The sequence below is a fragment of the Citrobacter sp. Colony219 genome, from assembly GCF_019382635.1.
GTDB classification, from domain to species: Bacteria; Pseudomonadota; Gammaproteobacteria; order Enterobacterales; family Enterobacteriaceae; genus Citrobacter; species Citrobacter youngae.
In genome coordinates this window covers 1,192,480-1,234,963 of record NZ_CP080033.1, presented here as the reverse complement: position 1 = coordinate 1,234,963, position 42,484 = coordinate 1,192,480, and the positions used below count along the sequence as shown (strand labels likewise).

At 52.9% G+C, this 42,484-nt stretch carries 36 protein-coding genes and 1 pseudogene; 8 read left to right on the top strand and 29 right to left on the bottom strand.

Annotation, left to right across the window (positions count from 1 at the left end):
* The 20 genes from tilS to rpsB all read right to left on the bottom strand — a co-directional run.
* Window positions 1–701: tRNA lysidine(34) synthetase TilS (gene tilS / locus JTI85_RS21270; protein ID WP_255575189.1), on the bottom strand; the 701-nt coding region annotated here is incomplete at its 3' end.
* Window positions 702–762: 61 nt separating this feature from the next.
* The gene (locus JTI85_RS05375) at window positions 763–1,152 is read right to left on the bottom strand and encodes a VOC family protein (RefSeq protein ID WP_048212638.1); all 390 of its coding nucleotides are present in this window, start codon (window positions 1,150–1,152) and stop codon (window positions 763–765) included.
* A 64-nt stretch (window positions 1,153–1,216) separates the two neighbouring features.
* On the bottom strand, window positions 1,217–3,355 hold the full coding sequence (gene ldcC / locus JTI85_RS05370) for a lysine decarboxylase LdcC (protein ID WP_116360695.1): 2,139 nt from the start codon (window positions 3,353–3,355) through the stop codon (window positions 1,217–1,219).
* A gap of 99 nt (window positions 3,356–3,454) precedes the next feature.
* A complete protein-coding gene (gene accA / locus JTI85_RS05365; protein ID WP_061067282.1) occupies window positions 3,455–4,414 on the bottom strand; it encodes an acetyl-CoA carboxylase carboxyl transferase subunit alpha in 960 nt (319 codons plus the stop codon).
* Between the two features lie 12 nt (window positions 4,415–4,426).
* On the bottom strand, window positions 4,427–7,909 hold the full coding sequence (gene dnaE / locus JTI85_RS05360) for a DNA polymerase III subunit alpha (RefSeq protein ID WP_086523582.1): 3,483 nt from the start codon (window positions 7,907–7,909) through the stop codon (window positions 4,427–4,429).
* A 24-nt stretch (window positions 7,910–7,933) separates the two neighbouring features.
* Window positions 7,934–8,530, bottom strand: a complete 597-nt coding sequence (rnhB, locus tag JTI85_RS05355) for a ribonuclease HII (protein ID WP_048212642.1) — start codon at window positions 8,528–8,530, stop codon at window positions 7,934–7,936.
* Window positions 8,527–9,675 carry a lipid-A-disaccharide synthase gene (lpxB, locus tag JTI85_RS05350; protein ID WP_061067280.1) on the bottom strand — a complete coding sequence of 383 codons (1,149 nt, stop codon included), beginning with the start codon at window positions 9,673–9,675 and terminating at the stop codon, window positions 8,527–8,529. Before lpxB ends, rnhB begins: the two co-directional genes overlap by 4 nt.
* Window positions 9,675–10,463 (bottom strand): acyl-ACP--UDP-N-acetylglucosamine O-acyltransferase, encoded by a 789-nt coding sequence (lpxA, locus tag JTI85_RS05345; RefSeq protein ID WP_005132096.1) that lies wholly within the window; start codon window positions 10,461–10,463, stop codon window positions 9,675–9,677. Before lpxA ends, lpxB begins: the two co-directional genes overlap by 1 nt.
* Window positions 10,464–10,466: 3 nt before the next feature.
* On the bottom strand, window positions 10,467–10,922 hold the full coding sequence (fabZ, locus tag JTI85_RS05340) for a 3-hydroxyacyl-ACP dehydratase FabZ (protein WP_003018528.1): 456 nt from the start codon (window positions 10,920–10,922) through the stop codon (window positions 10,467–10,469).
* A gap of 103 nt (window positions 10,923–11,025) precedes the next feature.
* Window positions 11,026–12,051: a UDP-3-O-(3-hydroxymyristoyl)glucosamine N-acyltransferase gene (lpxD, locus tag JTI85_RS05335; protein WP_040230032.1), complete on the bottom strand. Its 1,026-nt coding sequence runs from the start codon at window positions 12,049–12,051 to the stop codon at window positions 11,026–11,028.
* 3 nt (window positions 12,052–12,054) lie between these two features.
* Complete coding sequence (gene skp / locus JTI85_RS05330) at window positions 12,055–12,540, bottom strand: molecular chaperone Skp (RefSeq protein ID WP_005132103.1); 486 nt, start codon at window positions 12,538–12,540, stop codon at window positions 12,055–12,057.
* A 122-nt stretch (window positions 12,541–12,662) separates the two neighbouring features.
* Complete coding sequence (gene bamA / locus JTI85_RS05325; RefSeq protein WP_061067279.1) at window positions 12,663–15,083, bottom strand: outer membrane protein assembly factor BamA; 2,421 nt, start codon at window positions 15,081–15,083, stop codon at window positions 12,663–12,665.
* Between the two features lie 29 nt (window positions 15,084–15,112).
* Window positions 15,113–16,465, bottom strand: a complete 1,353-nt coding sequence (gene rseP, locus JTI85_RS05320) for a sigma E protease regulator RseP (RefSeq protein ID WP_061067278.1) — start codon at window positions 16,463–16,465, stop codon at window positions 15,113–15,115.
* A gap of 11 nt (window positions 16,466–16,476) precedes the next feature.
* The gene (gene cdsA / locus JTI85_RS05315; RefSeq protein WP_048212646.1) at window positions 16,477–17,334 is read right to left on the bottom strand and encodes a phosphatidate cytidylyltransferase; all 858 of its coding nucleotides are present in this window, start codon (window positions 17,332–17,334) and stop codon (window positions 16,477–16,479) included.
* A 12-nt stretch (window positions 17,335–17,346) separates the two neighbouring features.
* On the bottom strand, window positions 17,347–18,105 hold the full coding sequence (gene ispU / locus JTI85_RS05310; RefSeq protein ID WP_219352222.1) for a (2E,6E)-farnesyl-diphosphate-specific ditrans,polycis-undecaprenyl-diphosphate synthase: 759 nt from the start codon (window positions 18,103–18,105) through the stop codon (window positions 17,347–17,349).
* 188 nt (window positions 18,106–18,293) lie between these two features.
* Entirely contained in the window at window positions 18,294–19,490 is a 1,197-nt protein-coding gene (ispC, locus tag JTI85_RS05305) for a 1-deoxy-D-xylulose-5-phosphate reductoisomerase (protein ID WP_048212647.1), read from the bottom strand.
* A 96-nt stretch (window positions 19,491–19,586) separates the two neighbouring features.
* Window positions 19,587–20,144 carry a ribosome recycling factor gene (gene frr, locus JTI85_RS05300; RefSeq protein WP_005132113.1) on the bottom strand — a complete coding sequence of 186 codons (558 nt, stop codon included), beginning with the start codon at window positions 20,142–20,144 and terminating at the stop codon, window positions 19,587–19,589.
* 139 nt (window positions 20,145–20,283) lie between these two features.
* Window positions 20,284–21,009: a UMP kinase gene (gene pyrH, locus JTI85_RS05295; protein WP_005132114.1), complete on the bottom strand. Its 726-nt coding sequence runs from the start codon at window positions 21,007–21,009 to the stop codon at window positions 20,284–20,286.
* 145 nt (window positions 21,010–21,154) lie between these two features.
* The gene (tsf, locus tag JTI85_RS05290; RefSeq protein ID WP_005132116.1) at window positions 21,155–22,006 is read right to left on the bottom strand and encodes a translation elongation factor Ts; all 852 of its coding nucleotides are present in this window, start codon (window positions 22,004–22,006) and stop codon (window positions 21,155–21,157) included.
* 264 nt (window positions 22,007–22,270) lie between these two features.
* Window positions 22,271–22,996 carry a 30S ribosomal protein S2 gene (gene rpsB / locus JTI85_RS05285; protein ID WP_005132117.1) on the bottom strand — a complete coding sequence of 242 codons (726 nt, stop codon included), beginning with the start codon at window positions 22,994–22,996 and terminating at the stop codon, window positions 22,271–22,273.
* Window positions 22,997–23,445: 449 nt separating this feature from the next.
* Between rpsB and map the strand changes: the two genes are divergently transcribed.
* The 4 genes from map to JTI85_RS05265 all read left to right on the top strand — a co-directional run bounded on the left by map (window position 23,446) and on the right by JTI85_RS05265 (window position 28,503).
* Window positions 23,446–24,240, top strand: a complete 795-nt coding sequence (gene map, locus JTI85_RS05280; protein ID WP_048212648.1) for a type I methionyl aminopeptidase — start codon at window positions 23,446–23,448, stop codon at window positions 24,238–24,240.
* 238 nt (window positions 24,241–24,478) lie between these two features.
* Window positions 24,479–27,151, top strand: coding sequence for a bifunctional uridylyltransferase/uridylyl-removing protein GlnD (glnD, locus tag JTI85_RS05275; RefSeq protein ID WP_048212649.1), 2,673 nt, complete (start codon window positions 24,479–24,481; stop codon window positions 27,149–27,151).
* A gap of 31 nt (window positions 27,152–27,182) precedes the next feature.
* Window positions 27,183–28,007, top strand: a complete 825-nt coding sequence (dapD, locus tag JTI85_RS05270; protein WP_003837532.1) for a 2,3,4,5-tetrahydropyridine-2,6-dicarboxylate N-succinyltransferase — start codon at window positions 27,183–27,185, stop codon at window positions 28,005–28,007.
* Window positions 28,008–28,116: 109 nt separating this feature from the next.
* Window positions 28,117–28,503, top strand: a complete 387-nt coding sequence (locus tag JTI85_RS05265; RefSeq protein ID WP_003018562.1) for a DUF3461 family protein — start codon at window positions 28,117–28,119, stop codon at window positions 28,501–28,503.
* A gap of 87 nt (window positions 28,504–28,590) precedes the next feature.
* Here JTI85_RS05265 and cdaR read toward each other — a convergent pair whose 3' ends face one another.
* The 3 genes from cdaR to dgt form a co-directional block, all read right to left on the bottom strand.
* A complete protein-coding gene (cdaR, locus tag JTI85_RS05260) occupies window positions 28,591–29,748 on the bottom strand; it encodes a DNA-binding transcriptional regulator CdaR (protein ID WP_003018564.1) in 1,158 nt (385 codons plus the stop codon).
* A gap of 150 nt (window positions 29,749–29,898) precedes the next feature.
* Window positions 29,899–31,332: a serine endoprotease DegP gene (gene degP / locus JTI85_RS05255; protein ID WP_005132129.1), complete on the bottom strand. Its 1,434-nt coding sequence runs from the start codon at window positions 31,330–31,332 to the stop codon at window positions 29,899–29,901.
* A gap of 129 nt (window positions 31,333–31,461) precedes the next feature.
* Complete coding sequence (gene dgt / locus JTI85_RS05250; protein WP_219352220.1) at window positions 31,462–32,979, bottom strand: dGTPase; 1,518 nt, start codon at window positions 32,977–32,979, stop codon at window positions 31,462–31,464.
* Between the two features lie 83 nt (window positions 32,980–33,062).
* Here dgt and mtnN point away from each other — a divergent pair, with 83 nt between their 5' ends.
* From mtnN to JTI85_RS05235, 3 genes are read left to right on the top strand one after another with little or no spacing between them, the layout of a single operon-like run.
* Window positions 33,063–33,761: a 5'-methylthioadenosine/S-adenosylhomocysteine nucleosidase gene (gene mtnN, locus JTI85_RS05245; RefSeq protein ID WP_048212651.1), complete on the top strand. Its 699-nt coding sequence runs from the start codon at window positions 33,063–33,065 to the stop codon at window positions 33,759–33,761.
* Window positions 33,754–34,554 carry a vitamin B12 ABC transporter substrate-binding protein BtuF gene (gene btuF, locus JTI85_RS05240; RefSeq protein WP_048212652.1) on the top strand — a complete coding sequence of 267 codons (801 nt, stop codon included), beginning with the start codon at window positions 33,754–33,756 and terminating at the stop codon, window positions 34,552–34,554. Before mtnN ends, btuF begins: the two co-directional genes overlap by 8 nt.
* 37 nt (window positions 34,555–34,591) lie before the next feature.
* Window positions 34,592–35,215, top strand: coding sequence for a TRIC cation channel family protein (locus JTI85_RS05235; protein WP_101741410.1), 624 nt, complete (start codon window positions 34,592–34,594; stop codon window positions 35,213–35,215).
* Window positions 35,216–35,334: 119 nt separating this feature from the next.
* On the opposite strand, the gene erpA is transcribed toward JTI85_RS05235, so the two are convergent.
* From erpA to clcA, 3 genes and pseudogenes are all read right to left on the bottom strand, one after another.
* Entirely contained in the window at window positions 35,335–35,679 is a 345-nt protein-coding gene (gene erpA / locus JTI85_RS05230) for an iron-sulfur cluster insertion protein ErpA (protein ID WP_003018581.1), read from the bottom strand.
* Window positions 35,672–35,737: pseudogene (yadW, locus tag JTI85_RS05225) on the bottom strand (small protein YadW). The gene erpA and the pseudogene yadW overlap by 8 nt, the downstream one beginning before the upstream one ends.
* A 23-nt stretch (window positions 35,738–35,760) precedes the next feature.
* Window positions 35,761–37,182 carry a H(+)/Cl(-) exchange transporter ClcA gene (gene clcA, locus JTI85_RS05220; RefSeq protein ID WP_048212654.1) on the bottom strand — a complete coding sequence of 474 codons (1,422 nt, stop codon included), beginning with the start codon at window positions 37,180–37,182 and terminating at the stop codon, window positions 35,761–35,763.
* A 168-nt stretch (window positions 37,183–37,350) separates the two neighbouring features.
* Between clcA and hemL the strand changes: the two genes are divergently transcribed.
* The gene (gene hemL / locus JTI85_RS05215; RefSeq protein WP_101741409.1) at window positions 37,351–38,631 is read left to right on the top strand and encodes a glutamate-1-semialdehyde 2,1-aminomutase; all 1,281 of its coding nucleotides are present in this window, start codon (window positions 37,351–37,353) and stop codon (window positions 38,629–38,631) included.
* Between the two features lie 90 nt (window positions 38,632–38,721).
* On the opposite strand, the gene fhuB is transcribed toward hemL, so the two are convergent.
* From fhuB to fhuC, 3 genes are read right to left on the bottom strand one after another with little or no spacing between them, the layout of a single operon-like run.
* The gene (gene fhuB, locus JTI85_RS05210) at window positions 38,722–40,704 is read right to left on the bottom strand and encodes a Fe(3+)-hydroxamate ABC transporter permease FhuB (RefSeq protein WP_115600950.1); all 1,983 of its coding nucleotides are present in this window, start codon (window positions 40,702–40,704) and stop codon (window positions 38,722–38,724) included.
* Window positions 40,701–41,591, bottom strand: coding sequence for a Fe(3+)-hydroxamate ABC transporter substrate-binding protein FhuD (gene fhuD, locus JTI85_RS05205; RefSeq protein ID WP_115600951.1), 891 nt, complete (start codon window positions 41,589–41,591; stop codon window positions 40,701–40,703). The genes fhuB and fhuD overlap by 4 nt, the downstream gene beginning before the upstream one ends.
* Window positions 41,591–42,388, bottom strand: a complete 798-nt coding sequence (gene fhuC, locus JTI85_RS05200) for a Fe3+-hydroxamate ABC transporter ATP-binding protein FhuC (RefSeq protein WP_048212658.1) — start codon at window positions 42,386–42,388, stop codon at window positions 41,591–41,593. The genes fhuD and fhuC overlap by 1 nt, the downstream gene beginning before the upstream one ends.
* Window positions 42,389–42,484: the final 96 nt, after the last annotated feature.

Here is a 42,484-nt window from a genome sequence, read left to right as displayed (position 1 = left end):
TCGGCTAAATCGCTGGCCAGCAGTTCATCCAGTAAGCCCTCCTGCTCGGCGCACAGCGCGGCGCTGCGAGCAGTGGCTTGCGCGAAGTGCGGCCAGCGCTGTTGGAGCAATGGGGTAACGCACAACCTGAGGAAATTGCGATCGTAGGTGTCATCCTGATTGCTTTCATCTTCAATCCAGCGTAATTCATGCTGGCGCGCCCAAGTTTCAAGCGCCTCTCGCGTTTGCGCCAGCAACGGTCGAATCAGTTGGGTTCCGGCGAACGGTGAGTTTTCGCCCATGGCGGAAAGTCCGGCAGGACCGCTGCCACGCTTAAGCGCCAGCAGGAATGTTTCACACTGGTCATCCAGATGCTGGGCGGTCATCAGCACCTCTCCAGGCAGCAGCGTCTGCGCAAAGGCCTGATAGCGCGCGCGTCGAGCCTGCGCTTCGATGCCCAGGCCATCATCCTCAAGATGGACCCGTTCAACCACCAGCGGCACCTGCCACTGCGCACATACCGACTCACAGTGCTGTACCCAACTGTCTGCGTGCGGGCTTAATCCGTGATGAATATGGATTGCGCGTAGGGCGACATCAGGATGCTGCGCTCGCCACAGCACCAACTGATGCAGTAGTACGGTAGAGTCGAGGCCGCCGCTAAAGGCAACGAGGATCGCGTTAGTGTTCAGAAGTGAAGTGTTCAGTGTAAGTGTCGTCATGATGATTGCTTACAATAGCATTGCCCGGCACGTTACCGGGCTAACGCCACAATGACAAGCCTTACAGCTCGTACAGTTCAAGCGGTAATCCGTCTGGATCGTTAAAAAACGTAAAGCGTTTGCCGGTAAACGGATCGATGCGCACCGGCTCACATTTCACATGATGGGCTTCAAGATGAGCAATCGACTTTTCCACATCCTCGACGCTGAACGCCAGATGGCGTAAACCGCAGGCTTCCGGTCGACTCGGGCGGCAAGGCGGAAACGGAAAAGAAAACAGCTCAATCACGTACTGGCCGTTCAGCGCCAGATCGCCTTTCCAGGAGTCACGCTCTTCCCGGTAGGCTTCGCTCATTAACGTGAAACCTAATACATCGCAGTAAAATGCCTTACTGGCCCTGTAGTCCGTCGCAATAATGGCAATATGGTGAACCTGTTTTAACCCCAGCATGCTCTTCGCCTCTTTAATTTTACTCTCAGCACGTTACTCGTGCGCAACGGGTTCAGGCAAGTCGTTATGCCATTTTCAGGACTCTCACACGATACACGCCGTCCTCACCCAGTTTAGCGCCATGGATATCGGTTTCAAATCCAGGGTAGCGCTGCCCCACCGAGCACAGCATCAGCAGGAAATCGAGTACAGCACGGCTTTTGGCAGTGATCATTTCCCCGGGCATCAGCAGCGGCACACCGGGAGGGTAAGGCAGGATCATATTGGCGGAAACGCGCCCCACCAGTTGATCAAGTGCTACCGTTTCGACTTCACCCTTGATCTGCCGCTGCCAGGCCTGGTGAGGTGTCATTTTCATTTCCGGTAAGGTATCAAATGCCCGCAGCATCAGCCCGGAGAGATCGTGCTGGCGGATCAACTGATGGATCCCCTGCGCCAGATCCTGAATACGCATATTACGATAGAAATCAGGATCTTCGGCATACAGATCCGGCAGCATATTTTTCACGCGTAAATTCAGGTCGTATGAACGTTTAAATTCCGTCAGGCCGCGCAGCAACCCCATCGCCCGGGTTTTATCAATACCAATGCTGAACAGGAACAACAGGTTATACGGTCCCGTTTTCTCGACGACGACGCCGCGTTCATCGAGGAATTTCGCCACCAGCGCTGCGGGGATCCCCTCTTCGCTCATATTTCCCTGTTCATCCATTCCCGGCGTCAGAATGGTCACTTTCACCGGGTCGAGGAACATGTGGTCGGCGTCAGCATCGACAAATCCGTGCCAGTCTTCACCTGGCGCTACCGGCCAGCACTCTGCTTCATCCACCCTTTCCGGCTGCCAGATGTCAAAGAACCAGCCATCTGACTCTTCGCGTAGCCGCTGCACTTCTTTACGGAAATGCAGCGCCCGTTCCACCGAACGATTGATTAACCGCTTGCCTGAATTGCCACGCAGCATTGCCGCCGCCGTTTCTATCGATGCCACAATCGGGTAGCTCGGAGACGTGGAGGTGTGCATCATAAAGGCTTCGTTGAACGTGTCTTCGTCATAATCGCCTTTAATATGAATCAGCGAAGCCTGTGACAACGCCGCCAGCATCTTGTGGGTGGACTGGGTTTCAAAAATCACCTTTCCCGGAACCCGTTCGCCGCTCATCCCGCTTTTCCCCTGATAGATCGGATGAAAATGGGTATACGGCACCCAGGCTGAATCAAAATGGATGGAGGGCACATCCAGCGTTTGTTTGATCCAGTTGGTGTTATACAACAGGCCATCATAGGTGGAGTTGGTGATCACCGCGTGGACCGGCCATTGCGCCTGATTGGTTTCCTCAACTTTGCGTTCAATGCTTGCGTGGGTAAATTCCCGACGGGGTATACCGCCGAGGATCCCCAGCGCGTTACGCGTAGGCTTCAGCCAGATTGGCACCACATCACTCATCATCAGCAAATGCGCCAGTGACTTATGGCAGTTGCGGTCAATCAGGAGCGTACTGCCTGCAGGTGCAGCATACATACCGACAATCTTGTTCGATGTCGAGGTGCCGTTGGTCACCATATAGCTCTGCTCGGCACCAAAAGTACGCGCGATATACTCCTCCGCTTCCAGATGCGGACCGGTATGATCAAGCAATGAGCCCAGTTCGGTTACGGAAATGGACACGTCGGCTTTCAGCGTATTGCCGCCAAAGAAATCATAGAACAGGCAGCCGACCGGACTTTTCTGGTACGCCGTTCCCGCCATGTGCCCAGGCGTGCAGAAGGTATACTTCCCTTCCTTCACATAGGTAAACAGCGCTTTGGTAAAAGGTGGCGTAATGTTGTCGAGATATTCATTGGTGTACTGGCGAATACGCGTAGCAATATCATCAGACTGGCCCAATGCGTACTCAAAGAACCACAGCGCCATGCGCAGGTCGTGTGCGCTGACATCCATCGTCGAATGGGTATTAATAAAAGCGTAGAGCGGGAGATACTCATTGAGCTGGTTGATGTCGCTGCACAGATCCAGACTGTATTCATCCCAGTCAAAAATGACGCCGCAAATTCGCGGGTTATGCTCGATAAACTTCAGCAGGTCGACGCTATTCTGCGGCCAGATAATCTGAAATCCCTGCTGCTGCAGCGCACGTTCAAGTTCCTTGATGGGCTCATCTTTATAAAAGACGCCATGCGGTCCCATGATGGCAATGATATTCATGCGTTCCTCCTGGAAAAACCTTAGTTAAGCATAGCCTGGTCAAACTGCAGGTAAAAAAAAGGGCCACAGCGTTGTGGCCCTTTTCAGAATTAATGCAGTTTACGCGTAACCATAGCTCATCAGACGCTGGTAACGACGGTTTTTCAAATCTTCTTTGCTTAACACGTCGAGATCGGCGAGATCGGCCAGCAGTTGTGCTTTCAGGGATGCCGCCATCACTTCCGGGTTACGATGGGCGCCGCCCAACGGTTCCGGGATGATAGAGTCAATCAGCTTCAGCTCTTTCAGACGCGGGGCGATGATGCCCATCGCTTCTGCGGCCAGTGGCGCTTTGTCGGCGCTTTTCCACAAAATGGAGGCGCAGCCTTCCGGAGAGATAACGGAATAGGTGCTGTACTGCAGCATATTCACTTTATCACCCACGCCGATCGCCAGCGCGCCGCCGGAGCCACCTTCACCGATAACGGTACAGATAACCGGCACGCTCAGACGCGACATTTCACGCAGGTTGCGCGCAATCGCTTCAGACTGGCCACGCTCTTCCGCGCCCACGCCCGGGTATGCCCCAGGGGTGTCGATGAAGGTAATGATCGGCATATTGAAACGTTCAGCCATTTCCATCAGACGCAGCGCTTTGCGATAACCTTCCGGCGCTGGCATGCCGAAATTACGACGGATTTTTTCTTTGGTCTCACGGCCTTTCTGATGACCAATGATCATCACCGGACGGCCATCCAGACGCGCGATGCCGCCGACGATAGCTTTATCATCCGCATAGGCACGATCGCCCGCCAGCTCATCAAATTCATCAAATGCCAGGCGGACATAATCCAGGGTGTACGGACGCTGTGGATGGCGCGCCAGTTGGGCTACCTGCCATGCGCCAAGATCGGCGAAGATTTTACGCGTCAGTTCTACGCTTTTTTCACGCAGACGATGCACTTCTTCATCGATGTTAATATCCAGTTTCTCATCCTGACGGCTAACCGCAGTCAGAGAATCGATTTTTGCTTCCAGCTCTGCAATCGGCTGTTCAAAATCAAGGAAATTCAGACTCATAGTATTCCTGTATTAGTCAAACTCCAGTTCCACCTGCTCCGAACCAATAAGGCCACGGAGATCGTTTAGCAAACGATCGCTCGGAGAGACACGCCACGTTGCGCCAAAACGCAAACGCGCACGCGCATCCGCCCTCTGATAGTAGAGATGTACTGGAATTGTCCCCGAGCGGTGGGGTTCCAGAGACTGACGGAGTCGGTTTAAAAGCTGGTCATCAATTTGCCTGTCCGTCAGCGAGATAGCAAGCCCGCGAGCATATTTTTCCCGGGCTTCGTCAATATCCATGACTTCACGGGCCATCATTTTAAGCCCGCCGCTGAAGTCATCAAAGCTGACCTGTCCGCTGACGATAAGTATGCGGTCTTTTTCCAGCAATTGCTGGTATTTATCCAGAGCATCGGTAAATAACATCACTTCCAGACGCCCGGAACGGTCATCCAGTGTACAGATGCCGATACGATTGCCGCGCTTGGTGACCATTACCCGCGCAGCAATGACGAGCCCCGCAGCCGTGGTGACTTTACCACGTTCTGTCGGATGCATGTCTTTCAGCCTGTGACCTCCAACATAGCGCTCAATTTCTTTTAAATACTGATTGATAGGGTGTCCCGTCAGGTAAAGACCTAACGTTTCACGCTCACCGTCTAATACCACCTGCTCCGGCCACGGCGTACAGTTGGCATAAGACTGTTCAATTTGTTCCGGCTCTTCCGCCAGTACGCCAAACATATCAGCCTGACCAATTGCTTCGGCTTTCGCATGCTGATCGGCGGCTTTTAGGGCATCGCTGAGCGAGTTCATCAACGCCGCGCGATGCGGGCCAAGGCGGTCAAACGCCCCGGACATGATTAGCTTTTCCAGCACCCGGCGGTTGAGTTTTTTGATATCCGTACGCGCACAGAGATCAAACAGCTCGCGGAAGTAACCACCTTCATTTCGCGCCTCAATAATAGCTTCAATTGGCCCTTCACCCACGCCTTTTATCGCGCCGATGCCGTAGACAATCTCGCCATCATCATTCACGTGAAAATGATAAAGCCCGGAGTTGATGTCCGGCGGCAGGATTTTGAGCCCCATGCGCCAGCATTCATCCACCAGTCCGACGACTTTCTCTGTGTTATCCATATCGGCGGTCATTACCGCCGCCATAAACTCGGCAGGATAATGCGCCTTCAGCCACAGCGTCTGGTAAGAAACCAGCGCATAGGCAGCGGAGTGCGATTTGTTAAATCCGTAACCGGCGAATTTCTCCACCAGGTCAAAGATTTTCATCGCCAGTTCGCCGTCGACGCCGCGCTTTTTCGCCCCTTCTTCAAAGGTGCCGCGCTGCTTGGCCATCTCTTCCGGCTTTTTCTTACCCATCGCACGACGCAGCATATCCGCGCCGCCAAGGGTGTATCCGGACAGCTCCTGGGCAATCTGCATAACCTGTTCCTGATACAGGATAATGCCGTAGGTCGGCTCCAGTACCGGTTTCAGACACTCATGCTGCCATTGTACGTCCGGGTAGGAAATCTCTTCACGGCCATGCTTACGGTCGATAAAGTTATCTACCATCCCTGACTGTAGCGGACCCGGTCGGAACAGGGCCACCAGGGCTATCATATCTTCGAAGCAGTCAGGCTGCAGACGTTTGATCAGATCTTTCATGCCGCGGGATTCAAGCTGGAAGACGGCTGTTGTCTCCGAGCGTTGCAGCATGTCGAAGCTTTTCTTGTCGTCCAGCGGAATCGCGGCGATATCCAGCGGCGGTTCGCCGTTCTTCTCACGCCGCGCGTTGATCATCTCCAGCGCCCAGTTAATGATGGTGAGCGTACGCAGACCGAGGAAGTCGAATTTCACCAGGCCGGCGTATTCCACGTCGTTCTTATCAAACTGGGTAACCGGGTGCAGCCCCTGCTCATCGCAGTACAGCGGCGCAAAATCGGTAATTTTGGTCGGTGCGATAACCACGCCACCGGCGTGCTTACCCGCGTTACGCGTGACACCTTCCAGCTTGCGCGCCATATCAATAAGCGCTCTAACCTCTTCATCTGCCTCATAGATTTCCGGCAGTTGAGGTTCGGCTTCAAAGGCTTTAGCCAGCGTCATGCCCGGATCGGGCGGCACCAGTTTCGAAATACGGTCAACAAAGCCATACGGGTGACCCAGTACGCGACCCACGTCGCGGATAACCGCTTTTGCCGCCATCGTACCGAAGGTAATAATCTGCGAAACCGCATCACGACCGTACATTTCCGCCACGTGTTCAATGACCTGGTCACGTTTCTCCATACAGAAGTCAACGTCGAAGTCAGGCATTGAGACACGTTCCGGGTTCAGGAACCGTTCGAACAGCAGGTCAAATTCCAGCGGGTCGAGATCGGTAATTTTCAGCGCATAGGCAACAAGTGAGCCAGCGCCGGAACCACGCCCCGGGCCTACCGGTACGCCGTTATCTTTCGACCACTGGATAAATTCCATAACGATCAGGAAGTAGCCCGGGAATCCCATCTGGTTGATAACTTTAAGTTCAACTTCCAGACGTTCATCATAAGGCGGGCGCTTCTGCGCGCGAACCTCAGGGTCAGGGAACAAAAATTCGAGACGTTCTTCCAGCCCTTCGCGTGATTTCGCCACAAGGAAATCTTCGGTGGTCATGTCGCCAGTCGGGAACTGCGGCAGGAAGTATTCACCCAGGCGCACCGTCACGTTGCAACGTTTAGCAATCTCGACGGTGTTTTCCAGCGCTTCCGGGATATCGGAGAACAGCTCGCACATCTCCTCTTCGCTGCGCATGTACTGCTGCGGCGAATAGTTACGCGGGCGTTTGGGATCATCAAGGGTGAATCCGTCGTGGATTGCTACGCGGATTTCATGCGCGTCAAAGTCACCGGTTTCAAGGAAGCGAACATCGTTGGTCGCGACCACCGGCAGGCCGCGTGTTTCGGCCAGCGCTACTGCAGCATGCAGGTAATTTTCTTCATCCTGTCGACCGGTACGGATCAGCTCAAGGAAGTAGCAATCAGGGAAATGCTCTTCATAAAACGCCACGCACTCGTCGACCAGTGCGTTGTTCCCACGCAACAGGCTGCGTCCGACGTCGCCCATACGGCCGCCGGAAAGCAAGATTAACCCGTCTTTTAGCTCAACCAGCCAGTCTCTGTCGATCACCGGCCCTTCTGCGCCATAGCCGCGCTGATAGGCTTTTGATATCAACAACGTCAGGTTCTGGTAGCCCGTATTATTAGCAGCCAGTACAGTCAGTTGCGTGAGTTCATCACCCAATAGTTCGCTACGGACATGAAAATCTGCGCCAACAATCGGCTTAATACCTGCGCCATGACCCGCTCCGTAAAACTTCACCAGACCACACAGGTTGGTAAAATCGGTGATCGCCAGCGCAGGCATGCCCAACGCGGCCGCCTTTTTCACCAGCGGCCCGGTTTTCGCCAGCCCATCGATCATGGAGTAGTCGCTGTGCACCCGCAGGTGGACGAAACGAGGTTCAGACATCTTCAGATTCCTTCGACACAAGAATCAGGACGTGAGTCCCAGTGCGCGTTTGACGGGGCCAAAACTACGGCGATGGTGCTCTGTTGCGCCATGCAGTGCCAACTTTTCCAGATGAAAAGCGGTCGGATAACCTTTGTGCTGTGCAAAGCCATACTGCGGGAAAACCGTATCCAGGGCCGCCATTTCAGCGTCACGGGTGACTTTTGCCAGTATCGACGCAGCGCTAATCTCCGCCACGCGGCTATCACCTTTGACCACCGCCATTGACGGCATCGGTAATGCCGGGCAACGATTGCCGTCAATCAGCACGTATTCCGGCGCAATATGCAGACCCGCAACCGCACGCTGCATCGCCAGCATGGTGGCATGCAAAATGTTCAGCTCGTCGATTTCATGCGGTTCCGCACGACCCAAACTCCAGCTTAACGCTTTTTCTTTGATTTCATCGTAAAGTGACAGACGACGCTTTTCCGACAGTTTTTTTGAGTCGTTAAGACCGATAATAGGGCGAGCCGGATCCAGAATGACGGCGGCAGTCACTACCGCGCCGACCAAAGGGCCGCGCCCGACTTCATCCACACCCGCTACCAAATGCGTATGCGGATAAACAAATTCAATCATTGTGCTAACTCCAGGACTGCATCCGCCGCCTGCTCATCCGCATTGCAACGGATCTGCTGGTGCAATTCGCGGAACGTGTCGTGCATCGCATGGCTGGTTTTACCGTTCGCCAACAGAGGCAGCAACGCGTGCGCCAGCGCCTGCGGCTCACATTCATCCTGCAACAGCTCTTTAACCAGTTCTCTTCCCGCCAGCAGGTTAGGTAGCGAAACGTAATCAGTCTTCACCAGACGCTTCGCCAACCAGAAAGTGAAAGGTTTCATACGGTAGCCAACCACCATCGGGCATTTCGCCAGCATACATTCCAGTGCAGCCGTGCCAGAGGCCAACAGCGCAGCATCACTGGCGACCATTGCTTCGCGTCCCATTCCATTGAGCATATGCACGGAAAGTTCCGGGGCAACCTCAGCCTTGATACGTTCAAATTGCTCGCGCCGTTTGGCATTGACCAACGGCACGACGACTTCGAGATCCGGATAATGCTGACGTAATAGCTGCGCCGTTTTCAGAAAATCAGCGCTGAGCATCTCCACTTCTGCACCGCGACTCCCAGGCAAAAGCGCCAGGCAGTGAGCATCATGAGGAATGCCTAACACATCACGCGCTGCGTTTTTATCCGGATCCAGCGGCATGGCATCCGCCATAGTGTGGCCGATGAAGCGGCACGGGACGTTAAATTTGTCATAAAACGCTTTTTCGAAAGGCAGAAAGGCCAGCACCATATTGGTGGATCTGCCTATTTTGAAAACGCGTTTCTGTCGCCAGGCCCACACAGAAGGACTGACGTAATGAATAGTTTTTATGCCCTGCGATTTCAGGTTGCCTTCGAGGGTAATGTTGAAATCAGGCGCATCAATCCCGACGAAAACATCCGGCTTAAGGTCGGTGAATCGGCGAGTGAGATCGGCACGGATATGCAGTAAACGGCGCAGGCGCCCGAGCACTTCTACAATGCCCATTACTGCCAGTTCTTCCATTTCGTACCAGGCTTCACAACCTTCCGCCTGCATCAATGGACCCGCAACGCCAACAAACCGCGCATTGGGAACACGGGCCTTGAGTGCACGAATTAAACCGGCACCAAGAATATCGCCGGAGGTTTCTCCGGCGACAAGGGCAATCGTTAAAGGACGCTGTTCAGTCATTAACGAATCAGACCACGCGTTGAGCGTTCAAAGAAGTCACTAAAAGCCTGAACATCGGGGTACTGCTTCGCCAGTTCGGCGATTTCCGGTTTCACTTCCTCAAGCGTTTTACCGCTGCGGTACAGCGCTTTATAGGCGTTGCGGATCGCAGTAATGGCTTCACGGGTGAAGCCGCGACGCTTCAGACCTTCGATATTAACGCCAAATGGCGTCGCGTGGTTACCCTGGGCGATAACGTATGGCGGGACGTCCTGGGCTACGCCAGAGCAGCCACCCACCATCACGTGTGCACCAATAATGCAGAACTGATGCACCGCGGTCATGCCGCCGATGATAACAAAATCATCAAGCGAAACATGTCCGGCAAGTGTCGCGTTATTCGCCAGAATGCAACGGTTACCTACCGTACAATCATGCGCAACGTGTGCGTTAATCATCAGTAAGTTATCGCTGCCCACCTTCGTCAACCCACCGCCTTGCACTGTGCCACGATGAATGGTGACGCTTTCGCGAATGCGGTTGCGATCGCCAATTTCCACACGGGTCGGTTCACCAGCATATTTCAGGTCCTGGTTCACTTCACCGATGGAGGCAAACTGATAAATCTCGTTATCGCGACCAATTTTGGTATGGCCATTCACGACAACGTGAGACTTCAGTACGGTACCCTCACCAATTTCAACATGGGGTCCAACAATACAAAATGGGCCAATGTGAGCATTAGCGCCAATGCTGGCGCCGTCTTCGACAATGGCTGTTGGGTGAATAAAGGCGGATTTATCAATCACGTATCAGGCCTCCCGGCTACGGGCACACATCATCGTTGCTTCGCACACAACTTTACCGTCGACCAGTGCAACCCCTTTGAAACGGGTCAGGCCGCGGCGCGTTTTCTCGAAAGTCACTTCCATGATCATCTGATCGCCAGGCACGACGGGACGCTTAAAGCGTGCTTCATCAATACCAGCGAAATAATACAGTTCGCCCGGTTCCAGTTTTCCTACGCTTTTAAACGCCAGAATACCCGTGGCCTGCGCCATCGCTTCCAGAATCAACACGCCAGGAAAAATCGGTTTACCCGGGAAGTGGCCCTGAAAGAAAGGCTCGTTAACGGATACATTTTTCACTGCGCGCAGAAAACGACCTTCTTCAAAATCCAGCACGCGGTCTACCAGTAAAAACGGAAAACGGTGCGGCAGAAGTTCTAAAATCTCTTCAATATGCAGAGTATGAGTGTTAGTAGTCAAAATACTCTTCCTGTCAAAATATACTAAAAGGCAATAATAACACGGCCTGTCGCAATCGTATGAATGGGACAGGCCGAAAAGTCAGACATGCAAAGACGGTGCTTTAGTCTTGTTGATTAACCTTGCGCTCAATCGCTTTGAGGCGCTTGCTCATATCATCAATGTTCATCACCAGTGCAGCTGTTTTACGCCATACCTTGTTGGGTTGTAGCGGAATGCCTGAGGAGTAGACGCCCGGTTCAGTGATAGGACGCATCACCATACCCATGCCAGTTACCGTGACTTTGTCGCATATTTCCATATGCCCATTAATCACGCTGGCGCCGCCAATCATGCAGTAACGGCCAATCTTCAGGCTACCCGCCATAATGACGCCACCGGCTACAGCCGTATTGTCGCCAATCACGACGTTATGCGCAATCTGGCACTGGTTATCAATGATAACACCATTACCGATCACGGTATCGTCCAGCGCACCACGGTCAATTGTGGTACATGCGCCAATCTCAACACGATCGCCAATAATCACGCGACCAAGCTGCGGGATCTTCACCCAGTTACCGCGATCGTTCGCGTAACCAAATCCGTCGGATCCGACAACGGTGCTGGACTGGATCAGGCAATTTTCACCGATCTGAATGTCGTGGTAAATCGTCACATTCGCCCACAAGCGTGAACCTGCGCCGATTTTTGTGTTTTTTCCAACGAAGCAACCTGCGCCGATAACCACGTTATCGCCCAGTTCTACGCCAGACTCAATGACCGCATTCGCGCCCACAGAAACGTTGTTACCCAACTTCGCCGTCGCATCGATTACTGCACTCGGTGCAATATTTTGCGCAGGCTGAGGCGTGGTATCTAAAATTTGCGCCATTCGTGCATAGGTCAGGTAGGGATTCTTCACTACCAGCACAGCACTCTTAGCAAATGGAAGGGAGTCCTGCGTCATCACAACGGCAGAAGCCTGGCATGCACTCAGGTGCTCACGGTACTTTGGATTCACCATGAACGTGATATTGCCAGTTTGCGCAGATTGCATGGACGCTACGCCGGTGATGACGATATCGCCATCACCGTGTAATTCTGCATCCAACTGCTCTGCTAAATCAGCCAGTCGAATTGAAGGCATTACTTATTTAACCTGTTTCAGTACGTCAGCGGTGATGTCTTTTACATCGCTGCTGTTGTATGCAACGGTGTTCGCGTCAACAACCAGATCGATGCTCTGGCTGCTCGCAACAGATTTCACAGCTGTCTGGATACGATTAACCAGCTTGCCGCGTTCTTCGTTAGAACGACGTTGACGATCCTGCTCGAAAGCCTGCGCTTTCTGAGAGAAAGTCTGGCGCTGAGCCATTACGTCTTTTTCCAGCTTGGTACGGTCGCTGCCTGCTTTCATTGATTGCAGACGCTGCATTTTAGATTGCAGGTCGGATTCCATACGCTGCAGTTCGCTGGCGCGGCCTTTGAACTCATTTTCCAGCGTAGTAGAAACACCCGTCTTCTGTGCAACCTGTTGGAACAGGCTACCCATGTTGACGATTGCAATTTTGTCAGCAGCCTGTGCGGACGTTGCCATCGCTAAACCGAGACCTGCAGCTAATAACCACTTTTTCACAATTAACTCCTTACCATCCCATTTGCACCCGAAGGTGCAGTTCTTTGCGTGGCCAGGCGATCCCATGCAAGATCGCCTAAAGTCAGCGCTACACTACCACTACATTCCTTTGCGAAGAACAATTACCAGGTTTTACCAATGTTAAACTGGAACTGTTCCGCTTTGTCTCCATCGTACTTCTTGAACGGTTGGGCGTAGGAGAAAACCAACGGCCCCAATGGGGACATCCATTGTAACGCGATACCCGCAGACATACGGATATTATTCGGATCGCTGTAGTCTGGCACGCCAACTGCACGGGTGTCAGCGGTATTCTGCCAGTTCGTATCCCACACGGTACCCATATCCCAGAAGAAGGAAGTACGGACCGAGTTAGCATATTTATCGCTGATAAACGGCGTAGGTGTGATGAATTCCAGGCTCGCTACAGCCATGGCGTTACCGCCGACTGCATCGTCTGATTGACAAGGTTTATTGTCAGTTCTCGAGCACTCTTCATAGTTACTCGAATTGGAATCCGATTTAGCACCTGGCAAATAGACTGCTTTTGGACCAATGGTGTTTGACTGGAAGCCACGTACAGTGCTGGAACCACCCGCGTAGAAGTTCTCATAGAACGGCATCTCTTTGCCGCCAATGCCATCACCATAACCCAGCTTGGTGCGTCCCAAAACCACCCATTTGTGGTCGTCATCGATCGGCACATAGGTCGCCGTATCCAACGTCGCTTTATAGTATTCGTTATCAGAACCCGGGATGGTCACTTTACCGTTCAGGTTGACACGCGTACCTTCCGTAGGGAAATACCCACGGTCCAGCTTGTTGTAGGTCCAACCGTAGTTGAAGGTGAAATCATCCGCGGCAAAGCTGTTGGTATTGTCTTCACCCATGGATTCAAGATAACGATCCATCGCAATCTGCGGCTGCATGTTGGACAGTTTGTTATGTACATAACCCAGGCCTGCACGCAACGTGTTGTATTCGTTGACCGGGAAGCCCAGCGTTACGTCCGTACCATAGCTTTTGTTGGTATAGTCGGACAGATCTGCATCATCCGCCTGGAAGTCGTTATAGAAGACACGGCCACCGAGACTCACACCATCGACGGTGAAGTACGGGTTGGTGACAGACAGCTCAGTATAGGTCTGATAGTCGTTTTTGGTGCCGCTAATCCCGACGGAATAACCGGTACCTAACCAGTTATCCTGCTGAACGCCCGCCTGGAAGCTCACGCCACTTTCAGTGCCGTAACCCACACCGAAGTTAAAGCTACCGGTGTTGCGCTCTTTCACCTTATAAACCACATCAACCTGATCAGGACTGCCCGGAACACGTTGAGTATCGGTATCGACAGTTTCAAAGTAACCCAGACGGTTCAGACGCTCTTTACCCTGGTCAACCAGATCGCTGCCCAACCAGGCACCTTCCATCTGGCGCATTTCGCGACGCAGCACGGAATCTTTCGAGGTGTCGTTACCTTCAAAACGGATCTTACGCACATAGAAACGGTTACCCGCATCCACGTTTACACGCAATTTAACGGTTTTGTCTGCATCGTTGATTTCAGGCTGCGACTGTACACGCGGGTAGGCATAACCATAGCGTCCCAGTAGCTTCTTGATATCATCTTCCATTTTGGTCACTTTAGTGCCGTTATAGAGTTCACCCGGTTCGATTTTCGTCAGGGTCTCAATTTCGGCAGAGTGCCCGGCCAGATTACCACTCACCTGGACCCCAGAAAGCTTGTACTGCTCGCCTTCTGTGATGTTAACGGTGATGTAGATACCTTTTTTATCCGGCGTCAGGCTAACCTGCGTGGAATCGATATTGAAGCGAGCATAGCCGCGATCCAGATAGTAGCTGCGCAGGGTTTCAAGGTCGCCCGCCAGTTTCTGTTTCTGGTATTTACGATCGCCCACCACGTTCCACCACGGTACTTCATCGCGCAGTTGGAAGTGAGAGATAAGCTCGTCGGTTGTGAAGGCATGGTTGCCGACGATATTGATCTGTTGGATCTTCGCCGAAACGCCTTCCTGGAAGACCAGTTTGAGGTCAACGCGGTTACGCGGCAACGGCGTGACCACTGCTTTCACACTGGCGCTGTATTTACCGACGCTATAGTAGAAATCTTCCAGACCTTTTTCGATATCGGCAAGCGTTGTGCGATCCAGAGACTCGCCAACACGTACGCCAGACGCCTCGAGGTTTTGCTTCAGCATGTCATCTTTCACCGATTTGTTACCGGAGAAAGTGATGCTGGCAATCGTCGGACGTTCTTTTACCTGAACCAGAAGGGTATCACCATCGCGCAGGACGCGGACATCCTCAAAGTTACCGGTGGCGAACAGAGCACGAATGGTATTACTGATATCTTCATCATTAACCGTGTCGCCTGTGCGCACCGGCATACTGAGGAGAGCCGCACCAACGGCGACTCGCTGTAGGCCTTCGAAATGAATGTCCTTCACTACGAACCCTTCAGCACCGTATACGGTGGCGCTGCTAAACAGCAGCGACGCTATGAGCAACTTTTTCATCGCCATCGTTATTATGCGTTCTTCCTAACACTCTCTTACAACCGAGAGAAATCATTGAAAAGTGCAAGCCCCATTAACAACACCAGCAAGATAGAGCCAATGCGATAACTAAAGTCTTGAACCCGCTCGGATACCGGACCGCCCTTCAGCTTTTCAATCGCCAGGAACAGCAGATGCCCCCCGTCAAGAACGGGCAACGGAAACAGGTTGATTATCCCTAAGTTCACGCTGATAAGCGCAAGGAACATCAGGTAATAAATAACCCCGAACTCCGCTGACATCCCAGCCCCCTGGGCGATAGAAATCGGCCCACTGAGGTTGTTCAGTTTTACATCACCGGTAATCAATTTTCCCAGCATACTGACCGTTAGCTTCATCAACTGCCACGTTTTATCCGAGGCTTCGAGGATGGCGCTGAATGGCCCATACTGGCGTACAGTCTTATACTCATCAGGCAGAGGAATAACTTTAGGCACCACGCCCGCAAAACCTTCTGCCTTCCCGTTAACCTCTTTTGAATCTGGGGTTAACGTTAAAGACAAGGAACTTCCTTGTCTTTCAATATCTAGCGCTAACGGCTTATCCGGATTATCGCGCACCAACGTCACGAACGTCATCCATTGCGTCAGCGGCTGACCATTGACTTTAACGATCCTGTCGCCAGCTTGCAAACCCGCCTTACTTGCCGCGGAGTTTACCTGCACTTCTGACAGCACAGGTTCAATCTGCGGACCACGAGGACGAATGCCCAAACTCGTGACGGGGTCCTGTTTGTCTGGCTCAAATGCCCATTGGCGCAAATCCAGCGTTTTATCCTGTCGCTGGTTACTACCAAACGGTGCCACGCTGAGGATAGTCTGCTCATCACCAATTTTGGCTACCAGCTGCAATCGGACGGTATCCCAATCAGGGGTTTCGATACCATCAACCGCTTTTAGTTCCGTACCTGGCTGAATTTGCGCCTGGGCAGCAATCGAGTTGGGTGTTATTTCACCAACAACCGGACGAACGCCAGGGACACCGATGATAAACACCAGCCAGTAGGCAAAAATAGCGAAGAGGAAATTTGCAATCGGGCCTGCAGCGATAATGGCCGCGCGCTGCCCAACTGTTTTATTGTTGAAAGCATAGTGGCGCAGCTCCGGTACAACGGGCTCAGCGCGCTCATCCAGCATTTTGACGTAACCGCCGAGGGGAATTAAGGCGATCACGTATTCCGTACCCTGTTTATCGGTACGGCGCCAAAGCGCTTTTCCAAAGCCAATGGAAAAGCGCTCGACGCGGACTCCGCAGCGCCGTGCAACCCAGAAATGACCAAATTCATGCACGGTGATAAGTACACCAAGTGCAACGATGAATGCAGCCAGATTCCAGAGAATACTCAGCATAAGACCATCCGTTAGAGCGTCCTGAATACCAGTAACAACAGGCAAGCAAAGACCGGCACCGCAGCCGTCAGGCTGTCAATACGATCCAGAATACCACCGTGTCCTGGGATTAAGTGACCACTGTCCTTAATACCTGCTTCACGCTTAAACATACTCTCGGTCAGGTCACCCAGCACGGAGGCCAGGGCTGCAACGATGGAGCAAATGAGCAAGGTGACAGGCGCAACTTCAAGATTCGCCCACATACCATAACCCCACGAGATTACAGCTGCAGTGGCAAGTCCGCCAATAAAACCCTGCCAGGTTTTACCAGGAGAAACCTTCGGCGCCAGTTTATGTTTGCCAAACATCTTACCAAACATATAGGCACCAGAGTCCGCTCCCCAAACGAGGATCATGACATAGAGCAGCCATAGCGCGCCACTATAATGATTCTCATCATAGTGCCAGGCACGTAGCGCCAGCATTCCCCAAAAGAAAGGAACAATGGTTAACACGCCGAAAATTATGCGTAATGTTTTGGAATTACGCCAGACCGAGGCTGAACCGGGGTAAAACAACACCAGTAATAGCGCCACGGCCCACCAGCCCAGCGACGCCCAAAGCGACACTTCAACCAGCGGTTGGTGAATATTATGATGATACTCAGGCAGCAAAAACAGCATCAGTGCCAGCAATAGCCCGCACAAAACCGCCAACCAAACTCGCTGTGTACGCGTGGCAAAACCGCTTAACTGTCCCCATTCCCAGGCGGCCAGCATACAGACGACCAGCGTAACAATGGCGAACCCCACCGGCGGCAACAAAAACAACGCCGCGATGACAACGGGTATTAAAACAAAAGCAGAAATCAGGCGATACTTCAGCAAAAGCGACCCCCATCAGGCTTTTTCATCACCGGGCTCGGTGCCGCCGAAACGACGCTCACGATTAGCAAAGGCATGTAGCGCACCTTCAAAGTCTTGTTCATCGAAATCGGGCCAGAGAACATCCGTAAAGTAAAGTTCGGCATAGGCAATTTGCCACAACAAAAAATTACTAATTCGATGCTCTCCCCCAGTCCTTATCACTAAATCCACAGGAGCCAGCTCATGCATACACACTTGCTGACCAAGCATCTCTTCATCAATTTGATCTGGACGCAACAGACCTTCCTGCACCTGTTGTGCCAGTTGCCTGACGCCCTGGACAATATCCCACCGTCCACCGTAATTCGCGGCAATATTCAGCGTTAACCCGGTATTCTGGGCTGTAAGCGCTTCCGACTTGCGAATCCGTTCTTGCAAACGTGTGTTAAATCGACTGATATCCCCAATAATACGCAGACGCACGTTATGGCGGTGCAGGTTTTTCACTTCGCTATCAAGTGCCCACACAAACAATTCCATTAACGCACTAACTTCCTGCGCTGGTCGGTTCCAGTTCTCACTGCTAAAGGCATACAGCGTTAACGCGTCAATACCGTTATTGGCAGCAAAAGAGACAGCCCGGCGGACGGATTTTGCTCCGGCCTTATGCCCAAAGGCGCGGATCTTCCCTTGCTTTTTCGCCCAGCGGCCATTGCCATCCATGATAATTGCGACATGGCGACAACCATGTGCTGGCAAGTTCTCGCTTAATGGTTTAGTTGCAGACAACATAACGCGTTTTTAGTCCCTGAAAGGATTATACGGTACTCAGGAATACTGAAGCCTATCCACAAAAAAGCCGTGTCAAACCACGGCTTACCCGATCGAAAAAAAGCAAATACCTGCGATCAGGTGGCGCAGACTATATCACTGAAGCCCAACGCTAACAAATAGCACGATCCCTCACAGAGTGATTATCATCAGCTTGAGAGTCGTGTCACTTGTTTTGTCGCGACGTCTCTGGCGATGGCATCGACCCTCAGCACATCTTCAACGCTCTGCGGTTCCTGCAAATCCATCCTATCCAGTACGGACAAATTGAGATCGGCGATATCCGTAAATCGAATCTGCTGCGCCAAAAATGCAGCAACGGTAATCTCATTTGCGGCGTTCAGCGCAGTTGTCGCAGCCTGTCCTTGCTCAAACGCGTCCATCGCCAGTTTCAGGCACGGATAACGCTGATAATCAGGTGCGGAAAACGTCAACGCACTGAGTTTGCAAAAATCGACAGGCTTAACCCCAGAGCTCACACGTTCCGGCCATGCCATCGTATGGGCGATAGGCGTGCGCATATCAGGCTCACCCAACTGGGCCAGGACGCTACCATCCTGATAACGGACCATCGAGTGAATAACCGACTGTGGATGGATCAGCACTTCCATCTGGCTTGCACTGGCATTAAACAACCAACGCGCTTCAATGTATTCCAGACCTTTATTCATCATGGTGGCGGAATCGACGGAGATTTTTCGTCCCATCGACCAATTCGGATGACGACATGCCTGATCGGGAGTCATTAGAGCCAGATCGGGCAATGGCGTTTCACGGAAAGGGCCACCAGACCCGGTAAGCAAAACAGACACAACGCCGTTTTGCTCAAGGTCAGCGTATCCCAGATTGTGTTGGATAGGTTGCGGTAAACTCTGAAAAATTGCGTTATGTTCGCTATCTACCGGCAAAAGCTGCGCTTTATGCCGTTTCACGTCGTCCATAAACAGACGTCCGCAGGTTACCAGAGACTCTTTATTCGCCAGCAAAATGTTTTTGCCTGCGCGGATTGCCGCAAGCGTTGGCAACAAACCTGCCGCGCCAACTATCGCCGCCATGACCTGATCGACATCATCCAGCGCGGCCATATCACAGGCCGCCTGCTGCCCGCACATAACCTCGGTGCGACTTCCATGATCCCGCAATGCGGATTTCACCAGCGCTGCACTTTTTTCGTCATCCATCACCGCGTAGCGGGGGGAAAACTCAAGGCATTGCTCCACCATACGGGCGACATTTTTACCCGCTACCAACGCAGCAACACGAAATTTATCCGGGTTATGGCGTACTACATCGAGCGTACTGCAACCAATAGAGCCGGTTGAGCCCAGGATGGTTAATTGCTTCATGAGACATCCAGAAGAATTGAGACAGGATAAAAAAGCAAAACGCCGCCATCCAGCCTTCTCAGGCCTTCTAAGCGGCGTTTTTAGCGTACAGGCGAATCAGAACTGCATCAGTTCCGCTTCTTTCTCTGCCAGCGCCGCATCAACTTTCTTGATTGCAGCATCGGTCAGTTTCTGTACGTCGTCCTGAGAACGGCGATCGTCATCTTCGCTGATCTCTTTATCTTTCAGCAGCGCTTTCACTTTGTCGTTGGCATCACGGCGTACGTTACGCACAGCAACACGCGCACCTTCAGCTTCACCACGTACGATCTTGGTCAGATCTTTACGACGTTCTTCGGTCAGCGGTGGCAGCGGAACGCGGATGTCAGAACCCGCTGAGCTTGGGTTCAGACCGAGGTCAGAAGCCATAATCGCTTTCTCAACAGCCGGCCCCATAGAACGGTCAAACACGTTGATTTTCAGGGTACGGGAATCTTCAACCGTTACGCTTGCCAGCTGGCGCAGCGGAGTCGGCGTGCCGTAATATTCTACGATAATGCCATCCAGCAGGCTGGGAGAAGCACGACCCGTGCGAATTTTGCTGATTTGATTTTTGAATGCTTCGACGCATTTGTCCATGCGTACTTCAGCATCTTTTCTGATATCGTTGATCACGTTACGAATCCTTGAAAGCTTGTTTCAGTCAGACCATACCCACCACGCAAGATGTGACAAGTATAGTCTTGATTAATTTTGAGGGACGTATCCCGCGACATTAAAGCGGAATATTACCTGCATTTAGCCGCAACGGGAATTATTCCGTGATTAACGTGCCTTCTTTTTCACCCATCACAACGCGGCGCAACGCACCCGGTTTGTTCATGTTGAAGACACGAATCGGTAATTTGTGGTCACGAGCCAGCGTGAACGCAGCCAGATCCATCACTTTCAGTTCTTTATCCAGTACTTCAGCATAGGTCAACTGTTCGTACATGGTTGCTGTTGGATCTTTAGCTGGGTCGGCGGTAAACACACCATCAACTTTAGTGGCTTTAAGAACCACATCCGCTTCAATTTCAATACCACGCAGGCAGGCTGCGGAGTCAGTGGTGAAGAACGGGTTGCCTGTACCAGCGGACAAAATAACCACGCGGTTGTTACGCAACAGGCTGATCGCTTCCGCCCAGCTGTAGTTATCACACACGCCGTTCAGAGGGATAGCGGACATCAGGCGAGCGTTCACATAGGCGCGGTGAAGCGCATCGCGCATCGCCAGACCGTTCATTACGGTGGCTAACATGCCCATGTGGTCGCCCACGACGCGGTTCATCCCTGCTTTCGCCAGACCAGCACCACGGAACAGGTTACCACCACCGATCACTACGCCAACCTGGATTCCCAGCTCGACCAGCTCTTTGATTTCCTGAGCCATACGGTCAAGTATGCTTGCATCAATACCGAAGCCCTCTGAACCTTGCAGAGCTTCGCCACTTAACTTAAGCAGAATACGTTTGTAGACGGGTTTTGCATTGGTAGCCATGTTTCTTTCCTGAGACTGTCAACGAATGAGATGAGTTAATTCCAGCGACATTGTATGTCGCTTTTCAGCCCTGCCACTATAGCGCTTAGCTGAATTTACAAGTCGGGCGCAAAAAGAAGCCGCCCTCAGGCGGCTCCTTTTAAAATTAAGACTGCTTGGACATCGCAGCAACTTCTGCTGCAAAGTCAGTCTCAACTTTCTCGATGCCTTCACCCACTTCGAAGCGGATGAAACCAGTTACGTCAGCGTTGTGCTCTTTCAGCAGCTGAGCAACAGATTTGCTCGGTTCCATAACGAAAGGCTGACCAGTCAGAGAAACTTCGCCGGTGAATTTCTTCATGCGGCCTTCAACCATTTTCTCTGCGATTTCTTTCGGCTTGCCAGACTGCATCGCGATATCCAGCTGAACCTGGTATTCTTTTTCTACTACTTCAGCAGAAACGTCTTCCGGCTTAACGAATTCTGGTTTGCTTGCAGCAATGTGCATTGCCAGCTGTTTAACCAGTTCTTCATCAGCGCCAGTTGCAGCAACCAGAACACCGATACGCGCACCGTGCTGGTAGCTACCCAGTACTTCGCCTTCCAGGGAAGCCACGCGACGGATGTTGATGTTCTCACCGATTTTAGCAACCAGAGCAACACGTTCTTCTTCGAACTGTGCTTTCAGAACTTCAACGTCAGTGATTTTGCCAGCAACGGCAGCGTCCAGTACTTTGTCAGCAAATGCCTGGAAACCAGCATCTTTAGCAACGAAGTCAGTCTGGCAGTTAACTTCCAGAATGAAAGCGATATTGCCGTCGATTTTGGTTTTGATTACGCCGTCAGCAGCAACGTTGCCTGCTTTTTTCGCTGCTTTAATAGCACCGGACTTACGCATGTTTTCGATTGCCAGCTCGATGTCGCCATTAGCTTCAGTCAGTGCTTTTTTGCAATCCATCATGCCTGCGCCAGTACGCTCACGCAGCTCTTTTACCAGGGATGCGGTAATTTCAGCCATTCTAAAATCCTCGGAAGATTTGATCTGCCCGGCATGAAACCGCACAGATTTAAAAGTGAAAAAGGGGGCCATATACAGGCCCCCTAACCAAACGTGATACTACCTGGCCTATATCCGTCATTCTTCAAGCTGCTGGTGCGTTGTTTTCCTTACTCACCCCAGTCACTTACTGACGTAAGCTCCGGGGGATTCGTTGCGTCAACGCCTTCCAGCAACTCGAATTACCTAGGATATATAAGGGGTCGCTCTAACGAGCGTGCCTTATTATTCAGCTTCTACGAAGCTTTCTTCCGCCTGGGAAGCCAGATCCTGAGAACGGCCTTCACGAACGGTAGTAGCTACAGCGCCCAGGTACAGGGTCACAGCACGGATTGCGTCGTCGTTACCCGGGATAACGAAGTCAACACCGTCCGGATCAGAGTTGGTATCAACGATAGCAAATACCGGGATACCCAGGTTGTTTGCTTCTTTGATAGCAATGTGCTCGTGGTCAGCATCGATTACGAACAGAGCGTCCGGCAGGCCGCCCATGTCTTTGATACCGCCCAGGCTGTTTTCCAGTTTCTCAAGCTCACGGGTGCGCATCAGCGCTTCTTTCTTGGTCAGCTTTTCGAAAGTACCGTCCTGAGACTGAGTTTCCAGATCTTTCAGACGTTTGATGGACTGACGAACGGTTTTCCAGTTAGTCAGCATACCGCCCAGCCAGCGATGGTTCACGAAGAACTGGTCGCAGCTGTTAGCAGCGTCTTTCACCGCTTCGCTTGCAGCGCGTTTAGTACCAACGAAAAGGATTTTACCTTTACGAGCAGAGATCTTGTTCAGTTCAGCCAGAGCTTCGTTGAACATCGGTACAGTTTTCTCAAGGTTGATGATGTGAACTTTGTTACGCGCACCGAAGATGAACGGCTTCATTTTCGGGTTCCAGTAACGGGTCTGGTGACCGAAGTGAACACCAGCCTTGAGCATGTCGCGCATGGAAACAGTTGCCATGATTAAAACCTCTATATATAAAAGTTGGGGTTAAGCCTCCACGCATCCCATATTACCGACCCTTAAGGGCACCCCGGAATATGTGTCGATACGTGTGTGTTGTTACACAAAGTGAGATTTGTCGCTCCCGTCCATCGTGTGTAGTCTGCGAATAGAACGGAAGTCCGGCGCGCTTTATACCACAAATACGCCGTCGACACCAATAATTGTTGGTACTGTGTGCTGAATGAACGATGAATTTCGTGTTACAGGAAGGCGGCAAATTTTTGAATCTCCAGGAGCTTACATGTAGTAAGTGACTGGAGTGAAAAAATACAGCCAACGCACCTGTGGCACGAAAGGCGAAGTTTAGAATGATTCTCAATTTGGCAGCATGTATGCGGGACTGATACCATTGGCAGCACTTAAACAATTATTGCCGATATCATCGGCACTGATGGACAGAATTCATGGCTATCTCAATTAAGACTCCTGAAGAAATCGAAAAAATGCGCGTCGCTGGCCGTCTGGCCGCCGATGTACTGGAAATGATCGCACCGTTTGTTAAACCGGGCGTCAGCACCGGCGAGCTGGATCGCATCTGTAACGACTACATCGTGAATGAACAGCAGGCCATTTCCGCATGCCTGGGCTATCACGGTTATCCGAAATCCGTGTGCATCTCTATTAATGAAGTCGTGTGCCACGGGATCCCGGACGATGCCAAGCTCCTGAAAGACGGCGATATCGTCAACATTGACGTCACAGTGATTAAAGACGAATACCACGGCGATACGTCCAAAATGTTTATCGTCGGGAAACCGACCATTCTTGGCGAGCGTCTGTGCCGCGTCACGCAGGAAAGCCTGTACCTGGCGCTGCGCATGGTAAAACCAGGTATTCGCCTGCGTACCCTGGGTGCTGCAATTCAGAAATACGCGGAAGGCGAAGGTTTCTCTGTGGTCCGTGAATACTGCGGTCACGGCATTGGTCGCGGCTTCCATGAAGAACCGCAGGTTCTGCATTATGATGCGGATGACGGCGGTGTGGTACTGCAGCCGGGCATGACCTTCACCGTAGAACCGATGCTGAATGCCGGTGATTACCGTATCCGCACTATGAAAGACGGCTGGACGGTGAAAACCAAAGACCGGAGCTTGTCTGCTCAGTACGAGCATACTATTGTGGTGACGGAAAACGGCTGTGAAATTCTGACGTTACGCACGGATGACACCATCCCGGCGATCATCACACACGGCGAATAATGTTTTGCCTGATGGCGATGCCCCTGCATCTTATCAGGCCTACAAATTGCACCTTTACTCAAAATCATTCGAGTTGCTTCAAGACGGCAAGAGAGTGAATCTCCAGAAGCGTACAAAAGTACGTGACTGGAGTGAACGAGCGCAGCCAACGCAGAAGCAGCTTGAAGGATTAAGAGTAAATCCGTAGGCCGGGTAAGGCGCATTAGCCGCCATCCGGCTTTTTAATGGGTGGCGCATAATGAATACTCTTCCTGAACAGCACGCAAATACTGCCCTCCCCACCCTGCCTGGCCAACCGCAAAACCCAGGGACATGGCCACAGCACGACCTCAACTGCCCCGGCATTAAAGCGCATATCGACGCTTTCCAGCACTGGTTAGGCGAAGCGTTTGACAGCGGGATCTCCGCAGAGCAACTCATTGAGGCCCGCACCGAGTTTATTGACCAGTTACTTCAGCGTCTGTGGATTGAAGCCGGTTTCGGTCAGATTGCCGATCTGGCGCTGGTTGCTGTTGGCGGTTACGGACGCGGCGAACTGCATCCCCTTTCCGATATTGACCTACTGATCCTGAGTCGTAAAAAGCTCCCTGACGCACAGGCCGAAAAAGTCGGCGAGCTGTTAACGCTGCTATGGGACGTGAGGCTAGAGGTTGGGCACAGCGTGCGGACGCTGGAAGAGTGTCTGCTGGAGGGGCTATCGGATTTAACCGTCGCCACCAACCTGATAGAAACACGCCTGCTGATTGGCGACGTGGCGCTGTTTCTGGAGCTACAAAAGCATATTTTTAGCGAAGGTTTCTGGCCGTCCGATAAATTTTACGCTGCCAAAGTGGAAGAACAGAATCAACGCCATCAGCGCTATCACGGCACCAGCTACAACCTGGAGCCGGATATCAAAAGCAGTCCTGGTGGACTGCGCGACATCCACACCCTGCAATGGGTCGCCCGCCGTCATTTTGGTGCCACGTCGCTGGATGAGATGGTCGGCTTCGGCTTCCTGACGCTGGCGGAGCGCGCCGAACTGAATGAATGTTTGCATATTCTGTGGCGCATTCGCTTTGCATTGCATCTGATCGTGAACCGTTACGATAATCGTCTGCTGTTTGATCGACAGCTCAGCGTGGCTCAACGCCTCAATTATGGCGGTGAAGGCAATGAGCCGATCGAGCGGATGATGAAAGACTATTTCCGGGTCACGCGACGAGTGAGTGAACTGAACCACATGCTGCTCCAGCTGTTTGACGAGGCGATCCTCGCCATGCCGGCTGATGAAAAACCGCGCCCAATTGATGACGACTTTCAGTTGCGTGGCACATTGATTGACCTGCGCAATGACGACCTGTTTATCCGCGAGCCCGAGGCTATTTTGCGGATGTTTTACATCATGGTACGCAATAGCGCGATCACCGGAATTTACTCCACCACACTGCGTCATTTGCGTCATGCCCGCCGTCATTTAACTCAACCGCTGTGCTACATTCCGGAAGCGCGCTCGCTATTTCTCAGCATGTTGCGCCATCCGGGTGCAGTGAGTCGCGGCCTGTTGCCAATGCATCGCCACAGCGTGTTATGGGCCTATATGCCGCAGTGGTCACACATTGTCGGTCAAATGCAGTTTGACCTGTTTCATGCTTATACGGTGGATGAGCACACTATCCGCGTAATGCTCAAACTGGAAAGTTTTGCCAGGGAAGAGACTCGCCCGCGCCATCCGCTGTGTGTGGATCTGTGGCCGCGCCTGCGTCAACCGGAACTCATTCTGATTGCTGCGCTGTTCCACGATATCGCCAAAGGACGTGGCGGCGATCACTCTATTCTGGGGGCTCAGGACGTACTCAAGTTCGCCGAATTACACGGACTCAACTCGCGTGAAACAAATCTGGTCATGTGGCTGGTGCGCCAGCATCTGCTAATGTCGGTGACCGCTCAGCGCCGTGATATTCAGGATCCGGAGGTGATCAAGCAATTCGCTGAAGAAGTACAAACGGAACATCGTCTGCGCTTTTTAGTGTGCCTGACCGTCGCAGATATTTGCGCTACTAACGAAACACTGTGGAATAGCTGGAAGCAAAGCCTGTTGCGCGAATTATACTTCGCCACGGAAAAACAGCTGCGTCGTGGGATGCAAAATACACCGGATATGCGCGAGCGTGTGCGCCATCATCAGCTGCAGGCACTGGCGCTACTGCGTATGGACAACATTGATGAAGAAGCGCTGCACCACATCTGGTCGCGCTGTCGCGCCAACTATTTCGTGCGCCACAGCCCAAATCAACTGGCCTGGCATGCGCGTCATCTGCTGCAGCACGATCTCAGTAAACCACTAATTTTACTCAGCCCGCAGGCCACGCGAGGCGGAACGGAGATTTTCATCTGGAGCCCGGACCGCCCTTACCTGTTTGCCGCCGTCTGCGCCGAACTGGACAGGCGTAATCTTAGCGTTCACGATGCACAGATTTTCACCACCCGTGATGGCATGGCGATGGATACGTTCATCGTTCTGGAGCCGGACGGCAGTCCGCTGTCGTCAGACAGGCACGAAGCGATCCGTTTTGGGCTTGAACAAGCCATTACTCAACGCAGTTGGCAACCGCCGCAGCCGCGTCGTCAACCGGCAAAATTACGCCACTTTACCGTCGATACCGAGGTCACTTTTCTTCCGACCCATACCGACCGCAAATCATTCCTTGAGCTTATCGCTCTCGACCAGCCTGGACTGCTGGCGCGGGTCGGGCAGATTTTTGCCGATCTGGGAATTTCGCTGCATGGCGCCCGAATTACAACTATTGGCGAACGAGTAGAAGATTTATTCATAATCGCCACCGCCGACCGGCGTGCCCTTAATAATGAGCTACAGCAGGAAGTACATCAACGGTTGACAGAGGCCCTCAATCCAAACGATAAAGGGTAATGTTTTTATTTATTATGGAAAGAGTTTAACAATGCAGCAGTTACAGAACGTTATTGAGTCCGCTTTCGAGCGCCGTGCCGACATTACTCCGGCAAATGTAGATACCGTAACCCGCGAAGCGGTGAATCAGGTTATTGCTTTACTGGATTCCGGTGCACTGCGCGTCGCAGAAAAGATTGAGGGTCAGTGGGTCACGCATCAGTGGCTGAAAAAGGCGGTCCTGCTCTCTTTCCGTATTAACGATAATCAGGTTATCGAGGGTGCGGAAAGCCGTTACTTCGATAAAGTGCCGATGAAATTCGCCAACTACGACGAAGCACGCTTCCAGAAAGAAGGTTTCCGCGTGGTTCCGCCAGCGGCCGTACGCCAGGGTGCGTTTATCGCCCGTAACACCGTGCTGATGCCGTCTTACGTGAACATCGGCGCTTATGTGGATGAAGGTACGATGGTTGATACCTGGGCGACCGTGGGTTCCTGCGCGCAAATTGGTAAAAACGTTCACCTGTCCGGCGGCGTTGGCATCGGTGGCGTACTGGAGCCGTTACAGGCTAACCCGACCATCATCGAAGACAACTGCTTCATCGGCGCGCGCTCTGAAGTGGTTGAAGGCGTGATCGTCGAAGAAGGCTCTGTTATCTCTATGGGCGTGTACATCGGTCAGAGCACCCGTATTTACGATCGTGAAACAGGCGAAGTGCATTATGGCCGCGTACCGGCGGGCTCTGTTGTCGTTTCCGGCAACCTGCCGTCGAAAGATGGCAAATACAGCCTGTACTGCGCGGTGATCGTGAAGAAAGTCGACGCTAAAACGCGTGGCAAAGTGGGTATCAACGAACTGTTACGTACCATCGACTAACAGCAATTTGAAAAAGCGGGCTTAGCCCGCTTTTTTTACATCTGCGAGTGGCATAAACAAGGCTTTTCGTTAATTATTCAATGGTTATGGTGAGCTTAAGGGTACCGCTATGTATGACAATCTGAAAAGTCTGGGCATTACTAATCCTGAAGAAATCGATCGTTACAGCCTGCGGCAAGAAGCCAACAACGATATCCTGAAAATCTATTTCCAGAAGGATAAAGGCGAGTTTTTTGCCAAGAGCGTGAAGTTCAAATATCCCCGTCAGCGTAAAACGGTTGTCGCCGATGGCGTCGGCCAGGGCTACAAAGAAGTGCAGGAGATCAGTCCAAACCTGCGCTATGTGATCGACGAACTGGATCAGATCTGCCAGCGCGATCGCAGCGAAGTCGATCTTAAACGCAAGATCCTTGATGATTTACGTCATCTGGAAAGCGTCGTGACCAACAAGATCAGCGAAATTGAAGCCGATCTGGAAAAACTGACGCGTAAGTAACCGCATGTGAATGTATTCGTAGGCCGGGTAAGGCGAAGCCGCCCCCCGGCATTTTGCCTGATATGTGTAGTGTCATCAGGCAAGGAATTAATGCTGTTCATCCAGTTGCAACGCCACATACAACAACAGTCGGTCGTCAAAATTCCCCAAATCCAGCCCGGTTAGCTCTGAAATTCGGTTCAGGCGATATTCCAGCGTATTACGGTGGATAAACAACGCTTTTGAGGTCGCCAGCGGCTGAACGTTATGCCGAAACCACGCCGCTAAAGTCCGACGCAGCAAGCCGTTGTTATCCATCGCTTTCAGCCGAACCAGCGGACGCGCCAGCTCGTTGGCCTGCCAGCCGCCGCGCAGGCTGTCCAGCAGCACTGGCAACATTAAATCCTGGTAGAAATAGCTACGGCTTTCCGGCATGCGCTGCTTGCCGACCATCATGGTTGTACGTGCGGTGCGATACGAACGGGCAATGCTGCCCGGCCCGGTAAAATAGTTGCCCAGCGATACGCGAAAGCGTAGTTGTCCGTTCTCTTTCATACGGGCGATCAACTGTTCAACACGCTTGCGGTGATCTTCCGCGTCCCAGCGACCAAACTGATTGAGCGCCGGTTTCAGCACCACCATCTCGGTCAGGGAAACAATCGCAATCAGATTATTACGTTCAGGCGTAGTCAACGCGTTCTGCAATTGCTGTAGCTCCGCCATCGCGCTGTCAACGCCAAGCTGGCCACTATCAACCTCTACCACTGCCACCACGCGCGGCTGGTTCAAATCAATGCCTAAACGTTGCGCCCACTCCATCAGCGCCGGGGTATTCTCTTCCGCCTGAATCAGGTTCATCACCAGTTCTTCGCGCAGACGACTGTCCTGCGCTAACAGATGCATCAGGCGCGACTGCTCCAGCATCATTTCGGCTGTCATGCACACCAGCTCGCCGTATTTACGCAGATGTTCCGGTTCACCGGTAAGGCCGATAACGCCAACGATTTCGCCTTCGAGCCGCAACGGCAGGTTTATCCCCTGACGCACGCCGTGCAAATGCCTCGCCACTGCATCGTCAATGTCCACCACCCGGCCCTGCGAAAGTACCAACAGCGCACCTTCGTGCAATTCACCAATGCGTTCGCGATCGCCACTGCCGATTATCCGCCCACGGGCATCCATTACGTTGATATTGGTATCAATGATGCGCATGGTTCGCGCCACGATATCCTGCGCCATTTTGGTATCAAGGTGCCAGCCAGCCATAAACCCCTCCTGTGAGCAGAGCTCAAGCATAGGGAAGATAATAAGCGGCGACATTGTGCAAATGCACAAAGCGGAAGGGAGAAATATGGAGTTGTGGGAGGTATCACAAAAAGAAACCCCTTCCCTGATACAGGAAGGGGTTGAGGGAGATTACTGCATCAACAGATAGATGGAGCTGTCGCCACGCTGAATGTTCAGCGCCAGTACAGCGGGTTTGCTGTCGAGGATTTTGCGCAATTCGGCGATGTTTTTCACCGGCTGCTGATTCGCACCGATAATCACATCCCCTTTCTTCAGGCCGATCTGTGCAGCCGGAGAATTCGGTTTCACGTCGCTTACCACGACACCTTTATCCTGGCCTTTGTTGCTCATGTCGGCACCTTCAATGCCTTTGAAGATAGAGCTGGAATCAACCTGAGTCTGGCTGCTCTGCTGCAATTCCAGGTTCACGGTGACCGGCTTACCGTCGCGCAGCAGGCCAAGGTTAATTTTGCTACCCACTGGCATGGTGCCGACCTGCGCACGCAGGGCAGCGAAGCTGCTGATTGGTTTACCGTTCAGGGAAGTAATCACGTCCCCGGCTTTGATACCGGCTTTCGCTGCAGAAGAGTTCGGCATAACCTGGCTGACGAATGCCCCACGCTGGGCATCCACTTTCATCGCTTTCGCCAGCTCAGAGCTCAGCTCAGTCCCCATAATACCCAGCTCACCGCGTTTAACCTGGCCGAACTCAACCATCTGCGAAGTCAGGTTTTTCACCATGTTGCTTGGGATAGCAAAACCGATCCCGATGTTGCCACCGTCCGGCGCGAGGATCGCGGTGTTAATCCCGATCAACTCACCATTCAGGTTAACCAGCGCACCGCCAGAGTTACCGCGGTTGATCGCCGCATCCGTCTGGATAAAGTTCTCGTAGTTTTCGGCATTCAGGCCACTACGCCCCAGTGCAGAAACGATACCTGATGTCACCGTTTCACCGAGGCCAAACGGGTTACCAATCGCTACAGTGTAATCACCCACGCGCAGCGCATCAGAATCTGCCAGCTTAATTGCCGTCAGGTTTTTCGGATCCTGAATTTGGATCAACGCGATATCAGAGCGCGGATCTTTTCCGACGATTTTTGCGTCAAACTTACGCCCATCGCTCAGTTGAACCTTGATCACCGTGGCATTATCGACCACGTGGTTGTTGGTCACAACATACCCTTTCGCGGCATCAATGATGACGCCAGACCCCAGCGCCATAAATTTCTGCTGCTGGCCACCGCCGTTGTCAGCGCCCGGAGCACCGCCCTGGCAGAACGGTGAGCTCTGGAACGGAGAACCGTCCTGGCAGAACGGAGAGTTATCACCAAAGAACTGCTGGAAATTACGCGGCATACGCGGCGTATTGACCGTCGTGCTCCCCTCGACATTAATACTCACCACCGATGGCATCACTTTTTCGAGCATCGGGGCCAGGCTTGGCATCTGTTGGGCTGTTGTCGCTGAAGACGCTGTCTCAGCCGCCGTTGCAGACAGGGGGGACAACGCCAAACCTAAACTCAGAGCCAGTGCACTCATTGCTAATGTGGTTTTTTTCATGTGTTTCGTTCTCGATTAACAGGTCACGCAAAATTGCTGTATACCTCAGAGTCGTTTTATAGCGCTAAGTTCCAGAATGAAGTTTAAGGAAAAAGTAAAATTTTATTGTCCGTCTTTACAAATGAGTATTTATTGTTCTACCGCCATCAGCCGTCTATATTCATCCCAGGCATACAAGTCAGTCATCCCGCTGATATAATCCTGAATTAAACGGCAGCGGTAATAATATTCCATGACCGGGAACTCGGCACTACCCGGCAATATTTTACTGACCGCCTCAACATAAGCAAGACGATGGCGGGTAGACAACTTTTGAAATAATCGTGATTCGATAGGGAACTGTTTTAATCTTTCGTGTTCAACCAGTCCGCTAAAGTCGGATAATGACATTTTTAGCAGTGGTTGGTAGATTTCCAGAAGCCCACTGATAACCCGATAGCCTTGCAATTCCAGCTGTTCCACATCTGGATGACTAAACACATGTTTTACCGCTACATTTTTATATACCCCTAGCAACTGACTGAAGCTACTGGCATCATCTAATAAAGCGTGATTAAAACTCCCCTCAAAAATTTGCGGCAAATTATCAATAAAACGCTGAGCGGCGTACGGTACCAGCTTATTCAGCGTATTAACGCGTAAATACATAAAGAACTGATCTTCAGTACTGCGGCTTAATGTATTTGAACGAGATTTTTCCCAGGCGTTCTCAACAACCTGACTAAACAGGGAACCTTTTTCATGATGCCCCCACGCCTCATACAGATGGTGGTAAAGCTGCTCGACGCTGAAGATTCTTTTCTCAACAGCATCCTCCAGATCAGCCACACAATAAGAGATATCGTCCGCTGCTTCCATAATCCAGGTTAATGGAAAGCGACTGTAAGGTGCTAAGGATAATTCTTTACGTAACCGCTCAATATACGGTTCCTCGGAAAGGTAATAGCCCGGTTTCTTCATTAAATAGTTATGCGTCGCCGGCGTACCTCCACGCCACCATGCCGGGCGCGTATATTTTAAAATTCCCCCCACCTGCGACCAGGTCAGGTTCATGCGCATCAGAGTATGCACCAGCCGAATGCCCTGCGCATTGCCTTCAAAATGGCACAGGTCCTGACGTACCTTGCGGCGAATATCATTGAGCGACTCTTCACCTTCACGCAAACGTAACGCAGACACCAGGCAGCGATCGTCGCTTAACGGCTGACTTTCAGCGTCAGCCGGATAGAGTCGCTGGCGAAACCAGTCATTAATCGCTGCCTCGCCAAAATGACCAAACGGCGGATTGCCGATGTCATGCATCAGGCAGGACATTTCGACGATGCTTTCAAAGGGACCGGTCAACTCATCCAGGCCGTACTGCTCCAACAGCTTTTGCTCTTTCAGTCGGCTGAGGATCTCTTTGGCGATATAACGCCCTACCTGCTGAACTTCCATCGAGTGCGTCAGGCGCGTACGCACCGCCGCGTTACGCTCCAACGGAAAGACCTGGGTTTTTTGCTGCAGTCGGCGAATAGCCGGAGAATTGATAATGCGTCCACGGTCGCTTTCGAAAATGCGCAGGATCTCATGCTCAGATTTCACGCCCTGCGGTGAACGGTAACGACGATGCCAGTTTATTTTTTTTCGGAAATCGATCTGTGCCATGTCCTCTCCCGCCTGAGAAATGCGCTACCCCTTAAGCGCATGATAGACTATGCCCTCAAATCTGGCTTATCGCGAGTAAATCTATGAAAATCGGCATCATTGGTGCAATGGAAGAAGAAGTTACGCTGCTGCGTGACAAAATCGAAAACCGTCAGACAATCGCTCTTGGCGGTTGTGAAATTTACACCGGCCAACTGAACGGTACTGAGGTTGCGCTACTGAAATCAGGCATCGGTAAAGTAGCTGCGGCGCTCGGCGCTACGCTGCTGCTTGAACGCTGCAAGCCGGACGCCATCATCAATACCGGTTCTGCGGGTGGCCTGGCTTCTACGCTGAAAGTGGGTGATATCGTGGTTTCTGACGAAGCGCGCTATCACGATGCTGACGTCACCGCATTCGGCTATGAATTTGGCCAGCTACCGGGCTGCCCGGCCGGTTTTAAAGCCAACCCGACACTGATTGCTGCGGCGGAATCCTGCATTGCCGAACTCAATCTGAACGCCGTCCGTGGACTGATCGTCAGCGGCGATGCCTTCATTAACGGTTCCGTTGGTCTGGCAAAAATTAAGCATAACTTCCCACAAGCGATTGCCGTTGAGATGGAAGCAACCGCAATTGCGCACGTGTGTCACAACTTTAATGTGCCGTTTGTTGTCGTTCGCGCTATCTCTGACGTCGCCGATCAGCAGTCCCATCTCAGCTTTGACGAGTTCCTGGTCGTTGCCGCGAAACAGTCAAGCCTGATGGTTGAAACGCTGGTGCAGAAACTGGCACATGGCTAAATACATCTCCAGGGCGCTGGTCGCCCTGCTTTTCATTCTTCCGGCGTGGCTTTACGCCGCGCCGCGCGTTATTTCGCTTTCCCCAGCCAACACTGAACTGGCCTTCGCCGCCGGTATTACCCCCGTTGGCGTCAGCAGCTATTCAAACTACCCGCCCGAGGCCAAAAATATTGAAGAGGTCTCAACCTGGCAAGGCATGAATCTGGAACGTATTGTGGCGCTCAAACCCGATTTGGTTATTGCCTGGCGTGGAGGGAATGCTGAGCGACAGGTTAATCAACTGACCGCCCTGGGAATTAAGGTCATCTGGGTCGATGCCGTCACCATCGAGCAGGTCGCAGATGCATTGCGTCAACTTGCGCCATGGAGTCCCAAGCCTGAACAGGCAAAGCAAGCTGCGCAAACCCTGCTTGATGAGTATGCTTTACTAAAGTCTCAGTATGCCAACAAACCTAAAAAACGTGTGTTTCTCCAGTTTGGCGCAAATCCTCTATTTACCAGTGGAAAAGGTTCCATTCAAAACCAGGTTCTTGAGGTATGTGGTGGAGAAAACATCTTTTCCGGCAGCCGGGTTCCATGGCCGCAGGTCAGCCGCGAACAGGTACTGGCAAGAGCCCCTCAGGCAATTGTTGCTACCGGCGGTTCAGGCGAAATTCTTAAAATTGAGCAATACTGGGGAAATCAGCTAAAAATCCCGGTTATTACTCTTGATAGTGACTGGTTTGAACGCGCGAGCCCGCGTATTATCCTCGCCGCAAAACAACTCTGTAATGCGCTTTCACAAGTAAATTAGCGCCTGCCCCCACCAGGTTTATTGTGAGGATGTAAAGATGCTCGTCTATTGGCTGGATATTGTCGGTACCGCGGTATTTGCTATCTCTGGCGTATTGCTTGCCGGAAAACTGCGTATGGACCCCTTCGGCGTTCTGGTCCTGGGCGTGGTAACCGCCGTCGGTGGCGGTACGATCCGTGATATGGCGCTGGATCATGGCCCCGTATTCTGGGTTAAAGATCCCACCGACCTGGTGGTGGCGATGATCACCAGTATGTTGACGATCGTGCTGGTGCGTCAGCCAAGACGCTTGCCGAAATGGATCCTTCCGGTGCTGGATGCCGTTGGCCTGGCGGTGTTCGTGGGTATTGGCGTGAATAAAGCGTTTCTCGCCGGAACCGGACCGTTGGTGGCGATTTGTATGGGAGTGATTACCGGCGTCGGCGGCGGAATTATTCGCGACGTGTTAGCGCGTGAAGTGCCGATGATTTTGCGCACCGAAATCTACGCCACGGCGTGTATTATCGGCGGGATCGTGCATGCGACAGCGTTTTATACCTTTAATGTATCGCTGGAAAACGCCAGTATGATGGGGATGATTGTCACCCTGTTGATTCGGCTTGCCGCCATTCGTTGGCATTTGAAATTGCCGACGTTTGCGCTGGATGATAACGGGCGTTGATGTGACGATGCAAAACATGTAGGCCGGATAAGGCGTTTACGCCGCCATCCGGCACATTGCCCGGTGGCGCTACGCTTACCGGGCCTACACCATCAGACCACCGGTATTGCAGACAGCAATCAGATGCTGAAAGAGGAACCACACCCGCAGGTGCTTTTGGCGTTCGGGTTAGTCACAACGAAGCGAGAACCTTCCAGACCTTCGGTGTAATCAACCGCACCACCTACCAGATACTGCAGGCTCATCGGGTCAACCACCAGACCAACACCTTGTTTCTCAATGGTCATATCACCATCGTTTACCTGATCATCAAAGGTAAAACCGTACTGGAAACCGCTGCAACCACCGCCGGTGATATACACGCGTAATTTCAGATTTGGGTTATCTTCATCTGCGATCAGGCTTTTTACTTTATTGGCTGCTGCTTCAGTAAATTGCAGTGGCAGCGCTACGTCATCACTCATATTTTGCTCCAAACGACATTGGCAATTGGGCAAATTATAACCCAATGGTTAAGGCCATTATCTAATACCCTGGTATTTCGTTCAAGTATTCTCGCCCGTGGCGGTACTCTGGCTTTTTGCCGCCTGCTCCGCTTCCTGTTTAGCCAGCGTGCGGGCAAGGATAGTCGAGTATAGCGGTTTTCCACCCATAAACTGGGCTAATAGTGTTGCGCCAAGACAGGTAATAATCATTGGCAAAATGAGCTGATAGTTATCCGTCATTTCCAGCACCAGCACAATGCCCGTTAACGGCGCACGCACTGAAGCGGCCAGCAATGCCCCCATCCCGGCAATAGCAAACGTCCCCGCCTCCAGATGATACTGCGGAAAAGAGGCTGCTGCAGCCATGCCAAATGCAGTTCCCAGCAATGTGCCTAACGCCAGCATTGGGGCAAATATCCCACCAGGCGCGCCGGATGAGAAGCACAGCAGCGTGGTGATAACCCTGGCGATAAAGATAAACAGCAGCAGGCCCACGCTGAAATTGCCCGCAGCGGCAATCGGGATCAGGTTAAATCCACCGCCTGCCGCTTCAGGTTGAATCAAACCGAGGATCCCGCACAGGCCGCCGATCGCACCGCCCATCAGCACCCATTTTTTAATTTCACCACCGTGAAAGCGTTGAAACATATCCTGGGTACGCAACACCATGGTATTGAACAACGGCCCGACGCAACCAAAAATAATCCCGAGGATGAGGTACAACCACAGCGTATTAACCGGCGCATTGGAGAGTTTCCCGACCTCAATAATCGGGGCCTCGCCGTTGAAAATACGAAATACAATGCTCGACATAATCACGCCAGTAAATACGGCTTTGATCGACACGAGGTTATAACGAAACTGTGGTCGCATCTCTTCAATAATGAACAGAATGCCGGCCAAAGGCGCATTAAACGCGGCTGACAGCCCCGCAGCCGCACCGGTTGCCAGTAAGGTGTGCCGCGCTTCGGCGCTACGCATGCGGAAAATATCCAGCACCATGCGCCCGATATTGCCACCAATCTGCACGGTTGGTCCTTCTCGCCCAAGCACCATTCCGGCACCCAGCGTACCCATACCGCCGATAAATTTTACCGGCAGCACACGCCACCAGCGCACCGGGCGGAGCTCTTCCAATGCGCCTTCAATCTCAGGGATCCCCGAACCACCGGCTTCCGGGGCAAATTTACGCACCAGAAAATAACCCACCATCGCCAGCAATGCAGAAAGAATAAACGCCAAAGGCCATACCAGGACGGCGTGGTCAGCAACCTGTGCCAGCGTGCCAATACGCAGATTCTGCACCCAGGTCACGGCTTTCTCAAACGCCACACCCACCAACCCCGTCACTGTCCCAACCACGGCGGCCATAAAGAGGATCGCCAACGGCGTTTTGTCACGATCAAGGAGTCGACGGATCTGATCCCTGCGCCGTAAACGCACAATTTGTTGTGCTTCAAAAGAAGGGGTGTCTGTTTTCATCAGATAATCATTAATTGGTAATACAAATACGGAAACGGCATTCTACTCGCACGTTTCGTGAAAATCCCCTGTAAATCGTATTGTTTCAAATACGCAAAACTTTCATAACCTTCTCTGAATAACTAGAATAGCGGGCATTTACTTTTTCTACGAACCAGGACCCCATCCATGAGTAAGTCTGAAAACCTCTACAGCGCAGCACGCGAACTTATCCCCGGCGGCGTTAACTCCCCCGTTCGCGCCTTTACTGGCGTGGGTGGTACTCCGCTGTTTATTGAAAAAGCTGACGGCGCATATCTGTATGATGTCGATGGTAAAGCCTATATCGATTATGTCGGCTCCTGGGGGCCGATGGTGCTGGGTCACAACCACCCGGCAATTCGCAATGCCGTGATTGAAGCGGCAGAGCGCGGTTTAAGCTTCGGCGCGCCGACCGAAATGGAAGTAAAAATGGCGGCGCTGGTCACTGAGTTAGTGCCAACCATGGATATGGTACGTATGGTGAACTCCGGTACCGAAGCCACAATGAGCGCGATCCGTCTGGCGCGCGGTTTCACCGGTCGCGATAAGATCATCAAATTTGAAGGCTGCTACCACGGTCATGCCGACTGTCTGCTGGTCAAAGCCGGTTCCGGCGCGTTAACGCTGGGTCAGCCTAACTCCCCGGGGGTTCCGGCAGATTTCGCAAAACATACCCTGACCTGCACCTATAACGATCTTGCCTCAGTACGTGCGGCATTCGAACAGTATCCGCAGGAGATCGCCTGCATCATCGTTGAGCCGGTCGCGGGCAACATGAACTGCATCCCGCCGCTGCCGGAATTCCTGCCAGGCCTGCGTGCGCTGTGCGATGAGTTTGGCGCGCTGTTGATCATCGATGAAGTGATGACCGGTTTCCGCGTGGCGCTGGCCGGTGCGCAGGATTATTACGGCGTTGTACCGGACCTGACTTGTCTTGGCAAAATCATCGGCGGCGGCATGCCCGTTGGCGCATTCGGTGGCCGTCGCGATGTGATGGACGCACTGGCGCCGACCGGACCGGTTTACCAGGCGGGGACGCTTTCCGGTAATCCAATTGCGATGGCGGCCGGATTCGCCTGTCTGAATGAAGTCGCCCAGCCGGGGATTCATGAGACGTTGAACGAACTGACGACGCGTCTGGCGGAAGGTCTGCTGGAAGCTGCCGAAGAAGCGAATATTCCGCTGGTAGTTAACCATGTCGGCGGGATGTTCGGGATTTTCTTCACCGATGCCGAAACCGTGACCTGCTATCAGGACGTGATGGCCTGCGATGTTGAACGCTTCAAGCGTTTCTTCCACATGATGCTGGATGAAGGCGTTTACCTGGCGCCGTCCGCCTTCGAAGCGGGCTTTATGTCTGTCGCGCACAGCGAAGACGATATCAATAACACCATCGACGCCGCACGCCGGGTGTTTGCGAAATTGTAAGTGATGAATTGCCGGGTGGCGCTTACGCTTACCCGGCCTACATTTGCCCCCGTAGGCCGGATAAAGCATTTATGCCGCCATCCGGCATAATTAACGACTCTGTTTTCTCAGCAGATAGATAAAGTACGGCGCGCCAATAAACGTCGATAGCAGTCCCGCTGGGATCTGATACGGAAACAGCACCATACGCCCACACCAGTCGGCAAACACCAGCAACACTCCTCCCGCCAGCGCCGAAATCAGCATATGCGGCATCGCCCGGCGAAAGCCCATCATACGAGCAATATGCGGCGCCATTAGCCCGACAAAGCTCAACGGTCCAATGGTCATGGTTGCTGTTGCCGTCAGCCCCGCCGCCAACAGCAGTAATCCTACTCGCGACGGCGTGATCGCCATCCCCACTGCCCGCGCCGTATCGCCGCCAAGCGGTAAAATCGTCAGCCAACGACGGCACAGCGGCGTCATTGCCAGCAGGATAACCATTACAATTCCGGTGCGCAGCACCTGTTCGCCCGTCGCGTTATAGGTTGAGCCGGAGATCCAGGTCAACACACCCGCCATGCGCGGATCGCCGCTGGCCTGCAGCATCATCAGCAGCATTGTAAACGCCGTGCTGAGCGCCATCCCTGCCAGCAACATGCGGTGCGGTGAAAAGCCCCCGCGCCCGGCGGCAATCATAATAATAAGCAAGGTGGCTGCCGCCCCGAGGCTCCCGGCCGGCATCAGCCAGCCAAAGGCATTTCCGGGGACCAGAAATAGCATTAACACCACGCCAAATGCCGCCCCGGAACTAATGCCTAATACTTCCGGGCTGGCCATTGGGTTTCCGGTCAGACGCTGAATAATACAACCCGCCACAGCCAGCATTACGCCAGCCACCAGTGCAGCCAGAATACGCGGCCAGCGCCAGGGCATCAACTCATCCAGCATTGCACCACTGGCCCATGTCCAGCCGTGCGCATCGCGACCAAACGCGAGCGCCACAATAACGGTCAGCAGCAATATCGCCCCGCCTGCCAGGGCAAACATCAGTACATTCTGGCGCTCAGCAGCGATGCGGTTACTGGCATTCATATCCGGCGCGCTCATACTTCTAAGGCGCGGCAACAGCCACAGCAGCAATGGCGCGCCAATCAGCGCCGTCACCGAACCAGTGGAGACTTCCATCCATACGCGGGTCAGCCACAGAATAATTTGGTCAGAGAGCCAGAGGATCAATGCCCCAATCAGCGGAGCCAGCATCAGACGCGCCAACAAACGCCGCGCGCCGAGCATTTTCGCCAGCAGCGGTGCAAACAGGCCAATAAAGCCGATAATCCCAACGGCGTTAACCAGTAAGGCGCTGAGAACAATCGCCAGCGACAAGGCCGCCAGGCGCGCCAGCGATAACGCCAGACCGAGGTTACGCGCCACGCCGTCATCCAATCCCATCAGCGTCATCGGGCGCAGTAACAGCAGCGTCAGCATCACGCCGCCCAGCAACTGCGGCCACAGGCGCTGTACGCCGCTCCAGTCGGTTTGGGTTAGCGTACCGCTGCTCCATAAAAACATGCTTTGCAGCTGATCGTGATGGAAGATAACCATCAACTGATTAATTGCCCCGCAGTACAGGCTGACCACCAGCCCGGCAAGGATTAACGTCACCGGAGAAAGACGCTTGCCCCAGGCAACGCCAAACACCAGTGCCCCAACAACACATGCTCCCGCCAGCGCCGCGAATTGCGTGGTCAGCGCACCGGGAATCGCCCATAGCGTGGTGACGGTAATGCCCAACTGCGCACCGGTTGCGACGCCCAGCGTGGTTGGCTCTGCCAGTGGGTTACGCAGCACCTGCTGAAATAAGACGCCGACCAGCCCCAGCCCGGCACCGACCAGCAGTGAAATCGCCAGCCTCGGCAGCAAACTGTAGTGGAAAACCATCTGCTCAATGATATCGATATTCGGTGACCAGATAGCCTGTTGCCACTGGCTACGCGGTAGAGCAGCGGAAAAGTTAAACCAGGTCAGCCAGCAGGCAGCCACAAACAGAACCGCCAGCAGAAGGATCGGGAATAGCGCAATTCGTTTACTCACGCTTTGCCCCCCAGCGCATTATCCAGAATGCGGGCAAAATGCATCGCCGATAGCGTTGCACCATAGAACCAGACGGCGGGAACACGCTGAAAACGTCCGGCGCGAACAAATGGCATCGCCTGCCACAACGGTGTGGACATCAGTGCCTGCATATCCCTGTTGTTACCGTGATCGAAGCACAGCACATCAACATCTTTGTAGGCGGCAAGCCGATCAATTCCTACTGCGGTGCTGCCCCAAAAGTTGGTTTCGCCTTGCCAGGCGTTGCGGATCCCGTACTCATCCAGCACCTCCTGAAACAAGCAGTTAGGCCCAAACACCAGCATATGGCGAGGATCGAGCAGGGTCATCAGCAGTAATGGCCGTGAGCCTCGCTGAACAAAGCGCAGTTTCAGGCTGGCAATCACGTGTTCGTACTGCGCCAGATGACGTTCGGCAGCGGTCTGCAGATTCAGCAACTGCGCCAGTTCTTGCAACGACTGACGCGCAACCGCCAGCGGTTTTTTGCCATCACTGAAGTTAAAGCCACGACCCGGCGCAATACGTGCAAGCTTCTCAGGTGCAGGACCGTAACCTGCCGACCAGACCATAAATGAGGGTTTCATTTCGGTCAGCAGTTCGAGGTTTGGTTCAGTACGTAATCCGACATCAATGACGGAGTCCGGCAGCACGGGTTCGTTGACCCACAGTTTGTAGTTTGGAACATCCGCGACGCCGTAAGGTGCAACACCCAGCGCCAACAGCAGCTCAACCGGAAGCCATTCCAGCGCCACTATACGCTGTGGATCAACCGCCGCCGCACGGGCTGTATTCATTTGCCACAGTAGCGGCGACAACGCCATTGCCGTTAGCAGCCGTCGACGGGAAAGATGAGGTAATCCAATCATTAATAGACAAAACTCACGGGTGCGGCACCGGCCGGATGCGGCAAAATGCCCATCGGGATACCGTAAATCAGTTCCAGGGTTTCACTACGCATCAGTTCCGCGGGCGTTCCCTGGGCAATCATTTCACCGCCGCGCAGCGCGACCAGGTAATCACAGTAGCGGGCCGCCATGTTGATATCATGCAGTACGGCAACCACAGTCAACCCACGCTGTTGGCTCAAGCGATGCACCAGCGCCAGCACGTCAACCTGATGCGCGATATCCAGCGCCGAGGTCGGTTCATCAAGCAGCAGGCAGCGGCTGTCCTGCGCCACCAGCATGGCAATCCACGCACGTTGACGCTCGCCGCCAGACAAGCTATCTACCAGGCGATGCGCCAGCGGCTTTAAGCCGACCAGCGAAATAGCCTCTTCTACTTTCTCTCTGTCAGCCACGCCAAAACGTCCCAGCGCCCCATGCCACGGATAACGACCAATCGCCACCAGCTCACGTACCGTCATCCCTTCGGCCAGCGGTAACTGCTGCGGTAAATAGGCGACCTTACGGGCAAATGCTTTACTGCTCCAGCTCTCCAGCGGCTGCTCATCAAGCAGGATTTCACCTTCTGACGGCGGCTGATGGCGTCCCAGCATTTTCAATAAGGTGGATTTACCGGAGCCGTTGTGGCCGATAAGACCGGTCACTTTACCCACGGGAAAGGTTAACGAGAGAGGATGCAAAAGCGTGCGGCCAGGCACACGGAAGGAGACATTCTTCAACGCAAACGTCGTGTCGGGATGGGATCTGTTTTCCTGCATAGCGGCCAACTTGTAAAACGGGCACGCAAAGCGTGCCCAAAAGAAATTAGAAACGGAAGGTTGCTGTTGCAACGACCTGACGTTCTGCGCCCCAGT

Coding starts and splice junctions, on each gene's coding strand:
- JTI85_RS05375 (WP_048212638.1), bottom strand. CDS start 1,152: ATGCTGGGGTTAAAACAGGTTCACCATATTGCCATTATTGCGACGGAC.
- ldcC (WP_116360695.1), bottom strand. CDS start 3,355: ATGAATATCATTGCCATCATGGGACCGCATGGCGTCTTTTATAAAGAT.
- accA (WP_061067282.1), bottom strand. CDS start 4,414: ATGAGTCTGAATTTCCTTGATTTTGAACAGCCGATTGCAGAGCTGGAA.
- dnaE (WP_086523582.1), bottom strand. CDS start 7,909: ATGTCTGAACCTCGTTTCGTCCACCTGCGGGTGCACAGCGACTACTCC.
- rnhB (WP_048212642.1), bottom strand. CDS start 8,530: ATGATTGAATTTGTTTATCCGCATACGCATTTGGTAGCGGGTGTGGAT.
- lpxB (WP_061067280.1), bottom strand. CDS start 9,675: ATGACTGAACAGCGTCCTTTAACGATTGCCCTTGTCGCCGGAGAAACC.
- lpxD (WP_040230032.1), bottom strand. CDS start 12,051: ATGCCTTCAATTCGACTGGCTGATTTAGCAGAGCAGTTGGATGCAGAA.
- bamA (WP_061067279.1), bottom strand. CDS start 15,083: ATGGCGATGAAAAAGTTGCTCATAGCGTCGCTGCTGTTTAGCAGCGCC.
- rseP (WP_061067278.1), bottom strand. CDS start 16,465: ATGCTGAGTATTCTCTGGAATCTGGCTGCATTCATCGTTGCACTTGGT.
- ispU (WP_219352222.1), bottom strand. CDS start 18,105: ATGTTGTCTGCAACTAAACCATTAAGCGAGAACTTGCCAGCACATGGT.
- ispC (WP_048212647.1), bottom strand. CDS start 19,490: ATGAAGCAATTAACCATCCTGGGCTCAACCGGCTCTATTGGTTGCAGT.
- pyrH (WP_005132114.1), bottom strand. CDS start 21,009: ATGGCTACCAATGCAAAACCCGTCTACAAACGTATTCTGCTTAAGTTA.
- tsf (WP_005132116.1), bottom strand. CDS start 22,006: ATGGCTGAAATTACCGCATCCCTGGTAAAAGAGCTGCGTGAGCGTACT.
- rpsB (WP_005132117.1), bottom strand. CDS start 22,996: ATGGCAACTGTTTCCATGCGCGACATGCTCAAGGCTGGTGTTCACTTC.
- map (WP_048212648.1), top strand. CDS start 23,446: ATGGCTATCTCAATTAAGACTCCTGAAGAAATCGAAAAAATGCGCGTC.
- glnD (WP_048212649.1), top strand. CDS start 24,479: ATGAATACTCTTCCTGAACAGCACGCAAATACTGCCCTCCCCACCCTG.
- dapD (WP_003837532.1), top strand. CDS start 27,183: ATGCAGCAGTTACAGAACGTTATTGAGTCCGCTTTCGAGCGCCGTGCC.
- JTI85_RS05265 (WP_003018562.1), top strand. CDS start 28,117: ATGTATGACAATCTGAAAAGTCTGGGCATTACTAATCCTGAAGAAATC.
- cdaR (WP_003018564.1), bottom strand. CDS start 29,748: ATGGCTGGCTGGCACCTTGATACCAAAATGGCGCAGGATATCGTGGCG.
- degP (WP_005132129.1), bottom strand. CDS start 31,332: ATGAAAAAAACCACATTAGCAATGAGTGCACTGGCTCTGAGTTTAGGT.
- dgt (WP_219352220.1), bottom strand. CDS start 32,979: ATGGCACAGATCGATTTCCGAAAAAAAATAAACTGGCATCGTCGTTAC.
- mtnN (WP_048212651.1), top strand. CDS start 33,063: ATGAAAATCGGCATCATTGGTGCAATGGAAGAAGAAGTTACGCTGCTG.
- btuF (WP_048212652.1), top strand. CDS start 33,754: ATGGCTAAATACATCTCCAGGGCGCTGGTCGCCCTGCTTTTCATTCTT.
- JTI85_RS05235 (WP_101741410.1), top strand. CDS start 34,592: ATGCTCGTCTATTGGCTGGATATTGTCGGTACCGCGGTATTTGCTATC.
- erpA (WP_003018581.1), bottom strand. CDS start 35,679: ATGAGTGATGACGTAGCGCTGCCACTGCAATTTACTGAAGCAGCAGCC.
- clcA (WP_048212654.1), bottom strand. CDS start 37,182: ATGAAAACAGACACCCCTTCTTTTGAAGCACAACAAATTGTGCGTTTA.
- hemL (WP_101741409.1), top strand. CDS start 37,351: ATGAGTAAGTCTGAAAACCTCTACAGCGCAGCACGCGAACTTATCCCC.
- fhuD (WP_115600951.1), bottom strand. CDS start 41,591: ATGATTGGATTACCTCATCTTTCCCGTCGACGGCTGCTAACGGCAATG.
- fhuC (WP_048212658.1), bottom strand. CDS start 42,388: ATGCAGGAAAACAGATCCCATCCCGACACGACGTTTGCGTTGAAGAAT.